Source organism: Duganella caerulea, assembly GCF_040362985.1.
Taxonomy (GTDB): domain Bacteria; phylum Pseudomonadota; class Gammaproteobacteria; order Burkholderiales; family Burkholderiaceae_D; genus Rugamonas; species Rugamonas vulcania.
The window spans coordinates 858,786-916,456 of record NZ_BPWJ01000001.1; the positions used below are offsets into that span (position 1 = coordinate 858,786).

47 protein-coding genes and 1 tRNA gene (2 of these 48 cut by a window edge) are annotated in these 57,671 nt (G+C 67.3%); 27 read left to right on the forward strand and 21 right to left on the reverse strand.

Annotated elements, in window-relative coordinates; genetic code table 11:
- The 5 genes from fucP to ACUJB0_RS03660 form a co-directional block, all read right to left on the reverse strand.
- On the reverse strand, positions 1-475 hold the beginning of the coding sequence (gene fucP, locus ACUJB0_RS03640) for an L-fucose:H+ symporter permease (RefSeq protein WP_444844040.1). The gene continues 833 nt to the left of window position 1, outside the view; 475 of the gene's 1,308 nt are visible here — the first part of the coding sequence; its start codon is at positions 473-475; its stop codon lies beyond the left edge, outside the window.
- Positions 476-575: 100 nt separating this feature from the next.
- Positions 576-1,442 (reverse strand): fumarylacetoacetate hydrolase family protein, encoded by an 867-nt coding sequence (locus tag ACUJB0_RS03645; protein ID WP_444844041.1) that lies wholly within the window; start codon positions 1,440-1,442, stop codon positions 576-578.
- Positions 1,443-1,479: 37 nt separating this feature from the next.
- Positions 1,480-2,493: an aldo/keto reductase gene (locus ACUJB0_RS03650; RefSeq protein ID WP_444844042.1), complete on the reverse strand. Its 1,014-nt coding sequence runs from the start codon at positions 2,491-2,493 to the stop codon at positions 1,480-1,482.
- 1 nt (position 2,494) lies between these two features.
- Positions 2,495-3,715: a UxaA family hydrolase gene (locus ACUJB0_RS03655; protein ID WP_444844043.1), complete on the reverse strand. Its 1,221-nt coding sequence runs from the start codon at positions 3,713-3,715 to the stop codon at positions 2,495-2,497.
- Positions 3,715-4,050, reverse strand: a complete 336-nt coding sequence (locus ACUJB0_RS03660) for a UxaA family hydrolase (RefSeq protein WP_444844044.1) — start codon at positions 4,048-4,050, stop codon at positions 3,715-3,717. The genes ACUJB0_RS03655 and ACUJB0_RS03660 overlap by 1 nt, the downstream gene beginning before the upstream one ends.
- Positions 4,051-4,153: 103 nt before the next feature.
- On the opposite strand from ACUJB0_RS03660, the gene ACUJB0_RS03665 reads away from it, so the two are divergent.
- From ACUJB0_RS03665 to ACUJB0_RS03685, 5 genes are read left to right on the forward strand one after another with little or no spacing between them, the layout of a single operon-like run.
- Positions 4,154-5,164 (forward strand): zinc-binding alcohol dehydrogenase family protein, encoded by a 1,011-nt coding sequence (locus ACUJB0_RS03665; RefSeq protein WP_444844045.1) that lies wholly within the window; start codon positions 4,154-4,156, stop codon positions 5,162-5,164.
- A complete protein-coding gene (locus ACUJB0_RS03670; protein WP_444844046.1) occupies positions 5,165-6,289 on the forward strand; it encodes a mannitol dehydrogenase family protein in 1,125 nt (374 codons plus the stop codon).
- Positions 6,286-7,236 (forward strand): sugar kinase, encoded by a 951-nt coding sequence (locus tag ACUJB0_RS03675; protein ID WP_444844047.1) that lies wholly within the window; start codon positions 6,286-6,288, stop codon positions 7,234-7,236. The genes ACUJB0_RS03670 and ACUJB0_RS03675 overlap by 4 nt, the downstream gene beginning before the upstream one ends.
- Positions 7,236-8,063 (forward strand): amidohydrolase family protein, encoded by an 828-nt coding sequence (locus ACUJB0_RS03680; RefSeq protein ID WP_444844048.1) that lies wholly within the window; start codon positions 7,236-7,238, stop codon positions 8,061-8,063. The genes ACUJB0_RS03675 and ACUJB0_RS03680 overlap by 1 nt, the downstream gene beginning before the upstream one ends.
- Positions 8,064-8,082: 19 nt before the next feature.
- Entirely contained in the window at positions 8,083-8,796 is a 714-nt protein-coding gene (locus tag ACUJB0_RS03685) for a FadR/GntR family transcriptional regulator (RefSeq protein ID WP_444844049.1), read from the forward strand.
- A 19-nt stretch (positions 8,797-8,815) separates the two neighbouring features.
- On the opposite strand, the gene ACUJB0_RS03690 is transcribed toward ACUJB0_RS03685, so the two are convergent.
- The 5 genes from ACUJB0_RS03690 to ACUJB0_RS03710 all read right to left on the reverse strand — a co-directional run bounded on the left by ACUJB0_RS03690 (position 8,816) and on the right by ACUJB0_RS03710 (position 17,244).
- Complete coding sequence (locus ACUJB0_RS03690; protein ID WP_444844050.1) at positions 8,816-10,780, reverse strand: glycoside hydrolase family 97 protein; 1,965 nt, start codon at positions 10,778-10,780, stop codon at positions 8,816-8,818.
- 117 nt (positions 10,781-10,897) lie between these two features.
- Complete coding sequence (locus tag ACUJB0_RS03695; protein WP_444844051.1) at positions 10,898-12,241, reverse strand: sensor domain-containing protein; 1,344 nt, start codon at positions 12,239-12,241, stop codon at positions 10,898-10,900.
- Between the two features lie 74 nt (positions 12,242-12,315).
- A complete protein-coding gene (locus tag ACUJB0_RS03700) occupies positions 12,316-13,821 on the reverse strand; it encodes a tryptophan halogenase family protein (protein ID WP_444844052.1) in 1,506 nt (501 codons plus the stop codon).
- Positions 13,822-13,899: 78 nt separating this feature from the next.
- Positions 13,900-16,926 carry a TonB-dependent receptor gene (locus tag ACUJB0_RS03705; protein ID WP_444844053.1) on the reverse strand — a complete coding sequence of 1,009 codons (3,027 nt, stop codon included), beginning with the start codon at positions 16,924-16,926 and terminating at the stop codon, positions 13,900-13,902.
- Between the two features lie 120 nt (positions 16,927-17,046).
- Positions 17,047-17,244: a hypothetical protein gene (locus ACUJB0_RS03710; protein WP_444844054.1), complete on the reverse strand. Its 198-nt coding sequence runs from the start codon at positions 17,242-17,244 to the stop codon at positions 17,047-17,049.
- Positions 17,245-17,357: 113 nt separating this feature from the next.
- Here ACUJB0_RS03710 and ACUJB0_RS03715 point away from each other — a divergent pair, with 113 nt between their 5' ends.
- Positions 17,358-18,092 (forward strand): glycine-rich domain-containing protein, encoded by a 735-nt coding sequence (locus ACUJB0_RS03715; RefSeq protein WP_444844055.1) that lies wholly within the window; start codon positions 17,358-17,360, stop codon positions 18,090-18,092.
- A gap of 99 nt (positions 18,093-18,191) precedes the next feature.
- Here the strand turns inward: ACUJB0_RS03715 and ACUJB0_RS03720 are convergent, their stop codons facing one another.
- The 4 genes from ACUJB0_RS03720 to ACUJB0_RS03735 are packed head-to-tail and all read right to left on the reverse strand — an operon-like array spanning position 18,192 to position 24,514.
- Positions 18,192-22,961, reverse strand: coding sequence for a hypothetical protein (locus ACUJB0_RS03720; RefSeq protein WP_444844056.1), 4,770 nt, complete (start codon positions 22,959-22,961; stop codon positions 18,192-18,194).
- Positions 22,962-23,000: 39 nt separating this feature from the next.
- Positions 23,001-23,552, reverse strand: a complete 552-nt coding sequence (locus ACUJB0_RS03725; protein WP_444844057.1) for a hypothetical protein — start codon at positions 23,550-23,552, stop codon at positions 23,001-23,003.
- A gap of 4 nt (positions 23,553-23,556) precedes the next feature.
- Entirely contained in the window at positions 23,557-24,153 is a 597-nt protein-coding gene (locus ACUJB0_RS03730) for a hypothetical protein (protein ID WP_444844058.1), read from the reverse strand.
- Entirely contained in the window at positions 24,146-24,514 is a 369-nt protein-coding gene (locus ACUJB0_RS03735) for a hypothetical protein (RefSeq protein WP_444844059.1), read from the reverse strand. Before ACUJB0_RS03735 ends, ACUJB0_RS03730 begins: the two co-directional genes overlap by 8 nt.
- A 207-nt stretch (positions 24,515-24,721) precedes the next feature.
- On the opposite strand from ACUJB0_RS03735, the gene ACUJB0_RS03740 reads away from it, so the two are divergent.
- From ACUJB0_RS03740 to ACUJB0_RS03755, 4 genes are all read left to right on the forward strand, one after another.
- Positions 24,722-25,600 (forward strand): AraC family transcriptional regulator, encoded by an 879-nt coding sequence (locus ACUJB0_RS03740; RefSeq protein ID WP_444844060.1) that lies wholly within the window; start codon positions 24,722-24,724, stop codon positions 25,598-25,600.
- Between the two features lie 73 nt (positions 25,601-25,673).
- Entirely contained in the window at positions 25,674-26,132 is a 459-nt protein-coding gene (locus ACUJB0_RS03745) for a (2Fe-2S)-binding protein (protein WP_444844061.1), read from the forward strand.
- Entirely contained in the window at positions 26,129-28,324 is a 2,196-nt protein-coding gene (locus tag ACUJB0_RS03750; RefSeq protein ID WP_444844062.1) for a xanthine dehydrogenase family protein molybdopterin-binding subunit, read from the forward strand. The genes ACUJB0_RS03745 and ACUJB0_RS03750 overlap by 4 nt, the downstream gene beginning before the upstream one ends.
- A complete protein-coding gene (locus ACUJB0_RS03755; RefSeq protein WP_444844063.1) occupies positions 28,324-29,283 on the forward strand; it encodes an XdhC family protein in 960 nt (319 codons plus the stop codon). Before ACUJB0_RS03750 ends, ACUJB0_RS03755 begins: the two co-directional genes overlap by 1 nt.
- 2 nt (positions 29,284-29,285) lie before the next feature.
- Here ACUJB0_RS03755 and ACUJB0_RS03760 read toward each other — a convergent pair whose 3' ends face one another.
- Positions 29,286-29,636 carry a hypothetical protein gene (locus ACUJB0_RS03760; RefSeq protein WP_444844064.1) on the reverse strand — a complete coding sequence of 117 codons (351 nt, stop codon included), beginning with the start codon at positions 29,634-29,636 and terminating at the stop codon, positions 29,286-29,288.
- A gap of 145 nt (positions 29,637-29,781) precedes the next feature.
- Between ACUJB0_RS03760 and ACUJB0_RS03765 the strand changes: the two genes are divergently transcribed.
- The gene (locus ACUJB0_RS03765) at positions 29,782-30,717 is read left to right on the forward strand and encodes a nitronate monooxygenase (protein ID WP_444844065.1); all 936 of its coding nucleotides are present in this window, start codon (positions 29,782-29,784) and stop codon (positions 30,715-30,717) included.
- Between the two features lie 62 nt (positions 30,718-30,779).
- Positions 30,780-31,250, forward strand: a complete 471-nt coding sequence (locus tag ACUJB0_RS03770) for a glycosyltransferase (RefSeq protein WP_444844066.1) — start codon at positions 30,780-30,782, stop codon at positions 31,248-31,250.
- A 94-nt stretch (positions 31,251-31,344) separates the two neighbouring features.
- Here the strand turns inward: ACUJB0_RS03770 and ACUJB0_RS03775 are convergent, their stop codons facing one another.
- Positions 31,345-33,336 carry an alpha-L-arabinofuranosidase family protein gene (locus tag ACUJB0_RS03775; protein ID WP_444844067.1) on the reverse strand — a complete coding sequence of 664 codons (1,992 nt, stop codon included), beginning with the start codon at positions 33,334-33,336 and terminating at the stop codon, positions 31,345-31,347.
- Positions 33,337-33,629: 293 nt separating this feature from the next.
- Between ACUJB0_RS03775 and ACUJB0_RS03780 the strand changes: the two genes are divergently transcribed.
- A complete protein-coding gene (locus ACUJB0_RS03780) occupies positions 33,630-34,334 on the forward strand; it encodes a DsbA family protein (protein WP_444844068.1) in 705 nt (234 codons plus the stop codon).
- Positions 34,335-34,351: 17 nt separating this feature from the next.
- On the forward strand, positions 34,352-34,738 hold the full coding sequence (locus ACUJB0_RS03785; RefSeq protein ID WP_444844069.1) for a nuclear transport factor 2 family protein: 387 nt from the start codon (positions 34,352-34,354) through the stop codon (positions 34,736-34,738).
- Between the two features lie 262 nt (positions 34,739-35,000).
- Here the strand turns inward: ACUJB0_RS03785 and ACUJB0_RS03790 are convergent, their stop codons facing one another.
- Positions 35,001-35,858: a CE1 family esterase gene (locus tag ACUJB0_RS03790; protein WP_444844070.1), complete on the reverse strand. Its 858-nt coding sequence runs from the start codon at positions 35,856-35,858 to the stop codon at positions 35,001-35,003.
- 420 nt (positions 35,859-36,278) lie between these two features.
- Here ACUJB0_RS03790 and ACUJB0_RS03795 point away from each other — a divergent pair, with 420 nt between their 5' ends.
- On the forward strand, positions 36,279-37,859 hold the full coding sequence (locus ACUJB0_RS03795) for an FAD-dependent monooxygenase (protein ID WP_444844071.1): 1,581 nt from the start codon (positions 36,279-36,281) through the stop codon (positions 37,857-37,859).
- A gap of 182 nt (positions 37,860-38,041) precedes the next feature.
- Positions 38,042-41,269 (forward strand): bifunctional diguanylate cyclase/phosphodiesterase, encoded by a 3,228-nt coding sequence (locus ACUJB0_RS03800; RefSeq protein WP_444844072.1) that lies wholly within the window; start codon positions 38,042-38,044, stop codon positions 41,267-41,269.
- Positions 41,270-41,317: 48 nt separating this feature from the next.
- On the opposite strand, the gene ACUJB0_RS03805 is transcribed toward ACUJB0_RS03800, so the two are convergent.
- Positions 41,318-41,764 (reverse strand): Hsp20/alpha crystallin family protein, encoded by a 447-nt coding sequence (locus tag ACUJB0_RS03805; protein ID WP_444844073.1) that lies wholly within the window; start codon positions 41,762-41,764, stop codon positions 41,318-41,320.
- Between the two features lie 231 nt (positions 41,765-41,995).
- Here ACUJB0_RS03805 and ACUJB0_RS03810 point away from each other — a divergent pair, with 231 nt between their 5' ends.
- Complete coding sequence (locus ACUJB0_RS03810) at positions 41,996-42,274, forward strand: hypothetical protein (protein ID WP_444844074.1); 279 nt, start codon at positions 41,996-41,998, stop codon at positions 42,272-42,274.
- 68 nt (positions 42,275-42,342) lie between these two features.
- Here the strand turns inward: ACUJB0_RS03810 and ACUJB0_RS03815 are convergent.
- Together ACUJB0_RS03815 and ACUJB0_RS03820 are read right to left on the reverse strand one after the other, a co-directional pair.
- Positions 42,343-42,418: transfer RNA gene (locus ACUJB0_RS03815), tRNA-Thr, on the reverse strand.
- A gap of 141 nt (positions 42,419-42,559) precedes the next feature.
- Positions 42,560-43,153: a sigma-70 family RNA polymerase sigma factor gene (locus ACUJB0_RS03820; protein WP_444844075.1), complete on the reverse strand. Its 594-nt coding sequence runs from the start codon at positions 43,151-43,153 to the stop codon at positions 42,560-42,562.
- A 265-nt stretch (positions 43,154-43,418) separates the two neighbouring features.
- Between ACUJB0_RS03820 and ACUJB0_RS03825 the strand changes: the two genes are divergently transcribed.
- Positions 43,419-43,955: a hypothetical protein gene (locus ACUJB0_RS03825; RefSeq protein ID WP_444844076.1), complete on the forward strand. Its 537-nt coding sequence runs from the start codon at positions 43,419-43,421 to the stop codon at positions 43,953-43,955.
- A 33-nt stretch (positions 43,956-43,988) separates the two neighbouring features.
- On the opposite strand, the gene ACUJB0_RS03830 is transcribed toward ACUJB0_RS03825, so the two are convergent.
- Complete coding sequence (locus ACUJB0_RS03830) at positions 43,989-46,232, reverse strand: glycosyltransferase family 4 protein (protein ID WP_444844077.1); 2,244 nt, start codon at positions 46,230-46,232, stop codon at positions 43,989-43,991.
- A 217-nt stretch (positions 46,233-46,449) separates the two neighbouring features.
- Here ACUJB0_RS03830 and ACUJB0_RS03835 point away from each other — a divergent pair, with 217 nt between their 5' ends.
- The 9 genes in view from ACUJB0_RS03835 to ACUJB0_RS03875 are tightly spaced (at most 34 nt apart) and all read left to right on the forward strand, a layout consistent with a single transcriptional unit that may run on beyond the window.
- Positions 46,450-47,544: a polysaccharide biosynthesis/export family protein gene (locus tag ACUJB0_RS03835; protein WP_444844078.1), complete on the forward strand. Its 1,095-nt coding sequence runs from the start codon at positions 46,450-46,452 to the stop codon at positions 47,542-47,544.
- A 19-nt stretch (positions 47,545-47,563) separates the two neighbouring features.
- Positions 47,564-49,840, forward strand: a complete 2,277-nt coding sequence (locus ACUJB0_RS03840) for a polysaccharide biosynthesis tyrosine autokinase (RefSeq protein ID WP_444844079.1) — start codon at positions 47,564-47,566, stop codon at positions 49,838-49,840.
- A 22-nt stretch (positions 49,841-49,862) separates the two neighbouring features.
- Entirely contained in the window at positions 49,863-50,969 is a 1,107-nt protein-coding gene (locus ACUJB0_RS03845) for a GNAT family N-acetyltransferase (protein ID WP_444844080.1), read from the forward strand.
- Positions 50,970-51,003: 34 nt separating this feature from the next.
- Entirely contained in the window at positions 51,004-52,662 is a 1,659-nt protein-coding gene (locus tag ACUJB0_RS03850) for an FAD-dependent oxidoreductase (protein ID WP_444844081.1), read from the forward strand.
- Positions 52,659-53,978, forward strand: coding sequence for an undecaprenyl-phosphate glucose phosphotransferase (locus ACUJB0_RS03855; RefSeq protein ID WP_444844082.1), 1,320 nt, complete (start codon positions 52,659-52,661; stop codon positions 53,976-53,978). The genes ACUJB0_RS03850 and ACUJB0_RS03855 overlap by 4 nt, the downstream gene beginning before the upstream one ends.
- A gap of 33 nt (positions 53,979-54,011) precedes the next feature.
- On the forward strand, positions 54,012-55,184 hold the full coding sequence (gmd, locus tag ACUJB0_RS03860; protein ID WP_444844083.1) for a GDP-mannose 4,6-dehydratase: 1,173 nt from the start codon (positions 54,012-54,014) through the stop codon (positions 55,182-55,184).
- A gap of 9 nt (positions 55,185-55,193) precedes the next feature.
- A complete protein-coding gene (locus tag ACUJB0_RS03865; protein ID WP_444844084.1) occupies positions 55,194-56,276 on the forward strand; it encodes a GDP-L-fucose synthase family protein in 1,083 nt (360 codons plus the stop codon).
- The gene (locus ACUJB0_RS03870) at positions 56,276-57,565 is read left to right on the forward strand and encodes a lipopolysaccharide biosynthesis protein (RefSeq protein ID WP_444844085.1); all 1,290 of its coding nucleotides are present in this window, start codon (positions 56,276-56,278) and stop codon (positions 57,563-57,565) included. Before ACUJB0_RS03865 ends, ACUJB0_RS03870 begins: the two co-directional genes overlap by 1 nt.
- On the forward strand, positions 57,546-57,671 hold the start of the coding sequence (locus ACUJB0_RS03875; protein WP_444844086.1) for a glycosyltransferase family 2 protein. 801 nt of this gene lie beyond the right edge of the window; 126 of the gene's 927 nt are visible here — the first part of the coding sequence; its start codon is at positions 57,546-57,548; its stop codon lies beyond the right edge, outside the window. Before ACUJB0_RS03870 ends, ACUJB0_RS03875 begins: the two co-directional genes overlap by 20 nt.

The window sequence follows — 57,671 nt, forward strand, 5'->3', positions numbered from 1 at the left end:
TGGGCGCCAGCGTGGCGGCCAGGCCGTTGAACGATTGCGCCAGGTTGAGGCGCCGCGTCGCGTGCTCGGGACGGCCCAGCAGCGTGATGTAAGGATTGGCCGCCGTCTCCAGCACGGTCAGTCCGCAGGCGATGATGAACAGCGCGCCGAGGAAGAACACGTAGCGCTGGGTGTCGGCGGCCGGGATGAACAGCAGCGCGCCGGTGGCGAACAGCGCCAGGCCGGTCAGCATGGCGTTCTTGTAGCCGGCCTTGCGGATCAACAGGCCGGCCGGCAGCGCCATCACGAAGTACGCGATGAACACCGCCGAATCCACCAGCGCCGATTGCAGCACGGTCAGGCTGAAGGACTTGCGCAGGTGAGGAATCAGAATCGGGTCGAGATTATGGACGAAGCCCCACATGAAGAACAACGTGGTGATCATCACAAAGGCAAACCGGTAGGATTGCCCGCTTGCTGGTGCGGTTGGTGTCATGGAGTCTCCGTATGCGGCGCTTGTGCGCCTTTGTGTTCTACTATCCACTTCAGCCGCCGCGCTGTCTGGGCGCGGCGGTACTACCACAACTTGGCTGGGCTTAGCCGTCGATCAGCGCCGGGTCCCAGGCATGCACGGTCTGGCTTTGCTGGCCCAGTCCCTCGATGCCGAGCACCATGCGGTCGCCCGCGCGCAGGTAGACCGGCTCCGGCTTCTGGCCCAGGCCCACGCCCGGCGGCGTGCCGGTGCTGATCACATCACCGGGATTGAGCGTCATGAAGCGGCTGATGTAGCTCACCAGCTGCGCCACCGTGAACACCATGGTGCGCGTGCTGCCGGTCTGATAGCGCTTGCCGTTCACGTCCAGCCACATGTCGAGGTTCTGCGGATCGCGCACCTCGTCGGCGGTGACCAGCCACGGGCCCACCGGGCCGAAGGTGTCGCAGCCCTTGCCTTTGTCCCACTGGCCGCCGCGTTCGAGCTGGTACTCGCGTTCGGACAGGTCGTTGACCACGCAGTAGCCGGCCACGTAGTCCAGCGCCTCGCTCTCCTCGACGTAGCGCGCGCGGGTGCCGATCACCACGCCCAGTTCCACTTCCCAGTCGCTCTTGATGGAGTCGCGCGGCAGCACCACCGGGTCGTTGCAGCCGATGATGGAGCTGGTGGCCTTAGCGAACAGCACCGGCTCGGACGGCACCGCCATGCCCGATTCGGCCGCGTGGTCCGAATAGTTCAGGCCCACGCAAATCAGCTTGCCGATGTCGGCCACGATGGGCGCGTAGCGCACCGGCTCCGCGACCGCCGGCAACTGCGAGGCGTCGATCGAGGCGATGCGATCCAGGCTGGCGCGGCCCAGGTGGGCGGAGGTCAGGTCCGGCAGCACGCCGGACAGGTCGCGCAACTGGCCTTGCGCGTCGATCAGGCCTGGTTTTTCATTGCCCTTGGGGCCAAAGCGTAACAATTTCATTGATTTCCCTTATACGTCACTCGTCACTTCAAAAAATTCATGCGCCCGATGGCGTTGGCGCGTTGCGGTCGACCAGGCCCTGTTCGATCAGCACCTGCCACAAGGCGGCGGGCAGCGGCTGCGCGAACCACTCGGCGTTCTGGCGCAGCTGCGCCGGGTTTTGCGCGCCGGGGATGCAGGAGACCACAGCCGGATGCGCCATCGGGAACTGCAGCGCCGCCGCCTGCAGCGGCACGCCCGCGCGCGCGCAGACCGCCGCGATGGCCTCGACGCGGGCCACGATGTCGGCCGGAGCATCCTCGTAATTGAACTTGCGGGTGCCGGCCAAAATGCCGGAATTAAATGGCCCGCCGATCACGATGCCGATGCCGCGCTGCGCGCAGCGATCCAGCAACGGCGCCAGCGCGGCCTGTTCCAGCAAGGTGTAGCGGCCCGCCAGCAGCGCGCAGTCGATATCGCAGGCGTCGATGGCGTCGGCCACCACTTCCCATTCGTTGACGCCCAAGCCGATGGCGCCCACGCTGCCCTCGTCTCGCAATTGCGTCAGCGCGCGGAAGCCGCCGCCCTGCGTCAGCTGCTGCCAATAATGCGCGTGCCGCTCGCCGTGGGTGACGCGGCCGATATCGTGCACATACAGGATGTCGACGCGGTCCATGCCGAGGCGCTGCAGGCTGTCCTGGTGCGAGCGCATCACGCCGTCGTAGCTGTAGTCGAAGTGCGGGCGCAGCGGCAGCGGCTGTGCCCAGCCGGATTCGCCGGGCCGCACGCCGGCGTCGGGCCGCATCAGCCGTCCGACCTTGGTGCTGACCACGAAGCTGTCGCGCGGACGCTCGCGCAGCGCGGCGCCCAGCCGGTGTTCGGACAGCGTGTAGCCGTAGTATGGCGCGGTGTCGAAATAGCGGATGCCCAGATCCCACGCGGCATCGACGATGGCGCGCGCCTCGGCGTCGCTGACCGCCTCGTACAGGCCGCCCAGCTGGGCGCAGCCCAGTCCCAGGCTGCTCAGCGCAATGCCGCGGCGCGGCAGGATGCGCGGGTCGTTGACTTGCATGTCAGGCCGCCTTCAAGGGGAAGCATCCGGGGCCGGACGCTTCGAATTGTTTATACGTGAGGATGAACTCCTGGTGCCCCAGCTCCTCCGAGCAGCTCTGCGCACCGTTGGCCACCTGCGCCACCAGCTGCACGATCTCGGCGCCGACCTGCTCCAGCGTCGCGTCGCCGCTCAGGATGCGCCCCGCGTTCACGTCCATGTCCTCGGACAGGCGCTCGTAGGTGGCCGGGTTGGCGCACACCTTGATTACCGGCGAGATCGCCGAGCCTACCACCGAGCCGCGCCCCGTGGTGAACAACGTGACATGCGCGCCACAGGCGATCAGCTCGACGATTTCGGCGTTGTCCGAAATATTGGGGAAGCCAAAGCGCACCTCGCCGTCCGGCACCACGTCCAGCAGATACAGGCCGCCAGTTTCCGGCTGGTCGCCCGGCTTGAGGATGCCGCTGATTGGCGAGGCGCCGCTCTTGGCGTAGGCGCCCAGCGATTTTTCCTCCTGCGTGGTCAGGCCGCCGTCCGCGTTCCCGGGCGCGAAGCTGCCGTGGCCCAGCACCGTGTAGTAGTGCGCCGCCTTGTTCACGCAGGCGACGATGGCCTCGCCCAGCTCCGGCGTGGCTGCGCGCCGCTTCATATGGAACTCGCAGCCCACCAGTTCACCCGTCTCCTCGAAGATGCAGGCCGCGCCGGCCGCCACCAGCTTGTCGAAGGCCACGCCCACGGCCGGGTTGGCGGTGATGCCGCTGGTGCTGTCCGAGCCGCCGCAGATGGTGGCCACCACCAGTTCATCGAGCCGCATCGGCACGCGCTGCTGCGTGTCGAGCGCCTCGCGCGCCCAGCGCACCCACTCCACGCCGTCGGCCACGCTGGTGCGGGTGCCGCTGTTCTGCTGGATGGTGATGGTGTGCACCGGCCGGCCGCTGGCTGCCACCTCCTCTTCCAGGCCGCGCCGGTTGAAGCTCTCGCAGCCCAGCGAGACGATCAGCGCGGCGCCGACGTTCGGGTGGGTGGCCAGGCGCTTCATCATGCGGTCGGCGTAGTCGTTGGGATAGCAGCCGGGGAAGCCGATCAAATGCACCTCCTGGCCGGGGAAGGCGTTGACGATCAGGCGCGCGACGTGGTGCGCGCATTCGACCGTGTAGGCGACGACGACGACGTTGCGGATGCCCTTGCGGCCGTCGGCGCGCAGGTATCCCGACAGTGCTGGCAGAGAGGCGTTGGACATCAGTGGGTGCTCCCGATGAAGGAATGGGCGTCCGACGCCAGGGTGTAGGTCGGGATGTAGTCGCTGACGAGATTATGCGTGTGCAGCATGGCGCCGGGCGCCACGTCGGCCGTGACGGTGCCGATGATGGCGCCGTAGCGCAGCACCTTGTCGCCGGCCTTGAGCGCGCGGCGCGCCACCTTGTAGCCCAGCGGGATGTCCTCGGCCAGCACGGCGACCGCGCCGTCGATCTCCAGCGCCTCGCCGGCCACCAGCGGCACGCGGGCGATCAGGCAGTTGTCTTCGGGCGCCATCAGCAGCAGGCGCGGCGCCGATGGGGGGATGGGTGTGGACATGGATGGTTCCTTACGCATAAAAATCGGCATCAACCGCTCGATTGTATTCGATATATCACGTACAATACAAGCACATCCAACCTCAATACGGAAAAAAACAATCATGAAAACCGTTGTTTGCCTCTCTCCCGGCGACCTTCAACTCGTCGAGCGCCCGGTGCCCCAGGCGGCGGCCGGCGAAGTGCTGGTGCGCGTGTGCCGCATCGGCTTGTGCGGCACCGATATGCATATCTTCCGCGGCACCCAGCCCTTCCTGCAGTATCCGCGCGTGATGGGCCACGAGCTGTCGGGCGAAATCGTCACCGCGCCCGAGGGCAGCGAATTGAAAGCCGGTGACCAGGTGTATGTGATGCCCTATCTGTCGTGCGGCGATTGCATCGCCTGCCGCCAGGGCAAGACCAACTGCTGCACCAATATCCAGGTGCTGGGCGTGCACCGCGACGGCGGCATGACCGAATACCTGGCGCTGCCCGAGCGCTTCGTGTTCAAGACCGACGGCATCTCCCTCGACGACGCGGCGATGCTGGAGTTCCTGGCCATCGGCGCGCACGCGGTGCGGCGCGGCGGCGTACGGCCCGGCCAGAACGTGCTGGTGGTGGGCGCAGGCCCGATTGGTATCGCCGCCGCGCTGTTCGCGCGTCTCAAGGGCGGCAACGTGACGGTGCTGGATGGGCGCGAGGACCGACTGGCCTTCTGCCGCGACGCGCTGGACGTCCCGCGCACGGTGACGCTTGGCGATCAGGACAAGGCGCAGCTGTCCGCGCTGACCAACGGCGAGTTCTTCGACGTGGTGTTCGACGCCACCGGCAACGTCAAGGCCATGGAGCGCGGGCTGGAATTCGTCGCGCACGGCGGCACGTATGTGCTGGTGTCGATCGTGTTGGACCGCATTTCCTTCGCCGATCCGGAATTCCACAAGCGCGAAACCAACCTGCTGGGCAGCCGCAACGCCACCGCCGACGACTTCCGCGAAGTGCTGGCGGCGATGAAGGCGGGCCTGGTGCCGACTGGCCTGATGAACACGCACCGCACCACGCTGTCCGATTTCGTGTCGGTGCTGCCGCAGTGGATGGATCCTGCGGCGGGCGTCATCAAAGCCATCGTCGAGGTGTAAATGGCCTCGCCTATTCTGCAATTCGGCACCAGCCGCTTCCTGCAGGCGCACGTCGACCTGTTCGTCCAGCAGGCGCTGGAAAACGGACAGGCGCTGGGCCGCATCACCGTGGTGCAGACCACCGGCAGCGCGCAGAGTGCGCAGCGGGTGGCGGCGTTCAATGCGCCGGGCGGCTATCCGGTGCGCATCCGTGGCCGTGAGGATGGCGCCGTGGTCGAGCAGGAGTACCGCGTGACCGCCATCGAGGCCGCGCTGCAGGCGGACCACGACTGGCCGGCGATCCGCGCGCTGGTCGCCGGCCCGGTGCGGGTGATCGTCTCCAACACGGGCGACCGTGGCTACGAGCTGTCGGCGCAGGATGGCCCGGCGCTGCTGGACGCGGACACGCCGCCGCGCAGCTTCCCCGCCAAGCTGCTGGTGCTGCTGCACCGGCGTTACCTGCAAGGCGGCGCGCCGGTCACGCTGTATCCGTGCGAGCTGGTGGCCAACAACGGCAGCGTGCTGCGGGAGCTGGTGTGCCAGCTGGCGCGCGAGTGGCGCCTGGACGAGGGCTTCCTCGCCTACCTGGGCGGCGCCTGCGTGTGGATCAATTCACTGGTGGACCGCATCGTCTCCGAGCCGATCGAGCCGGCCGGCGCGGTGGCCGAGCCTTACGCTATCTGGGTAATCGAGGCGCAGCCCGGCATGGTGCTGCCTTGTACCCATCCGCAGATCGTCGTTACGGATCGACTGGAGCCGTATGAGCGGCGCAAGCTGTTCCTGCTGAACCTGGGCCACACCTTCCTCGCCGAGCAATGGCTGCGAACCAGCCGCGCCGTCGACGAGACCGTGCTGCAGGCGATGGCCGATCCTGAACTGCGCGCGCAGCTGGAGGCGCTGTGGGAGGAGGAAGTGCTGCCGGTGTTCGACGCGCTGGGCGAGGCCGACATCGCGCGCGCCTATCTGGCGCAGGTGCGCGACCGCTTCACCAATCCCTTCCTGGCGCACCGGCTGGCCGACATCGCGCAGAACCACGAGCAGAAGAAGCAGCGCCGCCTTCAGCCGGTGGTGGCGCTGGCCGCCGAACAAGGCCTGACGCTGGCGCAGCCGCGCCTGCGCGCCGCGCTGCTGCGGGAGGCGGCATGAGTAAGCACATGAACGGCGCCTTGTGGTCGGTCGGCGAGTGCATGCTGGAGCTGCGTCCGCAATCGCAAGGCACCCTCGCCCACGCGGCGGCTGGCGACAGCTACAACACGGCGGTCTACCTGAAACGGCTGGCGCCCGATATGCCGGTTCGCTACGTCAGTGCGTTGGGCGACGATGCGATGAGCGGTTTGATCCGCGACCACATGCGGGAGGAGCGCATCGACGACAGCCTGATCGACATCCGCGCCGGCGGCACGGCGGGCTTGTACGCGATCGCAACCGACGCCAACGGCGAGCGCCGCTTCACCTACTGGCGCGCACAATCCGCGGCGCGAAGCATGCTGTCCGCCGCGCACCTGGCGCAACTGGGCGCGCAGTTGGCCGAGTGCCGCGTGCTGCTGCTGACCGGGATCACGCTGGCCATCCTGGACGACGAGCGGCGCGCCGCGCTGCTGTCGCTGGCGGCGCAGGTGCGCGCGGCCGGCGGCTGGGTCGCGCTGGACAACAACTACCGCCCGGCGCTGTGGGATGTCGCCACCGCGCGCGATTGGATGGACCGCGCTGCGCAGGTGTGCACCCACGCCCTGTTCAGCTTTGACGACGAGGTGCTGCTGCATGGCGAACGCAGTCCGGCCGAAGCGCTGGCACGCATCGCGGCGCTCGGCATACCGGAAGTGGTACTCAAGCTGGGCGCAGACGGCTGCCTGATCGGCGGCGCTGCACAGCATTCGGCGCAGCCCGTGCACGTCCCCGCGCTGGCGGTACGCGCCGTGGACACCACCGCCGCCGGCGACAGCTTCAACGCCGGCTACCTGGCGCAGCGCCTGCGTGGCGCGTCCAGCGTCAAGGCGGCGGAATTCGGATGCGCGGTGGCCGCCGCCGTGGTGACGCATCCGGGCGCTATCATACCGGCTGCAGCCCTTCCCTCTTTGAACACGGAGCCTTGATGCGCATCGACGCCCATCAGCATTTCTGGCAACTGGCCGCGCGCCAAGGCGCATGGCCGCCGCCGGAACTTGCCCCCATCTACCGCGACTTCCATCCCGCCGACCTGACCGCGCTGCTGGCGGAAAACGGCGTGGCCGCCACCGTGCTGGTGCAGTCCATGCCCAACGAGGCGGACACCCGCTACATGCTGGATCTGGCGGACCGCCACAGCTTCATTGGCGCGGTGGTCGGCTGGGCGGACCTGAAGGCGGCCGACGCGCCCGAGCACATCGCCGCCCTGGCCGCGCATCCCAAGCTGCGCGGACTGCGGCCCATGCTGCAGGACCTGGACGACGACCGCTGGATCGACGATCCGGCCCTGGCGCCGGCGGTGGACGCCATGCTGCGCCACGGCCTGCGCCTCGACGCGCTGGTACTGCCGCGCCACCTCCCCGCGCTGCTGGCCTTCGCGCGCCGCCACCCGGAGCTGCCGATCGTGATCGACCATGCGGCCAAGCCGGCCATGGACGGCGCGCCGCACGCGCAGTGGCGAGACGACATGAGCAAGCTGGCGGCGCTGCCGCAGGTGGAGTGCAAGCTGTCCGGCATGGTCACCGAGGCCGGAGCCGAATGGACCGTGGACCAACTGCGGCCCTACGCGCAGCATGTGCTGCAAGCCTTCGGGCCGGAACGCGTAATGTGGGGCAGCGACTGGCCGGTACTCACACTGGCCGCCGACTACCCGGCGTGGCTGGCCGCCAGTGAGGCGCTGCTGGCGCATCTGAACGAGGCGCAGCGCGCGGCCGTATTCGGCCTGAACGCGCACCGCTTCTACCAAATTGACTAACCTCCACGTACCGAACGCCATGCAGCCAGAGACCCTGACCGAAACCCCGGCGCTGACGAACCGGCCGTCCGAGCCACGTATGTACCGCGTAGTCGCCGAACGCATTCAAGAGCTAATCATCCAGCAAGGCATCGCCCCCGGCGAGCGCCTTCCCGCCGAGCGCGAACTGGCCGCATCACTGCGCGTCAGCCGCGCTTCGCTGCGCGAGGCGCTGATCGCATTGGAACTGGGCGGCGTGGTCGAGGTGCGCGGCGGCTCCGGCGTGTACGTGTGCGAAGCGGAGGCATCGCCGGCCGCCGTGCCGGAGGCCGGTCCGGGACCATTCGAGGTGCTGTCCGCCCGCAGCATGATCGAGACAGAGGTCGCCGCCTTGGCCGCCAAACACGCCACTGCCGCCGCGGTAAGCGCCATCCTGGCGGCGCTGCTGGAGATGGAGCGCAGCCATGAAGACCGCTCCAGCAACGAGCAGGCGGACCGCAACTTCCACCTGGCCATCGCGCGCGCCAGCGGCAACACGGCGTTCGTCGGCGTGGTCGATTACCTGTGGCGCCAGCGCAGCAGCCTGTGGCACCGGCTCAAGGAGCATTACCGCACCGAGGAACTGCGCATAACCACACTACTGGATCACCGCGCAATCTACGACGCCATCGCCGGCAGCGATCCGGTCGCCGCACGAAGCGCCATGCGCGCCCACCTGCAGCGCGTGAACCGCACGCTGGCTGGAGGGGGCTGACCGCCCCCTCCAGCCAGCATCAGCGCAGCGGCTCCAGGATCACCGCCGCGCCGCCCGCTGGCGCAAGGCGCAGCGTGAGTGTATCGCGCGCCGTCACCACGCGTTCCACGCGGCGCACTTCATTCGGCGTATCGCCGTCCTCCCACAGCGTGGCGCGGAAGCGGCCCGCCGGCAGGAAGCCCAGCGACACCGGCTCGGCGCGGCCGCCCGCCGTTTCGTCCGCCGTCATCGCGCCCAGATACCAGCTGCGGCCCTGGCGGCGCGCCAGCACGATGTCCAGACCCGGTGTGCCGGACAGGAAGCGCGTCTCGTCCCATGCCGTCGGCACGCGCTGGATGAAGTCGAAACCGGCGGCGCCGCGATAGACCTCGGGATCGTCGGACACCATCTGCAGCGGGCTGTCGTACACCACGTACATCGCCAATGCCTGGCCGCGCGTGTGCTGCGTCTGCGGCATCACCTCGCGCACCGTAAAGGTGGCCGGCGTGCCGTTGTGGAAGCCGCCCGGCGTGTAATCGAGCGGGCCGGCCAGCATGCGCGTGTACGGCAGCATCAGGTTGTGGCGCGGCGTGATGGACTTGTCCATCTTGTCCCACTCGGCGCCGCGCACGCCTTCCTGCGTGATGAAGTTAGGATAGCTGCGCTGCAGGCCGGCCGGCACGTAGGCGCCGTGCAGGTCCAGCAGCATGTGGCGCTTGGCCGTGGCTGCGGCGACGCGCTGGTAGAAGTCGACCACGTCCTGGTCGTCGCGGTTCATGAAATCGATCTTGACGCCCTTGATGCCCCAGCGCGCGTAGGTGTCGAGCACCTCGTCCATGCGCCCGGCCACGTGCTCCCAGTGCGCCCACAGCATCAGGCCCACGTTCTTGGCGGCGGCGTAGCGCACCAGTTCCGGCATGTCGATGCCGTCGGCGGCGCGGGTGACGTCGGTGGCCGGATTCGCGTCGCAGCAACCACCCGGGCCGGATGCCCAGCCGGCGTCGATCAGGTAATACGGCAGGCCGGAGGCGGCGGCGAAATCGATGAAGCGCTTGTAGTTGTCCATGCCCGGCTTCATGCCGACCAGGGGGCCGGACCACCAGTCCCACGCCGCCTTGCCCGGCCGCACCCAGCTGAAGTCGCCCTGCGGCGGCGGATTGAGGTTGCCGACCAGCTGCGACGAAATCATGTCGCCGATACGGTCGCCCATCATCACCACGCGCCACGCGGTGGTCAGCCCGGCCTGCGAGACGAAGGCCGGCGCCGGACGCTTGGGCGGCGCCGACAACCGTATCCGCAGCGCCCCGCCCTCGGGCAGCAGCGCCGCGCCGGTGTAGCCGGCCAGGTTGGCCTGGGTGATGGCGTAGGAGGTGCGTCCGGACGGCGCGGTGCAGACCACCGGCACGTCGTAGGCCTGGCCGGCGCGCAGCTGCGACACCTTCACGCGTTCGAACGGCACCTCGTGCGCGCCGTCGGCCACCGACGCCAGGCACTCCGGATCGCCGGCCGGCACGAAGGCGGTGCGCTCACCGCGCAGGCGCACCGGCTCGGCGCCGTCGAGCCGGTAGCGGAAGGCGACGCCGTCGTCATACGCGCGCACGTCGAGGTACAGGCGGCGGCCGGCCGGCGCCTGTTCACGGAATACCAGCGTGGCGCCGCGATAGCGGTCGCGCGCCTGGGCGGCCTTGGTGGCCACCAGCGGAATGGTGCGGTCGACCTTGACGTCCTCGCGCCGCTCCAGGCGCAGGGCGCCCAGCTCCGGCGCGCCGTCCAGCTCAAGCCCCAGCGGCGACGGCGCGATGACGGTCTCGCCCCGGCGCGCGACCGTGAAATGGCCGGCGTCGTCGTCGATCCGGATAGTGGTGCGCCCGTCGGGCGACGACACCAGCGCCGGCGCGGCCGAAGCCTGCGCCAGCGGCAGCAGCAGCGCCGCCACGAGCGTCGTCAACAGGGGTTTGCTCATGGCGCCACCGGCCATTTGCTGCGGAATTTCGCGTCTCTTCATACCATTCTCGTTATTGGGATTAGCACCCGCGAGGGCGGGCGACGGAGCCTGATTGTATGGAATATATTGAAGACAATCAAGCGCATTTTTTCCGGCCGCCGATGCCGGCGGCGGCGGTTAGCCGGAATGCGTCTCTTGCAGCTTGCTGACGTACATGGCCTGGTCGGCCTGGCGCATCAGCTGATGGATGTCGTCGCCATGTTCAGGGTAATGCGCCACGCCGATGCTGGCGGTGGCGCCCAGGCTCACGCCGTCGGCCAGCCGCATCGGCACCGCCAGGACCTGATGGATTTTTTCCACGATGCGCAGCGCGTCGTCAGCCACCAGCACCTCTTCCACGATGATGACGAACTCGTCTCCGCCCAGCCGCGCCACCGTGTCGGACTCGCGCACGCAGTACTTGAGGCGCCGCGCCACCTCGCGCAGCAGCTCGTCGCCGCAGTCATGTCCATGCTCGTCGTTGACCTGCTTGAACTTGTTCAGGTCGATGAACAGCAGCGCCAGCTGGCCCTGGTGGCGCTGGGCGCGGGCCAGCGCCATCTGCAGCCGGTCGAGGAACAGCCGGCGATTGGGCAACTGGGTCAGCTCGTCATGCTGGGCCATGAAGCGCAGCCTGGAATTGAGCTGCTGGCGATGGATCGCCGTCGCCACCTGGCTGGACACAAAGGTCAGCAACTCCTGCTCCTGGTCGGTGTAGCCGGCCTGGCCGGGAGCGTCCCCGCCCTGCAGCAGGAGCACGCCGATATCGCCCTGGGTGGTGGTCAGCGGCACGCCTATCCAGCAATCCGGCTCGGCGCCCGCGGCGGCCCGCACGGAAGGCGGCGCCAGCGCCATCGTCGCCGGCGTCAGCAGCACCGGCGCGCCGCCGCGCAGCACCTCCTCGCCCAGCCAGCGCGCCAGCGCATGCGGCGCGGCGCCGCCGGCGTGGACGTGATAGGCGAAGCGCAGGCCCGTGCCCTGCTCGTCCCGCAGCGCGACCGCGAAGCCGCTGGCCGGCAGCATGGTGCCGATGATGCGGTGGATGCGCTGGAACAGCGCGGGCAGGTCGTCGCTGGCGTGGGCCGCCTCGGAGATCGCATACAGCGTGTACTGCATTCTCTCGGCCTGCTTGCTGGCGGTGACATCGTGCGCCACCGCCACGCGCAGCTGGTCCGCCTCCGACCAGCGCGCCGACCACATGATGTAGACGAGCTGGCCGTCCTTGCGGACGTAGCGGTTTTCGAAGCGGGAATTGGGCTGGCCGTCCATGATGGCGCGCGCCGCCGCCAGCGTGCGCTCGCGGTCGGCCGGCGCCACCAGGTCGATCATCCGCATGCCGACCATTTCCTGCGGCGTGTAGCCGAAGATGCGCTCGCAGGCGGCGCTGACGAACACAAAGCGGCCGTCAACATCGACCATGCAGACGGCGTCCATCAGCAGGTCGGTGAAGCGGGCGATCGTGTCGGCGCTGGATTTGTGCATATCGGGCCATTCTAGCCCTGAATGCCGGCCGCGAGGAGGACTAGCGCGGAGTGTTGCTAAATTGCATCGCCCCCTTAAGCGGCCGCCACGTGCTCCCGCAGGAATTGCGCATGGTCGGGCATGCCGTCCACCGCGCGCGCGATCGCATTGCGCAGGTTCCAGAAATGCGCCTGCACCTGGCGCAGGTCCAGCAGCTCGGCCATCGGGTCGTAGCCGCGGGGCCGTAAGCCCAGCCCCGTCAGGATGGCCAGGTGGGACGCCTCGCGGAAACCCTGCAGGTCGTAGATCATGACATGGCCGGTCTCGCGGAACAATTCGATCTGGTGCCGCAGCGTGTCGGGAATCGGCATGTCGGCGCAATAGCGCCAGAACTCGGAATCGCTGCGGCCGGTGATTTTGTAATGCAGGATGATGAAGTCGCGCACATACTCATAGCGCTCCGACACCAGCCGGTTGAATTCGTCCGCCAGCGCGGGGCGGCAGGCGCGGTCCGGGAAGTACTGCACCAGCCAGCCCACCGCGTTCTCGATCATGTTGATGCTGGTCGATTCGAGCGGTTCCAGGAAGCCACCGGACAAGCCGATGGCGACGCAGTTCTTGATCCACGATTTGCGCCGGCGGCCGGCGGTAAAGCGCAGCTGGCGCGGTTCGGCCAGCGCCTCGCCGTCCAGGTTGTCGAGCAACAGGCGCTGCGCTTCCGCGTCGGTCGTGAAGCCGTCGCAGTACACATGGCCGTTGCCGGTGCGGTGCTGGAGCGGGATGCGCCAGGTCCAGCCGGCAGGTCGCGCGGTCGATATGGTGTACGGCGTGACCCGCTCGCCCCTGGCGCACGGTACGGCCTGCGCGCTGTTACAGGGCAGCATGGCGCTCCAGTCGTCGTAGCCGGCCTGGTACACGCCCTCGATCAGCAAGCCGCGGAAGCCCGAACAGTCGACGAACAGGTCGCCTTCGATGCGTTGGCCGTCGCGCAGATTGATGGCGGTGATGAAGCCGGTTTCGGGATGCTGCTCAACCGTGGTGACCATGTCCTCCACGCGCCGCACGCCCAGCCGCACGGCGTAGTCGCGCAGATAGGCCGCGTACAGCCCGGCGTCGAAGTGGTAGCCGTAGGAATACGCGGAGCCCGCCCCCGGCGCCAGCTCGAACGATGGCTGGAAGCGCTGCTTGCGCGCCATCACGGCCGTCATCGACCACTCCTCCAGCGGCGGCATGTCCTTGAATTCGCGCGCCAGCCGCATCCAGTGCAGATACGGCGAACGGCCCTGGACCAGCGGACCGTAGTCGCTGAAGCCGTGGAAGAAGCGGTTGCCGACCAGCCCCCAGTCCTTGAACTCGATGCCGAGCTTGAAGGTGGCCTGGGTCGCGCGCACGAAGTCGACCTCGTCGATGCCGAGCGAACGGTTGAAATAAGGCAGCGTCGGCAGCGTCGCCTCGCCCACCCCGACCGTACCGATTTCCGCCGACTCCACCAGCACGATCTGGCACGACGCGCCCAGCAGCTTCACCAGTCCCGCCGCACTCATCCAGCCGGCGGTCCCGCCGCCGACGATAACAATTTTCCGGATCGCTTGATCGGTCATCCCTGCTGCTCCTTATGCGAGGCACCATTATGCCATCGCCTCCCGCGGCGGACCGCGGGAGGCGGGTGCTGCATCAACTCAGAACGAGAAATGCGCCTTCAGGTAGTAGCTGCGGCCGGTGAAGTTGGCGAAGTGCTCCTTCAGGCCGATCTGCTGCTGCATATACTGCTTGAACATGGCGTTGGTCAGGTTGCCGACGTCGAACGACACGGTGATGTTGTCGTTCACCTTGTACTGCACGCCAAGGTCGGTCTGGCCATACGCTCCGCCCCAGACCGGCAGCGCGTAGTTCACCGAGCCCGACTGGCCCTTGTTCGGGCTGTTCGGATTCTGGTCGATGCCGTCGCCGCCGTTGGTGCCGAAGGCGTTGATCACCTGCAGGTAGTCCGAACGCCAGCTGTAGGCCAGGCGCGCCGACCACGGTCCCTTGTCGTACAGCAGGGCGAAGTTCACCGCGTTCTTGGACGTGCCCAGCATCGGCTCGCTGCCCAGCACGCGGCCGTCGGTGTCGCAACCGGACAAGTTACGCAGGGTCTCCGACTCCAGCGTGCCCTTCGGCGTGCACCACAGGGCGGTCGGCGCGTGCATGTCCTGCTTGCTGCGGATGTAGGTGTAGTTGCCCTGCACCCCGATGCCCTTCAGCCAGTCCGGCAGATTGTCGAAGTAATGCTGGAAGCCCACCTCGGCGCCATAGGCGCGCGCGTCGGCGCCGTTGGCCGGCCCGTTGGTCAGGAAGTCATGCTTCACACCGGCGGAGTCGGTCAGCGTGTTGATCACCGTGCGGGTGATGATGATGTCCTTGATCTTCTTGTGGAACAGCGACATCGTCAGCGAACTGCCATGGCTGAGGTACCACTCCGCCGTCAGATCCAGGTTGTTCGACAGGACCGGCTTGAGCAAGGGGTTGCCGGCGCTGTCGCCAACGAAGTCGATCGAATCAAGCACGGTCTGCTTGGTCACCGGGTCGACGTGCGTCTGCGGCTTCAGGTCCAGCGTGGTGTACTGCTGCATCTGGTAGAAGTCCGGCCGCGACATGCCTTTCGAGGCGGCGAAGCGGAACTGCAGCTCGTCGTTGACCTTCATGCGCAGGTTCAGGCTCGGCAGGACGTTGGTGTAGTTGTTGTCGATCGTGTGCAGGTCGTTCACCGCCGCGATCGTGGGCACGCCCTGCACCTGGGTGCCGGTCGGCGGGCTGAAGATCGTCATGCCGGTCGCCTTCTCCTCGGTCTTCACGACACGCACGCCGACGTTGCCGTCGACCGGATAGCGCAGGTTGTCGAAGCCGAAGCGCAACTGGGTGTACGCGGCCTTGGTGCGCTCCTTCTGCTGGTTGGTGTCGCTCGGGCCGCCGAACACCGAAGGCTTCCAGTTGGTGCAATCGCCGGTGGCGCCGGGGGTGTTGCAGTAGTAGTTGGCGTAGTTGTGCAATTCCTGGTAGGCCGCCGGCACCGAGTCGAAGGAGCTGCTGACCATCGCCTGGGTCGGAACGATGATGGTCGGCGCCGCCGGCAAGGTGCCGTTGAAGAAGTTGCCGAAGCTGTGGGCCACGTAGTTCGACTGCCCCAGGCGCGGATCGGTCAGGACCGCGAAATGGCTGTAGGGCTGCCAGCTGTTGCCGACCGACCAGGACTGGGTGATGTTCTGCCATTCGTTGCCGCCATTGCCGCCGTGGGTGCGGTTGGTGACCGAATCGCGGTCGGTCATGCGCAGGCCAAAACGCAGGTCGCGCAGCACCGGCGAATCGAACACGAACCGGGCGTCGGCCCGTGCCACATCCTGCGTGGCCACCGCCGCGTCGCGGTGCTCCTGGGCGAAGCTCCAGTAGTAGTTGTTGGCGTTGGCCAGCCAGGCGCGGTCGCTGGCGTCGAAGGTGTAGGTCGGCACCGAGGTCCGCAGGTCAACCGTCTCCTTGGGCATGAAGCCGCCCAGGCCGACGGTGTTGTCATAGGCCTGGGTGGTGGCGCGCGTGTGCTGCAGGTCGGCGGTGAGGGTCCACTGGTCGGTCGGGCGCCACTGGATGTTCCAGGACAGGTCCGAGGTGTCGGCCTTGCGGCTCGAGCGGCGCGCGTCGGTGCCGAAGCCGATGCCGTTGCTCAGGCCGAAACCGCCGTCGGTCGGGTTGTGCAGGACGCCCGTCAGCAGCGCACCCTTGGCATCGTAGGTCGCGCCCGGATCGACGGTCAGCGTGGCCGGCGTGGTGGCCATGAAGAAGCCGGCCTCCTCGGTGTACATCTTGTACTTCGATTTGAAGTAGGTCATCGAGGAAGACCAATTGTCTTTCTTCCACTGCAGCGCGCCGTACAGGCCGTCACGGGTGCGGTCGAAGGTGTTCGAGCTCCAGCTTGCGCCCGGGCTGATCCAGCGGGTCTGGCCGGGCGTGATGTCGGTGCGCGGAATGTAGGGGCTCACGCCCATGCTGTCGCTGGCGGTGGAGATTTCCGAATGCGCCAGGTCAAGCAGCGCGCCGAACTGGCCCAGCGGCGTGGTCCAGCGGTTCGAGATCAGGCCGGACAGTCCCGGCCGGGTGTGCGTGCTGCGGCTGGCGCGCGACTCTTCCACCGACAGCGCCGCCTTGAAGCCCTTGTAGTCGAACGGCAGCGCGGTGCGCAGATTGACCAGGCCGCCGATCGCGCCCTCGACCTGCTCGGCGGACGGATTCTTGTAGACGTCCACGCCGGCCATCAGCTCGGGCGGCACGTCCTCGAAGCTCAGCGCGCGGCCGCCGTTGGCGGAGAAGGAGTCGCGCCCATTCAGTTCCGAACGCACATAGTTCATGCCGCGCACCGACACCCCGGTGCCCTCGGCGGCGAAGCGCTGGATGCCGTCGCCGGTGCTTTGCAGCGGATCGGCGCGGTACTGGGTGCGGTCGATGGACACGCCCGGGATACGCTGCAACACTTCGGTGACCGAACGGTCGGGCAGTTTGCCGATGTCGGCGGCCACGATCGAATCGACGATCTCGTCCGAGTTCCGTTTGATGTTGGCGGCCGACTCCAGCGCGGCGCGCTGGCCAGCCACGATCACCGTGACGGGTTGGGCTTCCTTGTCCTTATCGGTGGCGGTAGCGGTCTGCGCCAGCACGGCGCCACTGGTCAAAAGCAACACTTGTGCAACCGCGGCAGCGATCGCTGTTTTTTTAAATTCGCTCAATTTTGTCTCCGTCTTTGTATGTTGCCACCATACGATCAGGTGACAGGCAGATGTTGCTTGCAGCATCGATCTCACTCAATCACAAAAATCCTCAATCCCAAGAATGAAATTCCATATCCGGACTGCCGTACCAGTGCGGATCGCCAGCGCGCCGGCGGCATCGCGGCGCAATATGTCGTCCTCCCGCAACACGGCGCTCGCGGCCGGCGCCACCCGCTCGATCATCCGCACGCCGTTCCTCTGCCGCCTGGTTTGCCCGAACCGGTTTTTCATGGCAGCATGCGGCTGAGCCAATTTGCAAAATCACCAACGTTGAATAAAATACTGGGCGTGCTCGATAGCGCGCGCCGTGCCGGCGACTGGGCCATTACTTTTGGAGCGACCACATGACACCGACAGTCATCGTAATGTGCGGTCTGGCAGCTGGACTCGGCATCATGTTTTGGCGACGCCGGCTGCGGTCGCGCCGCGTGGCCTACATCACGGCCTACGCGCTCCCCGTCGGCTTGTTGGAAAAACTGCGCGAGCGCCATCCGAGCCTAAGTATGGAAAACTACCAGCTTGTGGCACAGGGGCTGCGGCAGTTCTTTCTGGCCCATCTCAACAGCGGCAGGGAATTCGTCTCCATGCCGTCCCAGATCGTTGACGACCTGTGGCACGAATTCATCCTCTACACTAAAAATTATCAGCAATTCTGCCGTCGCGGCTTCGGCCGGTTCCTGCACCACACGCCCGCCGCGATGTTAAGCAAGGGCCAGCGGGGCAATGCCGGGATACGCCGGTGCTGGTTCCAGGTCTGTCGCCAGGAAAACATCAACCCGCGCCACCCCACCCGGCTTCCTTTGCTGTTCGCGTTGGATGCCCAATTGAACGTACCAAATGGTTTTACCTATGTCGTCGATTGCAACGGCGCCGCACGCCAGGCGGATGGCGGCGCCACGATCTACTGTGGCGCCGACCTGGGCGGATCCGCAGCCGGGTGCGGCGGCGGATCTTGCGACGGGGCGCACGGCCATTCCGGCTCGGATTCAGGCTGTAGTGGCGATGGCGGCGGGGACGGCGGTGGTGGAGGCTGCGGCGGGGATGGCGGGGGCGGTTGCGGCGGGGGCGGCGGCGACTGACGCCCCGACCCAGCGCTGGCATACGGCGAACCGCTTGCCCTGCACCGCCATGCCCGCAGAGACAAATGCCATTTCAGGCGCCGGATGGAAGCGCCAACCCTACTCTTTATTAAAGTAATGAACGGAAAGCGCACACACATGATTGGCACAGGTACTGGGATAACGATGACATCCCACCTGCGGCGCGCCATAGACAGCGGGCACGACCACCCTTGCGGCGGCGACGGCGGCGCGAGCCGCCACGTCCGATGCCATGCCTTGCGCGACCGCCACTTGGGCGGCAATACCCGCGACCGTGGCAGTAGCCCGCGCATGCGCGTTCACCGTCACGTTCTTGCTCCAGGTGGCACCGCTGTCAGCGCTTTTGAAGACGCAATGATTATCAGTCCCCGCATACACGGTCGCCGGCGCCGCGCCGTGTATCGCCAGGCTACGGACAGTCCGATCATTGATACCCTTGTTGATGGCGCGCCAAGCCTGCCCCGCCATGCGTTTCAACGCACCGCCAGCCAGCGTGCCGGCGTAAACCGTCTGAGGATCGAGGGGATCGACCGCCAACGCCAGCACGGTGGTCCGCTCTATACCGTTGCCGCAGGCATTCCATCCAGTGCCGAGATTTGAGCTGGTCAATAAGCGGCCGTCTGCGGTGCCTAGATGCAGTGCCTTGCTATTTGGCAATTGGCTCAACGCCCAGATATCAGGATTGACCAAACCCGTGTTCTGCGGACGCCAGCGAATGGCGGCGTTGAGGTTGCGACAGACTGTCATGGCGGTGGCGGCAAAAATAGTCGCCGGGTTCGTGCAATCGAGCAGCAGGCGCCGTATCCGCAGGTCGCCCCCCAGCAGGCCGGAGCTGGCCGACTGCCAGTTCAGTCCCCCGTTGGAGCTCCTGAACACGCCGTTTCCATTCGTTCCCACGTGTAGGATAGCCGGATTGGCCGGATTGATCACCAGCGCGGTAATATCGAGATTGTTTAAGCCCGTGTTACGCGCGGTCCAGTTTCCCCCGCTGTTAACGCTGACGAAAACTCCAGCCGCGGTCCCTGCATACAGGGTAGTGGGGTTCGCGGGATTCGTCACCAAAACCCTTACATCCAGATTATGCAAGCCGTTGTTCCTGGCGGCCCAGTTGTCACCGCCATCGGCACTGAAGAACACGCCGCCCGCGGTGCCCGCATACAAGGTCTCCAGTGGCACACCAGGCACCACGCTGAGGTCGCGCACCTGCAGGTTCGTCAAGCCGGTGTTTTTCGCCACCCAGGCGATCGCCAGGCCCGTGCTCTTAAACACCCCACCGCTTCCGCTTCCCAGGTACACTGTGTCAGTCACGACGGCGCCGAGGCGCAGCACGTTCACATCAAGGTGCGTTAGCCCTGGGTTGACATCGCTCCAGCTATCGCCGTAATCGAAGCTCCGGAATACGCCAGCAGCGGCGCTCCCCGCGTACATGGTCCGGGGCCGGTTCGGATGGCAAAGCAGCGCCGTGATTCGTCCCGGATCCAGTCCCGCGTTGTGCGGCGCCCAGTTCGCCGCCGAATCGACCGTCAGGTATACGCCCGCTTCCGTTCCGGCATACAGGACAGCTGCATTGCTTGGCGCCATAGCCAAGGCCCGGACCTGGAGATTTCCCAGGCCGGTGTTCCGCGCTACCCAGTTGCCACCCGAGTTGGCGCTGGTAAAAATGCCGCCGCCCAAAATGCCGACATATAGCGTCGTGGGGACTGCGGGATTGATAACAATGGCGATGGCGTTCATACCGCCGCCAGGCAAACCCGCGCTGGCCGTTGCCCAGTTATTCGCCCCGTCGGCGCTGCGGAAAACCTGGCCGTCTGCGGTGCCGGCGTAAGCAATGGCTGACGCGAGCGGATCAAGCACCACGGTGAGCACATGCATGCATGTCAAGCCGTTCGAGGCCGCCGCCCAGTTCAAACCGGCGTCAGCGGATCGAAAGACGCCGTTGCGATAGGTCGCTGCATACATCACGTGTACATTGACTGGATCGATTGCGATGGCGCGAATCGGCGCCAGCGTCGCCACTTCATTCGCGTCGTGGGGGTTAATCTTCGTGAAGGGAAGGCCCGCGCTCGAATCGGTCCAGGTCATGCCGGCGTCGGCGCTGACGAGGATCTCCCCGGTTTCGGTCCCGGCATAGATGCGCGCGGGATTATTAGGCACGATCGCGATGACAGTCGCGTCAAAATTGTCCGGCTGGGCAGCTTCCGGCCAGATCGGGGTGGCGGGCACCAAGGCGGCCGTGGCGCCGAAGACCGCATCGACATCGCCGCGTAATGCCACCGAGCCCGCGACCAAGCCGCCTACCACCGGAGGTAGTTTGGCCGGGATGGTGCCGACCATTCCACGGGTTTTTGAACTGGAGCGCCCCGTCGCTTCGGCCTGCGCCTTCACGACCGCGCGGGCCGCGCCATTGATCACGCCGTGCACGTCGATCCCCGGCGCGGCATTGATGGCGGTAATCGCGGCGAGGACTTGATTGGCGGGGCCAGCGTCGATCGCGTCGCGCACCTGGATTTCTGTTCCTGGGTTCACCGACAGATCATACGCATCCATTAACGCCTCCTGGGCCTGGGAGCCGATCGTTGTATGATTCAGTCGTTGATGCACTTGCGCGCACGCGTTGGTGATAATTCGCGACATGCGCGCAGCCGCGGTAAATATGACCCTGGCACTATCGACCGCAAGCGTCACGAAATTCGCGTTTTGGGCCGCTCCGGCGATCGTCGCCACGTTCGTGACGCCGGTTCGCATCTCGCCTGCAGTGACCTGCAGCGCATCTGCCACGGCGAGCAAGGGAGCGGCCGCAATGCCGACATACACGGTGGTGGTCAAGGCGGTATCGATCTTCAGCGCACGCACGTCCAGATCGAGCAAGCCCCCTTCCCCGGGCGCCCAACCCGCATTGAAGGCTGCCCAGTTCGCCCCTTGATCCGCGCTCTGAAATACACCGGCGGCGGTGCCAGCGTAAAGGATGCCGGCATTGGCCACGTCCAGCGCACGGATATCGGTCGACACCAATCCAGCGCTGGCCGGGTTCCACGTCTGGCCTGCGTCCGCGCTGCGAAATCCCCCCGTCCGGGTACCGACATACATGCCCAGGGTCGACGCGGGGTCGAACAGAATAGCCTGAATGTCCTGCCCCATCAGGCCCGCGTTGGCGGCGAGCCATTGCCCGCCTTGGTCCGTGCTGGCGTATAGCCCGCCGCCCACGGTCCCGGCATACACGAGGCCAGTGTCGTGCGCGACTGCCAGCGCCGCCACGTCTGTCACAGCGAGCCCGATATTGGCGGCGGCCCAGCTGGCCCCGCCATCCTGGCTGCGATACACACCGTGCGCCGCCGTGCCGGCGTACACGTGCTGCGTGTTGTGCCCGCTAACGGCGACCGCCCGCACCTCGACATTACCCAAACCATTGTTCAGATGCACCCACGTGTTACCACCGTCCATACTCTTGAACACGCCGTTGGCAAGGGTGCCTGCGTACATAGTTGCCGGCGCCCCTGGCTCGATCGCCAGCGCAAGCACCGCGTGCCCCGCCATTCCCAGCAAATGCCAGGTGGCGCCGCCGTCAACGGAACCATATATGCCTTCCAGGCACCCCGCATACACACGCGGTGGCGCCTGGTGGTCGACGGCCAGACAGTAAGGCCGCGACATCGGGTAGCCTTGGTGGATGCCTCTCCACCCCCCATCGGCCGCCGTATAACGCACCAGGCCGCCCACGTTGCCGTCGCGCCGCATCACCTGGCTGACCGCGACGGAGGCGCCAAATCCCATCGCCGCGCAAGCCTGATAGGTGGTCGCCACAGCGATTTGATCGGCCCCGGCCAGTGCTGGATCGGATAGCCGTATCTCCGCCAGACAGCTTGCAATCAAAGAGATCGCGGCATGCTGCAGGCCAAGGACACAAGCGTCGACTGGTGCGAAGCCGGGCCCCTTGCGGTAATTCGGCCAGACCATGCCAATATTGCCCCTGGCTCCGCCGATCTCGGCATCGGGTTCCGTGCCGGCGGTGTCCAGGCGAAACCGGTCAACCCACCCCCGGTCGAAATAACTGGTGACACCTTCGGTCGCCGTGTGGCCGTACGCGTTGCCCATCCCATAGGAGTATGCAATGGTCCGGGCGGCCCCGACCCCGGCCTGCTGCGGTAGCGGCTGGGGAATGTTTCCCGGTACTGCAACCTCCGCGCCGTGGTGGGATGCCACCAGTCCCACGCACACATTGTCGCAACCGTGATTGAATGTGAAACCCTGATAGCTCGCATCGCCTGTCAACAACATATAGCGGCCGTTCTGGTAGGGATCCTCGATTCTCAGGGCGATACCCGAATTATTCGAGTCGTTGCCAGTGACACGAATAAAGGTATAGCCCGATCGTGTAATGCTCAACGGCGCGCCGGCAGTCTGGCTCCATAAATGGAGGTCGCGGCCGTTTTGATTGATGCTCACGCGCAAGTTTTTCGCAATTTTGCTCAGATCCTGGTTGCCCGCTTTTTCGGGCGCGAGCCAGGCAGTATTGGGATGGCGATTGGCCTTCGCAACTATTTGATCGATAGCGACTGAAATGTGGTCGTCATCCCAATGCGACAAAACGAAGTGGGGAATGGCCGCCTCACAGAAGAACACATTCGAATCGAGAAATGCCTTGGTAAACAAGTTGTTACCAATACCTCCGCCGAGGTCGTAGTATAAAAATGGTTGCCCATGCGCATTCAACACTACATTCAGATTGCCTTGGCCGATATCGCAGACCAGTACGAAACAAGGTCTTTCAGCGTCAGTCAAGGCGGCGGGAATCCAGCCATCGATCAGATTTTGCAGACCAGCTGTCGTGTTATGGACTGTGCGCGCCATCAATCCTCCCGTTCCAGGCAGGGATGCGGAGCCGGCTGATTATTCCACATAAAAAAGCATCAAGTCTGTTCGCTTGGAAGGAAATCTGACCCGGCGGATATCCACGAAGTAGGCCCATCCCTCGTTTGGCGTGGTACCGATCGTCGCCGGACTGGCACTGCCGTGAGCCGGATGGTACGTGTCAACGATGACACTCCCATTCGGCGCGTCCGCCCCGCCGGCAACAAAATGCACCTCGACCCAGTTACCCTCATAAAGGTAAGTCGGAGCCTCCACTCTATGCGCCACCCTATTTTCCATCGCGCGCAGAAAGTCGGCACTGACGACGAGCTCGGTGCAAAACATGCCTGCAACCTGGGCAATCTGTCCTACCGGAGGGAAGTTGTCGACATCCAGCCCATCGAACCACTCGCGGCTGAAGCACTCCAGGGCAAGGTGATACCGCACCACCTGCCTTTTCCAATACTCCTTTTCCAGACCACGAATAAAAGCATAATGCGAAAACGGCGGAACAAAGGTAATGACATCCACATAGCCTGAACTGTCAGCCGACATGGGATGGGCTTTAAACCTTTTGTTTGGACCCCACATGGTTCTACTCCTGACGGCTGGATTGTTGTTGGCTCGCCTCACACAGCATCACGCGCCACTTCAGCAAGGCTTCCTTGGTGGCTGGGTCTTCCTTGGCGCTGTACAGTTCCCGCAGGACGGATTGCGAGGGGTCGTCCAGTTGGCTGGATTGTTCCAGATCGAAAAATTCCTGAAAACCCTTCAACGCGGCGGGCCACGCTTCGTCTTTGTCCGGCCTATCAAATTGCAGATTTTCAAAACGGACCTTGGCGCCAGTGGCCAGCGACAAGGGGTCGATCAGTGCAATATCCAGTTCCGACGTAACAGGCGTGGCGGCATCTCCCTCGATCCATACTGTCAAGGTGCCCTTCTTGGCGTTTTTTGGAATCAGATGATCGATCACGCCCTGTTCCGGGGTACTGCCGGCGAACGACACGCCGTCGACCGTCAGCGTATAGCGAATATCGCGATAGATTAAGAAATCGGCGTCCTTGAGGACAACGCGCAAGCGACGCTGCACGAATGGACAGAGAACCCGCGCGCCATCGGCCGCCACGCCCCCGGCCACGTCCTGCGCGGCGGCTTGATTGGCGTCCAGGAACGCCTGGCTGGGCTCACACATGAGCTGGCCGCGCAGCGAAAGTTTCAGCGGCCAATGTGCACAGGCGATCCATCTTGTCGGTCGCGTCCCAGGAGCTTTCGTTCAGAAAAGCCTGGGCCCATGGATAGCGCGGATCAGCGTCAAAGTGCGGCCCCAGCGCCTGGGCAAGATTAAGATAGCGGGTCACGTCATATACCGTCTCGAGGCCATAGTCCCGCGCGCTGGCGATACTGTCGCGTATATGCAGGCGCGCCGAGTCGAGGCCAAGCGTGGCGACAGTGTCGGGCCAATGTGCCTGTAGATGAGAAAGCAGCTTATCTTCAAGCGCGGCTGCGCCACGCTGGCCCAGAATCTCGAATTGCTCCTGACGAATCACCAGCATCGATCTGCCCCTTGGTCAAAACTTCCCTGGCTATTTGTTTTTAATAATATCATCAAATTTTTTCCCTGCTTCTTCAGTTGATGCGCGCAATGATTGAACAGGACATGATGGGAGCTGCAGCACGAAGGACGTAGCCTGGAATTGCATCCACGTGAACAATTGGTGTTTAATGGCCGTCCCAAGAACTGAACCCTCAGCGAGAACCGCATGCAAACATTGGCTGACGCCATCGCACACTGGACCCGGGACCAGGACGACTACCCCACCCCGATTTCCAGCCTGTTCCTGTACCGCCGTCATGAGCCGTCGCCGCCCAATGTGTGCCTGGTGGAGCCCAGCATTGTGATGGTGGCACAAGGTGCGAAACAGCTGGTCATCGGTGCGCAGAGCTACCGCTACGATCCGCAGCGCTTCCTGGTCACGGCGCTCGACCTCCCCGGCAGTTCGCGCGTGCTGGAGGCGACGCCCGGGCGGCCCTGCCTCGGCCTGGTGTACAAACTGGATCTGCGCACCATCGCCGAACTGGCGCCGCACGTCCGGCCGGAACGACACACCGACCTCGCCGCCCAAGGCGTGGCGGCCATCGGCCATGTGACGCCCGCGCTGGCCGATCCTTTCGTCCGGCTGATCGCCCTGCTGCATGAGCCGGAAGCCAGTCCGGTGCTGGCGCCGTTGATCGAGCGCGAAATCCATTACCGGCTTTTGCTGAGCGACCAGTCCGCGCGGCTGCGGCAGATCGCGGCCGTGGGCAGCCAGAGCTTCCGCATTGCGCGTGTACTCGAATGGCTGCGCTTGCACTACCACCAGCCGTTGCGGCTGGACGAGCTGGCGGCCCACGCTCAAATGAGCACGTCCAACCTGCACCTGCACTTCCGGCAGCTGACCGCGATGAGTCCCCTGCAATACCAGAAATGGCTACGCCTGAACGAGGCACGGCGCCTGATGCTGAACGAGCAGCTGGATGCCGCCAGCGCCGCGTTCAAGGTCGGCTATGAAAGCCCTTCCCAGTTCAGCCGGGAGTACAGCCGCCTGTTCGGCGCGCCGCCCAAGCGCGATATCGAGAGCATCAGGCAAGAATTAGCTTGAATCGTGCTATCCGGTGCGAGAACCCGCTCAATAGAATGCAAGCTTGCATTGCCACATGAGCGGAGAGTACGGAATGATCACACTGAATATCAACGGGAAGGCGACACGCGTTGACGTCGCCGCCGACACGCCACTGCTGTGGGTCCTGCGCGACACCCTGCACCTGACGGGCACCAAATATGGCTGCGGCATGGGCTTGTGCGGCGCATGCACCGCGCACCTGGACGGCACGCCGATCCGCTCCTGCAGCACGCCGGTTTCAGCGGCCATAGGCAAGAAGGTCGTCACCATCGAAGGCGTCGACCGCGCGCGGATCGGCAAGGTCGTGCAGGAAGCCTGGAAAAAGCTGGACGTGGTCCAGTGCGGCTACTGCCAGTCCGGCCAGATCATGAGCGCGGTCGCCCTGTTGGAAGGCAATCGCAAGCCTACCGACGCCGATATCGACACCGCCATGGCAGGCAATATCTGCCGCTGCGCCACCTATGTGCGCATCCGCGCCGCCATCCACGAAGCCGCACAGGAGCTGGCATGAACATGCATTCCCCCCGCATCGAGAACGACAGCCGCCGCGGCTTCCTGCGCAGTACGCTGCAAGCGGCGGCCGGCCTCACCCTGGCCATCTACCTGCCCGGAACGCAGGCCGCCGCCGTCGCGGCCGAAGCGACCACGTTCGAACCGAACGCCTTCGTGCGGATCGGAACGGATGGTACGGTAACGGTCATCTCCAAGCACATTGAAATGGGCCAGGGCGCCTACACCGGCCTCGCCACGCTGGTGGCGGAGGAGCTTGACGCCGCCTGGTCGCAGGTACGCGTGGAAGGCGCGCCGGCGGACGCCAGCCGCTACAACAACCTGGCGTTCGGTCCTATCCAGGGCACAGGCGGCAGCACCGCCATCGCCAACTCCTGGGAGCAGTTGCGCAAGGCTGGCGCCAGCGCACGCGCGATGCTGGTATCGGCTGCCGCGGCACAATGGCAAGTGCCGGCCGGCGAGATCAGCGTCAGCGAAGGCGTGCTCTCGCACGGCGCACACAAGGCCACCTTCGGCGAGCTGGCAAGCGCGGCGGCGCTGCTGCCGGTTCCGGCCGACGTGCCGCTGAAATCACCCAAGGATTTCAAGCTGATCGGCAAGCAAGCGCCACGCAAGGACAGCGCGGACAAGGTCAACGGCCGCGCGCAATTCACCCAGGACTTGCACCTGCCCGGCATGCTGACCGCCGTCGTCGCCCATGCGCCGCGCTTCGGCGCCACCGTCAAATCGTTTGACGCCCGCAAGGCCAAGGCCGTCAAAGGCGTGGTTGACGTGGTGCAGATTCCGACCGGCGTGGCCGTGCTGGCCCGCGATACCTGGAGCGCCAAGAAGGGCCGCGACGCGCTGAACGTGGTGTGGGATGAATCCAAGGCGTTCAAGCTGGGCAGCGAGGAGATCTTCGCCGAATACCGCACGCTGGCGCAGCAGCCAGGTATGGTCGCCAATACCCGGGGCGATGCCGAAGCCGCCTTGGCCGGCTCGGCCCGGGTGTTCCGTGCCGCCTACGATTTCCCGTATCTCGCGCACGCAGCGATGGAGCCAATGAACTGCGTCGTGCGCATCGGCGAGCATGAATGCGAACTGTGGTACGGTGCGCAGTTCCAGTCCATCGACCAGCCCTCGGTCGCCGCGCTGCTCGGCCTGCCGCCGGAAAAAGTGACGCTCAATATGCTGTACGCGGGAGGCAGCTTTGGGCGGCGCGCCAGCAAGGACGCCGACTACGTGCTGGAAGCGGTGCAGATCGCCAAGGCCAGCAAATCGCGCGCGCCTGTCAAGATGGTCTGGCTGCGCGAGGATGATATGCGCGCCGGCTACTACCGCCCTGCTTTCCACCACGCGCTGGAGGCCTCGCTCGGCGCGGACGGACTGCCGACCGGCTGGCGCCACCGCCTCGTGGGCCAATCGATCCTGGCCGGTACGGCATTCGCCGGCATGATGATCAAGGACGGCATCGACGCGGTGTCCGTCGAGGGGGCGGCAAATCTGCCATATGGCATTCCTGCGCTGCGCGTCGAACTGCACACGCCGGCCGGGAACCCGGTGCCGGTGCTTTGGTGGCGTTCGGTGGGCTCGACGCACACCGCCTACTCCACCGAGACCTTTATCGACGAACTGGCAAGCAATGCCGGACAAGACGCCGTGGCCTACCGGCTCGCGCTGCTCGGCAAGCACCCTCGCCATGCCGGCGCGCTGAAGCTTGCCGCTGAAAAAGCCGGCTGGGGCCAGCCACTGCAGGCGGGCGCGAACGGCGCGCGCCGTGGGCGCGGCATCGCGGTGCATGAAGCGTTCGGCAGCTACGTGGCGCAAGTGGCCGAGGTGACAGTGAACGCCGACGGCAGCTTCAGCGTGGACCGCGTCGTCTGCGCGGTAGACTGCGGCATCGTCGTCAATCCCGACGTCGTGCGCGCCCAGGTCGAAGGCGGCGTGGGCTTCGCGTTGTCGGCGGCGCTGCACGGCGCCATCACGCTGAAGGACGGCGCGGTGGAGCAGTCCAACTTCCACGACTATGCGCCGATCCGCATCACCGAAATGCCCAGGGTGGAGGTGCATATTGTGCCGTCGGCCGAGAAGCCTACCGGCATCGGCGAACCGGGCGTGCCCCCATTGGCGCCCGCCGTGGCGAACGCCCTGGCCGCCGCCACCGGGAAACGGCTGCGCAGCCTGCCGTTCCGCACGGAGGAGCTGAAGGCCTGATGGAAAGTGTCGATCTGCAGGTTCTGGAGGCCGCCCGTCGCTGGGCGGCCGAAGGACGGCGCCATGCCTTGATAACGGTGGCGCACACATGGGGCTCCGCGCCCCGTCCGGCCGGCTCATGGTTGGTGATACGCGATGACGGCATCGCGGTCGGCTCGGTTTCAGGCGGATGCGTTGAGGACGACATCATTGCCCGCATGCGCGAGGGGCGCCTTGGCGATCGCCTGCCATTCAGCCTGCATTATGGTGTCACCCACGACGAGGCCGCGCGCTTTGGCCTGCCTTGTGGCGGCGCCCTGCAACTGGTGGTCGAACCACAGCCGGATGCCGGGCAACTGGGCGACCTGGCACGGCGGCTGGAGCGTGGCGAACTGGCGTTGAGGGAGGTCGACCTGGCGCGCGGCGTCACGTCCCTGGGCGCGGCCTCGCGCGGGGACTCGCTCAGCTGGAGCGGCCAACTGCTGCGTACCGTCCATGGCCCGCAATGGCGGCTGTTCATCGTCGGCGCGGGGCAAATCTCCTACTATCTTTCGCAGATGGCACAGGCGCTCGACTACGACGTTACCATCTGCGAGCCGCGCGATGAGTACGGTGCCGAATGGCGCGTGCCGGGCACCAGGATGGTCACCACCATGCCTGACGACGCCTTCCTTGCCATGCAGGCCGATGCGCGCTGCGCCGTCGTCGCCCTGACGCACGATCCGAAGCTGGACGACATGCTGCTGCTGGAAGCACTGCGCTCGCCCGCCTTCTACGTCGGGGCGGTTGGCTCCCGCCTCAATGACAGCAAGCGGCGCGAGCGCCTGTCACACCACTTCGGCTTCTCGGCGGCGGAACTGCGGCGCCTGCATGGTCCCATCGGCCTTCCCATCGGCAGCCATACGCCGCCCGAAATCGCGGTCGCCATCGTGGCGGAGATGACCGCGGTCCGCCACGGCGCGCCGATTGCCGCCAGATGAGCCTACCATTCATGCGCCTTTTGTAGAACACCGAGAACGGCAGCATTGCCCTGATAGCGCTTGCGCAAGGCTGCCTCGTCCTTGTCCAGTTTGTCACAGCGGTATTTCTTCATCGCCGCGGCAATCTCGCGTCCACGCGCTGCGTCGTAAGGCTCTTCGCCAGCGAAGTGCGTACACATCGCAATGCGCTCCACCACGGAAGCCACAGCTTTCGGCTGCCCTTTCGTCAGCTCCGCCAGCGCACCCTCCTCCGCCTGCGCGGCGAGCGACACGAAAATCAAACCAAGAAGCATGGGTAGACGAGGCATTTCTATCCTGACGCGGTGGAAGGGTTCATTTGGCAGATCCGTCAATTGTGCTGATTTATCACTATTTATCATATAAAAAATTCAAGACCAACTCAAGACCACCCGCCCATACTACCCCGTCCAAAAATTTGTAGTCCCGATAACATTTAAAAAAATACGCCTACAATCTGACCCCGCAAGGAATACAAGCATGAAAACTGAGGCTGGTTTGCTCGACACCCTGAACAGTGTCCTGATCGCGTCCCCCTTCGAGACGCCCGACTACCGCCTGGTGGCCGACGCCATGCGCGCTGGCGCTTTCGCCTTCCTGGACATCGGGCGCGACTGGCCACAGGCGCGCGCCGCGATCGAGCGGGTCCGGGCGGCGGCGCCCGGCAACTTCGGCCTGCGTATTCCGGAAGGCGTGCGCCTGGACGAGACGGCGCTGGCGCCGCTGCGCGGGCGCATCAAGGTGTTGATGCACGCCGCGCCAGAAGAGTTCCAGGCGCTGGCCGGCTTCTTCCATCTGGTGCAGGTGGTGTCGCTCGATGAGGCGCTGGAAGCGCAGCGCCTGGGAGCGGACGGTCTGATACTCAAGGGCGCCGAGAGCGGTGGCCGGGTTGGCGCGTTCAACAGTTTCATCTTGCTGCAGCAAATCCATGGCCGCCTGGCGCTGCCGTTCTGGGCCCAGGGCGGCATGGGGCCGCACGGCGCGGCGGCGGCCGTGCTGGCTGGCGCCCAGGGCGTGCTGTACGACTCGCAACTGGCGCTGATGCCGGCGGCGAGTAGCCGGCCGGGGCTGCGCCCGGTGTTCAAGGCGATCAACGGCTCCGAGACGGCCGTCGCCGGTGGCTACCGCTTCCTGCGGCACAAGCAGCTGCCCGATGTGGCCGAGGAAACCGGCCGGGAACAGTTGCTGGAGCAGCTGGCCGGCACCGCCGCACCGCTGCTGGCCGGCGAGGACCTGGCGCTGGCTCAACTGTTCCATTCCCTCTACGGCGACGTCGCCGGGCTGGTGCACGCGACCGAGGAAGCCATCGCCGGCCACCTGCGCCAGCCGGCACGCTCGGCTGCCGGTTTGCCTACACGATCAGCTCGCCGCTGGAGTTCCTGCCCAAGGACGAGTTGCCGTCCTGCGTCAGTCTAGGCTCGGTATTGTCCGGCATGGAGCACAACCGCGCGGTGGCCTTGCGCATATTTCGCAATATCGTGTTGTCCCACAATGAGCCGGACTGCCTGTTACTGTTCTCGACACCGCCGGACTTGCTCAGCGAAGCGCTCGCCGACTTGCCGCTCGAAGCCACCATCCTCGGCCGCCCATTCGTCAACCAGTTTTATCTGATGGAGCAATTCGACCTGGTGTTCGCGCATGGCGGCTACAACACGGCCGCCGAGTGCCTGGCTTGCGGCGTGCCGATGATTGCCTTCCCTTTCGTGTTCGACCAGACCTGGGTCGCGCAGCGCCTCCAGCAGCTTGGCGTGGGCGCACGCGTGTCACGTGTGCGCCACACTCCGGCGATGTTGCGCGCCCTCGCCGACCGCCTGCTGACCGACCTGGACGCGCGCGCCGTGCTGGCCGCCATGCAGCTCGACGTACGCCGTTTCGACGGTCCCACGTGCGGCGCGCAGGTGATCGAGACGCTGCTTGACGCGCCGCCGCGGCTCAACGACGCCAGATAGCGCAGATCGAGCTCCTGTGACTTGCGGAACGGATCGGCGGGCAGGCGCACCTCGGCCAGCGCGAAGTCTTGCACGGGCTCGCTTTGGCTCGACTCTATTTGATTGACAACACCAACACGGTCACCGAATACGGCGCGAAGCTATAGTTGAACGCTTTACCGAGCCCGCTTACCTTGCTGGTCACCGGCACGACCTTGGCCGGTTCGGCGATGGTGTTGGTGTCTTCCTTCTTCGCCGAGGCCACCACGATGGCCTTGCCATCCGGCGCCACCTTGCCGGCGCCGGCCAGCTCGACCTGCACCGACTGCGCCGTGCCGATCGCGTTGACGACCTTCAGGTAGATCTCGCCGCGCCGCTCCGATTTGGTAGCCGAGAAGAACATGGTCGGCACTTCCCTCGCCGGCGGCAGCACCTGCGGCGTCTCCTGCGAGGCCGCCTCCTGCCAGGTCTGCGTGCCGACTTTTTGCGCGGTCACCGGCAGCGACACGTTGCCCAGGTAATTGCTGAACACTTTCTGCACGTGGTAGGACGGCGAGCCGTAGCTGGCCTGCGCGTCGTAGCCGATCATGTTGAAGCGCCACTGCACGCCGCCCGGGTTCACGTTCACCAGCAGCGGCGCGTAGCAGGACATCTCGACCACGTCGGCGTTGCGCTCCATGCCGGTCATGAAGGCGGCGTCGGCCAGCGCGGAATGCAGGTTGGTGGTCGGCTCGCCCTCCTGCGCGGCCCACTCGCCGATGAACACTTTCGGCCCCTTGCGCTCATAGCTGTCGTAGCGCGTGGCGTCGTTCATCATCTGCATCGGGTTGTAGTAGTAATGCTCGTCGACCAGGTCGGGCACGCGACTGGTCACCTTCTGCTGCTGGCCCAGCCAGTCCTTGCCGTTGACGGTGGAGATCAGCTTGAGCTGCGGATACTTCGCCTTGATGGCGTCATGGAACTGGGTGTAGCGGCCGTCGTAGTTCTTCTGCTTGTCGAAGCCGTCCTCGTTGCCGATCTCGACGTAGCGCAGCTTGAACGGCGCCGGATGGCCGTCCCTGGCGCGCTGCGCGCCCCACTTCGTGTTGACGTCGCCGGTGACGTATTCGATCTCCTCGAGCGCTTCCTGCACGAAGGGTTGCAGCCCCGGGCCGGCGGGAACGTTCTCGCCGTTGAGCGCATAACCGGCGAACACCGCCAGCACCGGCTCGGCCTTCATGTCCTCGCACCACAACAGGAATTCAAGCAGGCCCATGCCGTCGGACGAGCGGTATCCCCACGTGCCGGGATGGCCGGGCCGCTGCTCGATCGGGCCGAGCGTTTCCTTCCACTTGAAGCGGGTCTCCACGCTACCGCCCTCGACGTAGTTCCCGCCCGGGAAGCGCAGGAAGCGCGGCTTCATGTCGACCAGCTTTTGCATCAGGTCGATCCGGTTGCCGTTCGGCCGGTCCTTGTAGGTCGGCGGGAACAGCGAGACCTGGTTGAACCAGATGGTGCCAGGGCTTTCGGTGGCGATCACCAGGCGCGCGTCGGCGGTCGGCTTGACGTTGCCGGGGGTGGTCAGGGTGACATCGTAGCGCTTCCATTCGCCGCTGATACGGCCGCCAACGGCCTGCGCGTACACGGTCTTGCCGTCCACGCCTTCGATGCCGACGGTCAGCGGCACGCCGCCGGCGCCGTCGGTTTTGGCGTAGAAGCTGGCGCGGTAGCGCGTGCCCGGCTTGACCGGAATGCCCCAGTAGCCGTCGTTAGCGACGCCGACCCGGTGGCCCGGCGCGGCGTGCACGGCGTCCAGGCGCAGGCTGGTGGTCAGCGCGGTGGCGGGGACCGGGTGGCGCTCGTCGAGCGTTATCGCGGCGCCGCCGCCGGCGTCCTGCACCACCGACCAGTGCGCGGGCGTCTTGCCGTCGTCCTTGAAGGCGCGGTTGCGCACCAGCTCCGCGTACAGGCCGCCATCGTAGGAGTAGTTGATTTCCTCGGTCATCAGGCCATACAAGGTCGGGCTGACCGGAATGCCGGGCTTGGCCAGGTCGATCTTGAGAGTGGTCTGCGCCATCGCCAGCGGTGCGATGAGGGCGGCGAGCGACAGTAAGATTTTCGAATTCATGTGAAGGTCGTGTAATGAAGCTGCGCTTACGGGCGCTATTAATTCAACGTTTGTGGTAACGCTGGCCGTCCGTTGGACCCCGCTGCGTCGGTACCTGCGTGCTCTCCGCCATTGTGGGTGTCCGGCATTGCCCTTTTCAATTCTCAAAATCGCCAACCGCCGTATCTTTTTTCAGCGAGCGCTTCGCCTGATTTCATCGATTCATGCAATTATCAAATTCAATGGTGGCGGTTTATCTCTGCAATCGATGGGAATACAGTACGCCTTGCTCAGAAAACCCAGGAAACAGAACCATGACCAAGACTCCAACCCTGCACTATATCTACGACCCGCTTTGCGGCTGGTGCTACGGCGCCGCGCCGCTGGTGAAGGCTGCCCGCGAGGTCTTGTCCGTGCAGGCTCACGGCGGCGGCATGATGGCGGGCGACCGCCGCCAGCCGGTCACGCCGCAGTTGCGTGACTACGTGATGCCGCACGACCGGCGTATCGCGAATGCCACCAGCCAGCCTTTTGGCGATGCTTATTTCGAAGGCTTGTTGCGCGATACCTCGGCGGTATTCGACTCCGCCCCGCCGACCGCCGCGGTGCTGGCGGCGGAAAAGCTCGCCGGCCGCGGCCTGGACATGCTGTCCCGCCTGCAATCCGCGCACTATGTCGAAGGCCGGCGCATCGCCGACCGCGAGGTGCTCGTCACGCTGGCTGGCACGATCGGGCTGGACGCGACTGCCTTCGCGCTGGCGTTGGACGAAGCACAACGCGAACAACTTCCCTCGCACATCGCCGGGACGCGCCGGCTGATGGAACGCGTTGGCGCACGCGGCTTTCCCAGCTTCGCGCTCGAACGCGACGGCAAGTTCACCTTGCTCGACGCAGGCGCTTTCCTCGGCCGCCCGCAGGAGCTGCGGGATTGGCTGAGGACTCAACTGCCCGATGAAGTGGCGTCGCCTGGAAGCGTGGCGGCGGAGTTCGGCTGCGGACCGGATAGCTGTTCAATCTGAAGGCAGAAGGAAAAACCATGCGAAGCAACTTGCAAATCGTCTCCGAGCACTATGCCGCATCCGAGCGGGGCGACATCGCCGGCATGATGGCCGATGTCGCGGCGGACGCGCGCTGGACGGAGATGGCGGGATTCCCTTGTGCGGGGACCTGGATCGGCCCCGAGCAGATTGTCGAACACGTGTTCAAGGTCCTGGGCGGCGAGTGGGATGACTACCGCATGACGCTGGAGTCCCTGGTCGATGGAGGCGACTGCATCGTCGGCATTGGCAGCTATTCCGGCACGTACAAGCGCACCGGACGAGCCATGCAAGCGCGAGTGACCCATGTGTGGCGTCTGGCCGGCGGCAAGATCGTGGGCTTCGAGCAGTTCACCGATACCTTGCTGGTGGCCAGGGCCATGTAGATCGATCGCGCGGGGTTACGCAGCCTTCGCCAGCAAGGCTTTGATGGCCGTTTCGGCGTTGGCGATCGCGACCTCCGCCGCATCGGGCCCGAGAACCGTGCCTTCGACGCGGATCACTTCGACGTCGGTCAGGCGTGAACGGCGTATCCGACGATTCCTCCGCGCGTCGATTACGAACCCGACGACATTGATTCAGGGCGTCGTCTACCAGCGTCGATAAGCGCGTCCCGGCGTCATACCACAGCTTGACGATCCTGTTCGGCTACTTGAACCGGTCAAAAAAGGCCTTGGATTCCTGCGCCGAGAAATTGGGGTACCAGTGGCCGCCCGTCTCCGTGCCGCACCAGATGACGGGCTTGCCGCTGTCGCAGCCCTGGTACTCCACGCAGCCGTTACTCCCCAGGGGCACCGTGGCGGCACTGCAGCTATTGCGCTTCAGGAAAAGGTCGCGCGCCTCCATCCCTGCCGAGTAAGGCACCACGTTGTCGTCCTTGGCGTGGATGAACAGGGCCGCCACCTTGTTGGAAGAACCGGCACAGCCGCTCCAGAGCGAACCGGCCATGGGCACGATAGCTCGCACCACGTCGCCCATCTGGCATCCGATGGAATTGGACATCATGCCGCCAAAGCTGAATCCGGTAGCAAAAACGCGCTGCGGGTCCGTGCAAGCGCCCTGCTGTACCTCGCTGATCATAGCGCGCAGGAAGCGGATATCGCGGTCGCCAGTATTGGCCCACCCCTTGTCCAGTCCCTGCGGAGCAACGAAGATGGCATTGTCGCCGTACAGATTCTTCAGCCCGAAAAAGCCGCTCCAACCGTAAACATCGGCGGCGCTGCCATCACGCCAGTGCAGCCCGATGATCATTGGATAGGCCTTGTTGCGGTCATACGTGGCCGGCAGCTCGATCCAGTAGTCGCGCCGGATGGCGTCGCTGGTGAGCGAATGTAAGCCGGTAGTCAACCTGACACCGCCGCCGCAGCCCGCCGTGCTCGCAGCGGGCGGAACCACGGGAGCTGATGATGTTGGTCCCACGGCTGATGTTGAAGTGCTGGTGGCGCCTGTCCCCCCTCCGCAAGCCACGAGCGCGATGAAAAGTAACGCGGCCAATACCTGTCTCATGTCTTCTCCTTGTTTGCGTCGAGGCCTTCCATGCGCGCTAAGTCTAATGGCCGCAATCGCGAACGTCTTTTACGATTTTTGCCATTGGACGACATGTTTTTGAAGCCCACCGTGATGTCGCAAACCCAGCCCCCGCTGCACGGCATTCACGAATTCGCTATAATCCAAAGGTCGAAAATGGTGGACCGGTTTTGGTGAGCCCCGGTCAGCTCCATGCCTGCAAGGCATCGAGCCTCAATCCAACCCGCAAGGGTCGCGGACCACGACAGAAGGCGAACGTGCGTCGTTTTCTGTCAGATGGTGGGTGCCAGCAAATCGCTGGCGTCGCATTCCCTCCCTAGGGACTTGCTGCGATCGGCGGATACCTCGTGCGTTCATATGCGCGCTCAAAGCGCGTTCTTATTCTGCGTCGAGGTCAACATGAAACACATTCCGGTCCTTATCATTGGTGGCAGCCTGGTCGGCTTGTCCGCGTCCCTCTTTCTCTCTTGGCGAGGGGTGCCAAACATCGTCATCGAGAAGCACGAAGGCAGCGCCCTGCATCCGCGCGCGATCGGCTTCACCGAACGCACGATGGAGTACTTCGCAGCTGTCGGTTTGGGCGACAAGATTCCGCAAGTCGCGCCCGGCACACGTCTACGCCGGGCCGTCGTCGAAAGCCTGGCCGGCCGCTGGATACGCGAAACGGAGTGGACGCCCGACAGCGCCGTTCCCAGCCGGGGGGATCGCGTCACACCCCACACCGGCGCCGCCATCGCCCAGGACAAGCTGGAGCCCATTCTTCGCGCCCGTGCCGTCGAACTGGGATCGCAGCTGGAGCAAGGGATCGAGTTGATCTCGTTCGAGCAGGACGCCGACGGCGTCACGGCGCTCGTCCGCAGCCGCCGGACCGGCGAAGAGGGGTCGATTCGCGCCGCATACCTGGTGGCCGCGGATGGCGCATCCAGCGGCATCCGCGAGACGCTGGGCATTGCACGCGAGGGGGTGGGCCACCTGCGAACGATACACAGCGTCCTGTTCCGTTGCCCGGAGGCTGAGCATTTTCTGGAGCGTGGTGTCCAGCAGTTCGAAATCGAGCAAGCCGGGCTCCGCGCCTTCCTGACCAGCTATGGCGACGGGCGCTGGGTGCTGATGCGCACGGACGGGCAAGCGCTGAACGAACTGGAACTCGCCCCATTCATCAGAACATGCTTGGGCCAGGACTTCGCTGTTGACATCATCACGACGGGACGCTGGGAGATGGCCGGCCGCATCGCGGAGAAGTACAGCGAGGGTCGTGTGTTTCTCGCGGGCGACGCCACCCATCAATTGCCGCCGACCCGAGGCGGCTTCGGTGCCAACACCGGCATCGACGACGTCTGGAACCTGGCGTGGAAGCTGGCCATGGTGGTCAACGGAAAATCGGATCCGGCCCTGCTGGATACCTACGGCGCTGAACGGCGCCCGATCGGATGGCTGCGCCACCAGCAGACCTTTGCACGCCCCGACTACGCGAAATGGCTGAAGAGTCCGATAGAGCCACAATCATTGTTCAGCGACATCGCCATGGAACTTGGTCAGCTGCACCGCTCGGCGGCGGTCATCGGTGCCGCCGGCGATTTGGCTCCAGCAGCGCATCCGGACGACTGGGCGGGACAGCCCGGCGTTCGCGCACCTTATCTGGAGATGACGGGGCCGACAGGCCGCCTGTCCACACTGGATGTGGTGGGCAAGGAGTTCACCCTGTTCGCCGAAGCGTCCGCGTGGATCGAAGCCGCCGCCCGCGTGAGTGCCGCGACAGGCGTGCCTATCGTCGCGGTGCGGATCGGGAAGGATGCGGACGTGAATCCCGATGAGTTCCATCTAAAATTCGGCATCACATCCGCAGGCGCAACCCTGGTGCGCCCCGACGGCATCGTTGGATGGCGCTCGCCGGGAGGCGTGCCGGACGCGCATGCGGCACTCAGCGATGCGCTACACGCAATCGCATCCTTGCTCGGGGTGTGGAGGAAAGGCCGTTGAACTCGCTCCCACTCGCATATCGAGGACGGCACCCGCCGTTCTTGTCCCTGTCACCCTGACGTGGATCGTTCGAGTACCTCCCCGGCGCCAACCTGACTTTAAACAAGACAGGCTCGCCCGGCGGCGCCATACTCACCGCGTCCAGCTACTCCACAGGCAAGTCGCCGCACCGATGGGATTCCATGCATAGACTTCATACCATTCGTCAAATCCTCCTCTTCATCGTGGTGGCGCTGGTCCTGCCGGCTTTCCTGATCGGCCTGGAGTGGTCGCTACACGAATTCAACGCCAGCCGTGCGCGCGGCGATGTCCAGGCCTTGCAGACCGCGCGCAATCTGTTGCTGAACATAGATGGCCAATTCAAGTCGCTCGGCGCGGTGGCGGGCACCCTGTCGGCCTCGCCGGCCCTGCAACAGGCCGACCTGGCCGCCTTCCACCGTCAGGCCAGCGCGGCCACGCGCTACAGCGGCGCCAGCAACTTCGTGCTGACCGGCCTGAGCGGACAGCAACTGGTCAACACGCTCAAGCCCTACGGCACGCCGCTGCCCAGGCACGCCAACCCCGCGCTGATGGCGCGGGCCGCGGCGGCCGGCCACATGCAGATTTCAAATCTCTATGTCGGCGCCGTCAGCGGCACGGGCGTCATGAGCATCTGCACGCCGGTGCTGATCGAGGGCAAGCTCAGGTATTTCATCGACGCCGGCCTGTCCGTCACGGAGCTCGCGCTGCTGCTCGCCAGCGGAAAACTGCCGTCCGACTGGGTGGTGTCCATCATCGATGGCAGCGGCACCATCGCGGCGCGCAGCCATGCGCCGGCGCGGTTCGTCGGCAAGAAGGCGACCCCCGACCTGCTGCAAGCGATCCGCCTGACGCGGGAGGGCCACGCGCGCCTGACCACACTGGAGGGCATTCCCGTCTACACCACGTATGCCCTGTCGCCGGACAGCGGCTGGTCGGTCGCCATCGGCCTGCCCAGCGCCGGCATCGACCGCGAACTGTGGCGATCGCTGGCCTTCAACCTGGGCATGGGCGCCCTGCTGCTGGCGATCGGCATGATATTGGCCGGGCGCGCCAGCAAGCGCATCCGCCAGGCCATGGGACAGCTGGTCGACATGTCCTCGGCGCTGGGCGGCGGCGCGGAACTGCCGCCGCACCAGATCCGGCTGCGCGAGTTGGAACAGGTGGCGGCCTCGCTGACCGAAGCGGCGGCGCGCCTGCGCCGCAGCGAGGCTGCGCGGATCGACGCCGAGGCCGGCCTCCGGCAAAGCAACAGCGCGCTGGAGCAGCGGGTGCGGGAGCGGACCGAAGACCTGCAGCAGTCGCGCCAAATGATCGCCTCCATCCTTGAGCACATGCCGGCCGTCATCGCCGTCAAGCACGCCGCCAGCCTGCGCTACGAGATCTTCAACCAGGCCGGCGAACAGCTGTTCGGCCAGCCCCGCGACAGCGTCATCGGCCATACCGACCACGTGCTCTACGACGACGCCGAGGCGCGGATGGCGTCCGATCGCCGGGTCCTGGCCACACGGCAGGTGGTCGACATCGCCCAGGAAGCCGTGCGCGATGGGCAAGGACACACCCGGTATCTGCACACCAAGAAGCTGGCCCTGCTCGACAGCGCCGGCGAGGCCAGCCATCTGCTGAGCATCTCGCTGGACATCACCGACAGCCTGTACGCCGCCGAGCAACTGCGCATCGCCGCCGTGGCCTTCGAGTCGCAGGAACCGATGATGATCACCGATGCCCACAGCACCATCCTGCGCATCAACTCGGCCTTCAGCGCCACCACCGGCTACAGCGAAGAGGAACTGCTGGGACAGACGCCACGCCTGCTCAAGTCCGGCCGCCACGACCAGGCCTTCTATGCCGCCATGTGGGGCAGCATCGTCGATACCGGCACGTGGCAGGGAGAATGCTGGGATCGCCGCAAGAATGGCGAGATCTATCCGACCTGGACCATCATCAGCGCGATCCGCGATCCGCAGGGCGTCATCTGCCACTATGTCTGCACCCAGAGCGACATCAGCGCCCGCAAGCAGGCGGAGGAGGAAATCCGGCTGCTGGCCTTCTACGACCCCCTGACCAAGCTGCCCAACCGGCGCCTGCTGGTCGACCGGCTGCGCCGCGCCATCGACAGCTCCGCCCGCAACCGGCTGATCGGCGCCCTGATGTTCATCGACCTCGACAATTTCAAGCAGCTCAACGACACGCTGGGCCACGACCAGGGCGACCTGCTGCTGTGCCAGGTGGCGCAGCGGCTGCCGGCCTGCGTGCGCAGCATCGACACCGTCGCCCGCCTGGGCGGCGACGAATTCGTCATCATGCTTGAAGGCCTGAGCGAGGACGTGGAGGAGGCTGCGCGCCAGGCGCAGGCGATCGGCGACGACGTGCTGACCGAACTGAACCATCCATATCAGCTGGGCGAGCGTCCCTACCATTGCACGCCCAGCGTCGGCGTGACCCTGATCTCCGACCACAGCCTGACCATCGACGAGGCGCTGCGGCACGCCGACCTGGCGATGTACCAGGCCAAGGCGGCCGGCCGCAACACGCTGCGCTTTTTCGAGCCGCACATGCAACAGGCCGCCAACGCGCGCGCCGAAATGGAGCACGACCTGCAACTGGCCCTGCAACGGGGGGAATTCGAACTGTACTACCAGGCCCAGGTCGACGCGGCCGGGCGCATCATCGGCGCCGAAGCCCTGCTGCGCTGGCACCATCCGCGCGACGGCGTGGTGCTGCCGGACCGCTTCATCGCGCTGGCCGAAAGCACCGGCCTGATCCTGCCGCTGGGACAATGGGTGCTGCGCAGCGCCTGCGCCCAGCTGGCGCGCTGGGCGGCCGAACCGGCCCTGGACGCGCTGACCCTGGCGGTCAACGTCAGCCCCCGCCAGTTCCGCCAGGACGACTTCGTCGCCCAGGTCGGCGAGGCCGTGCGCGCGGCCGGCGCCGATCCGCGCCGGCTCAAGCTGGAGGTGACGGAAAACCTGATGCTGGACGACTTCGGCGGTGTGGCCGACAAGATGAACGCGCTCAAGTGCACCGGCATCGGCTTCGCGCTCGACGACTTCGGCATCGGCTACTCCTCGCTGTCGTACCTGAAACGGCTGCCGCTGGAGCAATTGAAGATCGACCGCACTTTCGCGCGCGACGTGCTGGTCGATCCCAACGATGCCGCCATCGCCCGCATCATCGTCGTGCTGGGCCACACGCTGGGGCTGACCATCGTTGCCGAGGGCGTGGAGACGGGCGACCAGCATGCCTTCCTGGCCGCCAACCACTGCAATGCCTTCCAGGGGTTCCTGTTCAGCGTGGCGCTGCCGGAACGGGAGTTCCGCACGCTGGCGGCGCGGCCCCAGGACGCGTCGCCCGGCGATGGCGCGGGGGCCGTGCCGGCGGCCCTGTCCTAGCGGCACGGGGCACGGCGCGCGCACCACACCGGGCGGCGCGCCTGGCGCTTACTGCACTGTCAACTTGTGGCGGGCGCCGCCCGCCCTCTTGGGCAAGCTCAGGTGCAAGACGCCGTTGTCGTAGCGCGCCTGCGCCTTGGCCTCGTCCACGTCCTGCGGCAGCGTGAAGCTGCGCGAGATCTGGCCGCTAACGCGTTCCCGGCACAGGCAGTTGTCCACTTCCTCGCTCTTTTCCTGCTTGAACTCGGCTGCCAGCGAGACCAGATTGCCGTCGATCGAGACCTTGATGTCCTCCTTGCTCAGCCCCGGCATGTCGGCGCTGACCGCGAACCCCTGCTCGCTCTCGACGACGTTGATGCGGATATGGGACGGCGCCGCGCCAGCGTCGGGACGGCGGCCGAGCGCGAAGTCGCGCACCAGGTCGTCGAAGTTGGAGAAGGGATCGAAGCGCGCGATATCGCGGATGGGATCGAAACGGGTTAAGCCAAATGCCATGATGAACCTCCATAGGTGGGTGGTGGCGGCGTCGGCCCCGACGCCGCCTAGCGCCACTATAGGCAGCGCCGGCACAAAATACCGTGTCGCGCATCAAGCGGGCAGCAGCGAAGGGCGCGCCAGCGCATGGGGGCAAGCCGGCAGACATCCATCAATGTCCTTGCGGAATTGATGATGATAATAAGTGTGACATCGGAAATTCAATCCAACCACCCGCGACCGGAGTCCGCCATGCCTAAAAAATACGATCCCAATCTGCTCTTCAACGCGCTGTTGGAGCGGCTGCGGCTCAAGAACGATGCCGCGCTGTCCCGCGCGCTGGAAGTCGGTCCCCCGCTGATCAGCAAGGTTCGCCGCGCCAAGCTGCCGCTGAGTTCATCGTTTCTCATTCGTATCCACGAGGTGAGCGGCCTGGAGATCGGCGAGTTGCGCAAGCTGATGGGGGAACGCCGCGCCAAGGTGCGGGTCTCGGAGGCTGCCGGCATGCGGCGTGGCGCCGACCGCCAGTGACGGCATGGCCATCACGGCGCGGCGCCCGGCGCCGTGTCCGGACCGGTGGCGCGCCGCGGGGAGGAAACTGGTGCCGTCACAAGGAATCGAACCCCGGACCCGCTGCTTACATGGCAGCCGCTCTACCAACTGAGCTATGACGGCGCGTGACGACTGGCATCCCGCAGTATCGCGGCCCCTGCTGTCCGATGAAGCGGCGCCGGGTGCGCGATGACTCAACGATACCGCGATCGGCGGGCCGCCTTTTGCTCAAAGTCACACCGGCCGCGCCCTCGCCGCCGGCTCCTACAGCTTCGGGTCCAGCCGGCGATGGAGGAACTCCCGCGCGCGCCAAAGCCGGCTGCGCACCGTGCCGACCGGGCAGTGCAGGCGCGCCGCGATGGCGGCGTAACTGAGCCCCTCCTCGCTGCGCAAGGCCATCACCCGCGCCAGATTGTCCGGCAGCTCGCCGACCGCCTGCGACAGCAATTGCAGCATCTGCTTATCGATCAGCGCCCGTTCCGGCCCGCTGCAGGTTTCCGCGCCGTCCGGCCGCAAGCCGCGCAGGGCATCCTCGGGATACTCGGCCACGCTCAGCACGATCCGCCGCTCCTTGCTGCCGCTGGCCCTGCGGGCCGTGTTCAAGGCGATCCGGAACAGCCAGGTGTAGAAGGAGCACTCCCCGCGAAAGGCCGGCAGCGAACGCAGCACCCGGATGAAGGTCTCCTGCACCAGGTCCTCGGCCAGTTCGTCGTGGCGCACCAGCCTGTGGACCATGCGGAACACCCTGCGGTGATATTTCTTGAACAGCAGGTCGAAGGCGCGCATGTCGCCTGCCATCACGTCGCTGACCAGCACAAGATCCCTGATGCGCTCGTCGCTCAACTCCTTGTTGCTCATACCCGCTCCCGTCCATGGCCATGCCACCGCGGCTGCCGGCGGACGACACCGGGACGCTGGCGACAGTGACGGCCACTGTAAAACACTCCCGGTAAAAAAAGACTGCGCTGCATCAGTTGCGCCGGTGCCGGCGCCCGCCGCGGGGAAATCGCCGCGTTCTTGACGCACGACAGGAACGCGGGCACAGCGGCCGCGCCGGCGGCGTACATTGGCCATTCATCCGAGGCGCCTGGCGCCTCGTCCACAACCTACGCAGGAGTTCCACATGTCCCAATTCCTTCACCTCAGTCCCACCGTGCCGCCCCGCCGCAACGAGCTTGGCGCGCAGCTGGCCCGCTTCGAAACGCTGTGCCGCGAGAGCCTGGACGCCAGCGCCAAGTTGAGCAAGTTGAATCTGCGTTGCGGGCGCGACCTGCTGCAGCAGAGCCTGCCGTGGATGCAGCACTGGCTGCGCGCGGACAGTCCGGCGCAGCGCCGCGCGTTCGCCGCCGGGCAGCACGCCCCGGACCCGTCGGCGCTGACGGCTTACATGTCGGCCGCCGGCGCCGTCTCGGCCGAATGGCTGGCGGCCTACCGCACATGGATCGAGGCAACACTGAGCAATAGCGGCGAACAGTGGCTGCGCGCGCTGAACGCGCCCAACGAGCGCCTGGGCAGCTGGAGCGCCCAGGCGCTGAGCGCGATGCGCCAGGTCATGCCGGCCGCCGGCAACGGCGCGGCGGCCATCAACGGCGCGGCCGGCAATGGCGCCGCGCCGGCGGGAGCCGGCGCCGCCAGATCGCATCCGCTGGTCGTGGCCTGAGCGCCAGCCGACGCGGCGTCGACGGGCGGGCGCCTAGCCGGTCGCCAGCGCGCGCTCTATCCCCGCGCTGAGGCGCTCGGCCATGTCGTCGATCGTGTAGCCGTCCGCGCTGGCCCGCGCCGCCCTGGCCAGCGCCGCCATCTGCGCGGGGGCGCGCAACGCCGCGATGATGGCGCCGGCATAACTGTCGAGGTCGTTGGCGGTCATCACGCCGTTCACGCCGGACTCCAGATAGGCGATCTCGGGCGAATGCATGCCGCAGTCTGTGGTGAACATCGGCTTGCCGCTGCAAAACGAATCGAGGATGCCCAGCCCGACCAGTCCCGGATTGAGGATCAGGTCCGACACCCCGAGTGCCAGCGCCTTGTCGCGCCCGTGCAGCGTGCCCAGCGCGCGTATCCAGCCGTGCTCGGCGGCGGCGGCGTCGATCAGCGGCTGTTCCGGCCCGGCGCCCACGACCAGCAACTGGAAGCCGGGGACGCTGCGCCGCACGGCCTGCGCCGCGGCCAGCAGGAAGTCCAGCCGCTTCTCCTGGTACAGGGAGCCGAGGAACAGCCCCACCGGCCCCGGCTCCAGTCCCAGCCTGGCGCGCCAGGCGTCGATCTGCTGCTGATCGACGCCGCGGCACAGCGCCACCAGGTCCGCGGTGTCGACCGCGTTGCGCACCACGGTCGTGCGTTCGGCCGGAAAGCCGGCGGCGGCGATCAGGCGGGCGCTCAGGTCGGTGTACGCGTACCACCAGTCGGCCCGGCCGATGCTCCAGCGCTTGAAGCGCTCCTTCCAGCCCTGCGGACGGGTCGACTGCAAGTTGGCGCCATGGCCCCAGAACGCCAGGCGCCGCGGGCGGCGCACCAGCATCAGCCACAGGTTGTAGAGGATCTTGTTCTCGTGCATGACAATGACCAGGTCGGCCGCCCGCGCGTAGCGGCCATACGGCTGCCAGCACACGCGCCATCCGAGAAAATAGCGGGTCGGGATCGACACGCTCCAGCTCAGGAAATCCTCGTTGCGCTTGAGCTTTTCGGCCGGCGTGCCCTCGCCCACCAGCAGCTGCAGCGCCACGCCGCGCTCGGCCAGGCGCGCGCGCAGCCGTTCGTAGAAGCCGACCCGGTAATGCAGCAACTGGCGCTCGACGATCAGCACCCGCGGCGACGAGCGGTAGCCGTCCGGCCTGGCCTCGCGCATCTGCCGCCGCTGCGCCGCGCGCAGGCAGGCCTGGCGCAGGCCGTCGGCGGCGCGCGCGAAGGTGTAGTCCGCCACCAGCTCGCGGCCCCTGGCGCCGAAGCGCTGGCGCAGCGCCGGGTCCTCCAGCAGCTGCTGCGCGCGCTCGGCCCACAGCTCGAGCCGCAGCGGGCACACATAGCCGTTCTCGCCGTCGCGCACCAGCTCGCCCGCGGCGCCCGCGTGCGGCGACACCAGCACCGGCAGGCCGGCGGCGCAGGCCTCGTTGATGACCACGCCCCACGGATCCCAGCGGGTCGGGCAGACGAACACGCGGGCGTCGCGGTAGCGCGCCGGCAGCGCATCCTGCTGCAGGAAGCCGGTGAAGCAGGCGTCGACCAGCCCGGGAAACAGCGCCGCGGTCGCCTGCAGGGACGGCATCAGGCTGCCGCTGCCGACAAACAGGATGCGCACCCGCCGGCGCAGGCGGCGCGCCAGCGCCAACGCCAGCGCCAGCGCGAAGCCGGGATCCTTGACCGCTTCGATGCGGCCGCAGAACAGCAGGTCGAACGCCGGTTCGGGCCGGGGCCCGGCAAAGGCGGCGTTGTCGACGCACAGGCAGGACGTGAAGCGCTGCGCGTGCGACGCGCCGTAGCGGTCGTACAGCGCCTGGCCGCCGGCGCTGGCGGCAACGAAGGCGTCGCTGCGCGCCAGCATGTAGCGGCGCACCAGCCGGTGCAGCGCCCCCAGGCCGCGCTCCGAGTCGTCGGTGCCGTCGGTCATCGGGACATGGGCGATGCGATGCCGGCGCGCGTAGGCGAACGCCAGCAGATGGGTCGGATTGTAGCCGTCCGTGACCACCACGTCCGGGGCACCGGCGCGCAGCGCGTCCAGCACGTCCGGGTTGCAGTGGATATAGCGCCCGCGCCAGGTCAGGAAGCGCGGCCGCAGCACGGTCAGTGGGCAGTCGGGCGGCGGGCAGTCCCACAAACGGTTCGGCTCATTCTTCACGCAGCAGATGACGTGGAGCTGGATATCGGGCAGCGCGGCCAGCGCCGAGAACACCGGCGTGCGGTACGGCGCCAGGCTATTGGTAACGATGGCGATCTTCAACATACGATCCTTTCGGTGAGGTGCACAGCAACGGGAAGATGACGCCATTTAATACGCTGGCGCGCGGCGCCGGTTGCTTACTGTCACAAGGCGACGCGATCGCGCCGCGCCGCAACGGTAGTGCACGGCTTGCTCAATGTCGGGCGCCGGGGTGACATTCGACAAAGTCCCGCCAGGCCCGCGCCTTAATCTAGCTCAAACACCACACCGGGGAACTCTCATGCCAGCCTATCCGCGGCGCCAGCTACGGCGCATCCTGCTGCTCGCCATCGTGCCGGGAACGCTGGCGCTGGGCGCCTGCGCCACGCGCGGCGACGCGCCGAACGGCCCGACCGCGGTGCTGATCACGCCCGCGCTGATCGACGCCCAGCGGCAGCAGCAACAACGGCTCAAGCAGGACATCACGCCGCTGACGATGGCGCCGCCGCCGTACGCGATCGGCGCCGCCGACATCCTGTCGATCGTGGTCTGGGGTCATCCCGAGCTGGCCAGCGCGGTGCTCAACACGCCGACCCCGGTGCTGGCCGGCGTCGAGCAGGCCACCGCCGCCGCGCCGGCCCAGGGCTTCGTGGTCAGCGACGACGGCTTCATCCAGTTCCCGTACGCCGGCGACGTGCCGGTGGCCGGCCTGAGCGCGGCGCAGGCGCGCGACCTGCTGGCGCAACGCCTGGCGCCGATGTTCAACCAGCCGCGCGTGACGCTGCGGGTGCTGGCCTTCCGCAGCCAGCGGATCTATGTCGACGGCGAGGTCAAGGCGCCCGGCGTGCAGCCGATCAACGATGTCGCGATGACGCTGACCGAGGCGATCAACCGCGCCGGCGGCGTCACGCCGGCCGGCGACCAGAGCCAGCTGACGCTGCTGCGCCAGGGCCAGCGCTACCGCATCAACCTGCCGGCGCTGATCCAGCAGGGCATCGACCCGTCGCGCATCACGCTGCGCCACGGCGACATCCTGCGGGTGCAGCCGCTCGACGAAAGCAAGGTGTTCGTCAGCGGCGAGGTGGTGGCGCCGCGCGCGCTGACCATGCACAACGGCCGGCTGTCGCTGAACGAGGCGATCGGCGAGGCCGGCGGCATCAACCCGCTGACCGGCGACGCCCGGCGCGTGTTTGTCGTGCGCCGCAGCGGCGGCACCGACGAGCTGTACCAGCTGGACGCGCGCGACACCGGCGCGCTGGCCATGGCCGAGGCGTTCGAGCTGCGCCCGCGCGACCTGGTGTACATCGACGCGACCGGGCTGGCCAGCTGGCACCGGACGCTGAGCCTGTTGATTCCCGGCGCGCTGACCTCGGCCGTCAGCGCCGGCAAGCAATGACCCCAACCGCGAGCCCATCATGAACCATCCCCTCCCCACCGCGCCGCACAGCCTGCAGGGCGCGCAGCCGCCGCAACCGGCCCACCTGCGGGCGGCCGCGCCGCTGCCCCACCACGAAGAAGAGATCGAGCTGGCCAGCTATCTGTATCTGCTGAGCGACCGGCGCTGGCGCATCGCCGCCATCGTGTCGCTGTGCACGCTGGTGGGCGCGCTGTACGCGCTGCTGGCCGCGCCGGTGTACGAGGCGACCATGCTGATCCACGTGGAGGAAGGCCAGCCGAACAACAACACCAAGAACATGATCGGCGAGATCTCCGCCATGTTCGACGTCAAGGCCGCGGCGATCTCCGAGATGGAGCTGATCCGCTCGCGCATGGTGATCGCCAAGTCGGTCGACGCCCTCGGCCTGTACATCGACGCCGCGCCGCGCTATTTCCCGCTGATCGGCGCCGCGCTGGCGCGCCAGCGCCAGACGCTGTCGCAACCGGGCCTGTTCGGCTACGGCGGCTACGCCTGGGGCGCGGAGGCGATCGACGTGGCCGACTTCTTCGTGCCGGAGCCGCTGCAGAGCCTGCCGTTCACGGTGACCGCCGGCGCCGCCGGCCGCTACCGGCTGCAACTGCAAAGCCGCGCCATCGACGTCGCCGGCCAGGTCGGCCAGCCGCTGGCGCTGGCGCTGCCCGAGGGCCGGATCACGCTGCGCATCAAGCGCCTGGACGGCTTGCCGGGCGCGCAGTTCCGCCTGCGCTACCTGCCCAAGCTGGCCGCGATCGAACAGGTGCAAAAGGCGATGCTCGTGGCCGAGATCGGCAAGCAGTCCGGCCTGATCAGCGTCACCATGAGCGGCCCGGACGCCAAGGCCACGTTCGACACGCTGACCGAGATCGGCCTCGAATACGCGCGCCAGAACGTCACCCGCAAGCTGGAGGAGGCGGAGAAGTCGCTGGCCTTCCTGGAAAAGCAGCTGCCCGACATCAAGCAGCGGCTGGACGAGTCCGAGGCCGAGTTCTACCGCTTCCGCAACCAGAGCGGCACCATCGACCTGTCCGAGGAAAGCAAGATCAGCCTGCAGCAACTGGCCGCCCACAAGGCCCGCCTGCTCGAGCTGCAGCAAAAGCGCGAGGAACTGCTGGCCAGCTTCACGCCGGCGCATCCGGCGGTGCAGGCGGTCGAGCACCAGCTGGCCGCGCTGGCGCGCGAAGTGGCCAGCGGCAGCGCCCACATCCGCCAGCTGCCGATGCTGGAACAGGAACTGCTCAAGCGCAGCCGCGAGGTCAAGGTCAACACCGAGCTGTACAGCGCGCTGCAGAACTCGGCGCAGCAGCTGCGCCTGGTCAAGGCGGGCAAGGTCAGCAACGTGCGCGTCATCGACCTGCCGATGCTGCCGGAAAAACCGACCCGGCCGCAGCGCGGCGCCATCCTCGGCATGGCGCTGGGCACCGGGCTGGCGCTGGCGCTGGCGGCGGTGGCGTTCGAGCGGCTGCTCAACAAGGGCATCCAGTCGCCGCGCCAGATCGAGCAACTGCTGGGCGCGCGCGTGGTGTACGCCAACGTGCCGCACAGCCCGGCGCAAACGCGGCTGCGGCGCCAGGCCGACAAGGCCGGCGCCGGCACCGGCTGGCCGCTGCTGGCCACCTGCGCGCCGGGCGACCCGGCGGTCGACGGCCTGCGCTGCCTGCGCGCCGCGCTGCAGGTGACGCTGCCGCGCAGCCGCAACAATATCGTCCAGCTGTGCGGCGCCACGCCCGGCCTGGGCAAGTCCTTCCTGTGCGCCAATTTCGCCGCCGTGCTGGCCTCCAGCGGCAAGCGCGTGCTGCTGATCGACGCCGACCTGCGCGCCGGCCAGCTGCACCGCTATTTCGACCTGGAGCGCGACGCCGGGCTGAGCGAGGTGATCGGCGGATCGCTGGCGCTGGCGGCCGCGATCCGCGCCACCGCGGTGGACCGGCTCGACCTGCTGAGCACAGGGGCGCTGCCGCCCAACCCGTCGGAATTCCTGCTGCACCCCGATCTGGCCGCGCTGCTGCTGGCCGCGTCGGCCCGCTACGACTGCGTGCTGATCGACGCGCCGCCGCTGTTGACGGTGTCGGACGCGCTGGTGCTGGGCACCCACGCCGGCACCGTGTTCCTGGTGGCGCGCGCCGGCGTGTCGACCGACAGCGACCTGAACGATTCGATCAACCGCCTGAACCAGGCCGGCGTCGCGCCCCATGGCGTGATCTTCAACGACATGACCGTGCGCGGCCGCCTGCCGGCGCCCGCCGCCGATCTGCCGCGCCTGTCCCACCAATCCTGACACCGTTACCCCGAGGTCCGCCATGCCCGACTCGTCCGCCCCGATCGCCCCGCCGCCCCCCCCGGCCGGCCTGCGCCAATGCAGCTGGCGCGGCCAGGTGCCCGCCTGGGTCGGGCCGGCGCTGGAACGGCTGTACGGCAACCTGTTCGCCACGCTGGCGCAGTTCCGGTTCAGCCGCGACCTGGCGCAGGCCCACACCTACGCGACCTTCGAGGGCAGCGAGCTGCGGACCCTGCTGGTGTTCAGCCTGCACCGCGGCGTGGCGCAGGTGTTCAACGAGGTGGTGTGCCTGGACAGCGCCGAGATCGAGGCCTTCGCCGACTATGTGTTCACCCACTTCCGCGGCGCCCGCGTGGTGTCGCTGCGCGCGGTCCATGTGGCGCGCGGCCACTGGCGCCATCCGCGCCAGCAGTACGACTACCTGGAGGACACCTGGATCGCGCTGCCGGCCACGGTGGCCGCCTACACCGACAGCCTGGGCAAGAACACCCGGCGCAACCTGCGGCGCTACCAGCAGAGCCTGCGCGACGAGGCGCCCGGCTTCCAGTTCACGGTCGCCGAGCGCGGCGCGGCCAGCCCGGCCGGGATCGACGCCATCATCGCGCTCAACCATGCGCGCATGGCCGGCAAGAACAAGCGCTCGGCGCTGGACGCGCGCCAGGGCGCGCAGCTGCGGCAACTGGCGGCCGCCTGCGGCCTGGTCGGCACCATCACCATCGACGGCCGGGTCTGCGCCGGCGCCATCAGCTACCGCGTCGGCGACAATTATTTCCTGATGGTGCTGGCGCACGACCCCGAGTACAACCGCCACAGCCTGGGCTTCCTGTGCTGCTACCTGACCATCTGCGCCTGCATCGAGCGCGGCGGCAAGGAATTCCACTTCCTGTGGGGCCGCTACGACTACAAGCGCCACTTCCTCGGCCAGCAGCGCGCGCTCGACCAGCTGCTGCTGTACCGCACGCCGCTGACGGTGCTGCGCCACCCTGGCCTGGCGCTGCGCACCTGGGGCGCCGCGCTGCGCCGGCGCGCGCTGCTGCGGCTGCAGCTGGCCGCGCGCAGCGACCACCCGGCCGCGCGCGCCGCGCTGCGCTGCCTGGCCGCGTGGCGGCGCCTGCGCGGCCGGGCCTGAGCCACCACCACCATCCCCAGACAAAGGAGTCCCCATGTTCATCGACAGCCGCCAACTGCCCCCCGACAGCGCCGTCCACACCACCGTCTGCGTGATCGGCGCCGGACCCGCCGGCATCACGCTGGCGCTGGAACTGGCCGGCCACGGCATCGACGTCTGCCTGCTGGAAAGCGGCGGCATGGCGCCGGACGACGCCACGCGCGACCTGTACCGCGGCGCCAGCGTCGGCCTGCCCTACCACTACGCCGACGGCTGCCGCAGCCGCTACCTGGGCGGCAGCAGCAACTGCTGGGGCGGATGGTGCCGGCCGCTCGACCCGTGGGACTTCGAGGCGCGCCCGTGGATACCGCACAGCGGCTGGCCGTTCGGCGCCGCCGAGCTGGCGCCGTACTATCTGCGCGCGCACGCGGTGCTCAAGCTGGGGCCGCACAACTTCGACCCGGACTGGTGGCAGCGCGCCATCGGCCGCGACGACGTGCGCCGGCTGCCGCTGCCGAGCGGCCAGGTGCGCGACACCATCTCCCAGTTCAGCCCGCCGGTGCGCTTCGGCCGCCTGTACCGCCGCGACCTGGAGGCGGCGCGCCAGCTGCGGGTCTACCTGTGGGCCAACACCATCAACCTGGCCACCGACCACGCCGGCGCCGAGGTGGGCCGCGTCGACGCCTGCACGCTGTGCGGACGCCGCCTGCGGGTGCACGCCAGGCTGTATGTGCTGGCGGCCGGCGGCATCGAGAACGCCCGCCTGCTGCTGGCGTCGAACCGCACGCAGCCGGCCGGCCTGGGCAATGGCAACGACCTGGTCGGCCGCTACTTCATGGACCACCCGCGCATGCAGTCGGGCAAGGTGGTGTTCGCGCGCGCATGGTCGCGCAACAAGCTGTACGACATCAAATACCACTACATGAACTCGGCGGTGGCGGCGCGCGGCAACCACATCGCCGCCCAGCTGAGCCTGACCGGCGAGACGCTGGCGCGCGAGCGCCTGCTCAACGCGCGGGTCTGGTTCTGCTCGCAGTTTCCCGGCGAGGGCAGCCCGGCCGCGCAGGCGCTGTTCCGCTACAAGCAGGCCACGCTGCAGAAGGACCAGCCGGGCTGGCAGCCGCTGCGCGACGCCGCCACCATGCTGCGCCACCCGCTCGACACGCTGGGCTACGGCGCCACGCGGCTGATGCAGCCGCGCTGGCTGGTGCGCGGCGTGAAGTTCCAGATCATCGTCGAACCGGCGCCCGATCCGGCCAGCCGGGTGACGCTGTCGCCCACCGAGCGCGACCAGCTCGGCATGCCGCGGGTGCAGGTGGACTGGCGGCTGGGCACGCTGGTCCAGCGCACCTTCGACCGCACGCTGGCGCTGATCGGCGCCGAGCTCGAACTGGGCGGCGCGGCCGCGGTGACGCTCGATCCGCCGCTCGAGGGCGGCGCCTGGCCGCCCGGCCTGGAGCGCGAGGGCACCTGGCACCACATGGGCACCACCCGCATGCACGACTCGCCGCGCGCCGGCGTGGTCGACCGCCACTGCCGCGTGCACGGCATCGGCAACCTGTACGTGGCGGGCAGCTCGGTGTTTCCCACCGCCGGCGCCAACTTCCCGACCATCACGCTGACCGCGCTGGCGCTGCGCCTGGCCGACCATCTGCACCAGCGGCTGCTGCGGCCCGAGGTCCTGGCCGCCCACGCCAGCGGAGCGCCGGCATGAGCCCGACCAGCGGCCAGTGGGCGCGCCATCCGGACCGGCTGGCGGTGGCGCTGCGCCTGGGCGACCTGGCCTTGCTGGCCGCCGGCGCGCTGGCGCTGGTGCTGCTGCCCCGCCTGGGCTTGTACGAACTGGACGATGTGCGCGCGCGCTGGCCGCTGGTGGGCCGGCTGGTGCTGGCCAGCGCCGCCACGCTGGCCCTGGCCGTGCTGTTCGGCGCGCTCAGCGGCGGCCTCGGCGCGCTGTCGCGCCTGTGGCTGGCGCTGTGGTGGGCGCTGGCCGCGACCACGCTGTGCGCCTGGCACCTGGGCATGCAGGCGCTGCTGCGGCGGGCCTGGCGCGCCGGCCAGGCCCGCATCCGGGTGCTGGTCATCGGCGACGCCGCCGCGGACGAGCTGTGCCGTCGGGTGCGCCAGGGCGGCGACGGCCGCTACCAGATCCAGGCGCTGTGCCATCCCCGCCGCGCCGGCCGCCCGGTGCCGCCCGGGATCGACCGGGTGGCCCATCCGCGCCTGGTGCCGGGCTACGTGGCGCGCTACCCGGTCGAGCAGATCTGGCTGGCGCTGCCGCTGAGCGACGGGCGCGACGTGGTCACCCTGCAGCACCTGCTGCGCAACACGCTGGTCGACATCCGCTGGCTGCAGGACACCCGCGACCTGCAGATCCTCAGCCAGCACAGCCAGACGCTGTTCGGCTTTCCGGTGCTCGACCTCAACTGCCTGTGCCCCGGCCATTGGCAGCTGATCGAAAAATACCTGTTCGACAAGGCGGTGGCGCTGGCCGCGCTGCTGGCGCTGGCGCCGCTGATGCTGCTGATCGCCGCCGCCATCAAGCTCGACTCGCCGGGGCCGGTGCTGTTCGTGCAGCCGCGCGTCGGCCTGAACGGGCGCCAATTCAACGTCTACAAGTTCCGCTCCATGTGGACCGGGCAGGACGGCGACGCCCAGGCCACGCGCGCCGATCCGCGCGTGACGGCAATCGGGCGCCTGCTGCGGCGCACCAGCCTGGACGAGCTGCCGCAGTTCCTCAACGTGCTGCGCGGCGAGATGTCGGTGGTCGGGCCGCGGCCGCACGCGCTGCCGCACACCGAGCAGTACCGCAAGCTGCTCGACGTCTACATGGTGCGCCACCGCGCCAAGCCCGGCATCACCGGCTGGGCCCAGATCAACGGCGCGCGCGGCGAGACCGACACGCCCGACAAGATGATGCGGCGGGTGCAGCTGGACCTGTACTACATCCAGCACTGGTCGCTCTGGATGGACCTGCGCATCGTGCTGTGGACGGCCGTCAAGGGCTGGACCGGCGACCACGTGTACTGACCGCGCGCCCGCGCGCCCACCAAGGAGAACCAGATGAATGACACCCCCGCCCTGCTGCATCCCCCCCTGGCGCCGTCCAAGCCGCTGTCGGCCCGGGTGGCGCTGATCACCGGCATCACCGGCCAGGATGGCGCCTACCTGGCCGAGCTGTTGCTGGCCAAGGGCTACCAGGTGCACGGCCTGCGGCGCCGCAGCTCGCTGCCCAACACCGGCCGCATCGACCACCTGCTGCGCGCGGCCGGCGGCCGCCTGTTCCTGCACGACGGCGACCTGACCGACGGCGCCGCGCTGACGCGGGTGCTGGCGGCGCTGCGCCCCGACGAGGTCTACAACCTGGCCGCGCAAAGCCACGTCGGCGTCTCGTTCGACGCGCCCGAGTACACGGCGCAGGCCGACGCGCTCGGGCCGCTGCGCCTGCTCGAGGCGATCCGCACGCTGGGCCTGGCGTCGCAGACCCGCTACTACCAGGCCTCCACCTCCGAGCTGTACGGCGCCACGCTGGCCGTGCCGCAATCGGAGCGCACGCCGTTCGCGCCGTGCAGCCCGTACGCGGTCGCCAAGCTGTACGCGTACTGGATCACCGTCAACTACCGCCAGGCCTACGGCATCTACGCGTGCAACGGCATCCTGTTCAACCACGAGTCGCCGCGCCGCGGCGAGGACTTCGTCACCCGCAAGATCACGCTGGCGCTGGCGCGCATCGCCTGCGGCACGCAGGACTGCCTGGAACTGGGCAACCTGGACGCGCTGCGCGACTGGGGCCACGCGCGCGACTATGTCGAGATGCAGTGGCTGATGCTGCAGCAGCGCCAGGCCGACGACTTCGTCATCGCCACCGGACGCCAGCACAGCGTGCGCCATTTCGTCGACTGCGCCGCCGCCGAGCTGGGCATCGCGCTGCGCTGGCACGGCGCCGGCCCCGGCGAGCACGCCACGGTGGCCAGCGTGCGCGCCGGCGCGCCGGCCGCGCGCCACTGCCGCGCCGGCCAGACCGTGGTGCGGGTCAGCCCGGCGCTGTTCCGCCCGGCCGAGGTGCCGACGCTGCTGGGCGACGCCGGCAAGGCGGCCCGCCTGCTGGGCTGGCAGCCGCGCCACAGCTTCGAGCAGCTGGTGCGGGAAATGATGCGCAGCGACCTGGCGCTGGTCCAGTCCCAGCCGAACACGGGCGGCGCGCTGCCCGTCCCCTCCGCCGTTCCCGCCCCCTAAGGAGCCGTCATGCACTACGCCAACCCGCATACAAGGATCTTCGTCGCCGGCCACAACGGCCTGGTCGGCTCAGCGCTGGTGCGCGCGCTGCGCCGGCGCGGCTACGCCAACCTGGTGACCAGGGAGCGCGACCAGCTTGACCTGACCGACCAGCAGCAGGTGCGCCACTTCCTGCGCAACGAACGCATCGACGAGATCTACCTGGCCGCCGCCACCGTCGGCGGCATCCACGCCAACCACAGCTATCCGGGCGAATTCATCCATTCGAACCTGGCCATCGAGACCAACCTGATCCACGAGGCCTGGCGCCACGGCATCCAGCGGCTGCTGTTCCTGGGCTCGTCGTGCATCTACCCGCGGCTGGCGCCGCAGCCGATGCCGGAATCGGCGTTGCTGCAGGGCCCGCTGGAACCGACCAACGAACCCTACGCCATCGCCAAGATCGCCGGCATCAAGCTGTGCGAGAGCTACAACCGCCAGTACGGCACCCGCTACCGCAGCGTCATGCCGACCAATCTGTACGGCCCGGGCGACAACTACCACAGCGAGAACAGCCACGTGATCCCGGGCCTGATGCAGCGCTTCCACGCGGCCCGGCTGTCCGGCGCGCCGTCGGTCACGGTCTGGGGCAGCGGCGCCGCCGCGCGCGAATTCCTGTATGTCGACGACCTGGCCGCGGCCTGCCTGCATGTGATGGCGCTGAGCGAGGACGTGTATCGCAGCGCCACCGAGCCGACCGTGTCGCACATCAATATCGGCTGCGGCGAGGACATCACCATCGCCGCGCTGGCGCGGCTGATCGCCCGCACCGTGGGCTACAGCGGCGACATCGTGTTCGACGCCAGCAAGCCCGACGGCACGCCGCGCAAGCTGCTCGACGTCAGCCGCATCAACCGGCTGGGCTGGCGCGCCAGCACCCCGCTCGAACGCGGCCTGCAGGAAACCTACCACGCGTTCCAGCGCGCGCTGGCCAGCAGCCGGCGCGACGCCCGCGCGCGCGCGCTGGACGCCCACTCGGCGGGCCAGCGCCTGCTGTACGGCAGCGCCGCCAACCCGGGGCACGCCTACGCCAACATGCAGGCGCCGTTTTGATGGCCGGCCACGCCTCCCCGCTGGCGCCGGCCGTCCCGGCCACCGCGCGCCAGGGCCGGGCGCTGGGCCGGGCCCTGCTCCTGAGCCTGGCGAACCAGGGGGTCGCCAGCGGCGGCAATTTCGCGCTCAACCTGTACCTGGCGCGCGCCATGGCGCTCGAGCAGTTCGGCCTGTACGGCCTGTGCTACGGCGCCTGCATGCTCTACATCGGCGTCGGCAACGCCGTGCTGCTGACCCAGATGACGGTGGCGATGCCCGAGCGCGCCGGCGCCGCGCAGGCGGCGTTCGCCGGCCGCGTGCTGTGCGGCGTGCTGCTGATGGGGGCGGCGCTGCTGGCGCTGGCGCTGGCGGCGGCGCTGGCGCTGGCCGCGCTGCGGGTGCCGCACTGGCAGCTCGTGCCGCTGAGCGCGCTGGCGGCGGCGGCCATGCTGGGCGCCGAGTTCTTTGTCAGCCACGCCTACCTGCGGCGGCGCGAGCGCGCGGCCCTGCTGGTGAACTGCCTGACCATCGCCACGCTGGGCGCCGGCATCGGCGCGCAGGCGCTGCTGGGCGCGGCGCCCGGCGCCGGCGCCGCGCTGCTGTGGTACGCGCTGGGCGCGGCGCTGGCCAGCGCGGCCGCGTACGCCAGCCATCCGCTGGCGCTGCGCCACGCGCGCGCGGCGCTGCGCGACGAATGGCTGGCGGCGTGGCGCCACGGCCGCTGGGCGCTGGGCGGCGTCGGCGTGACCTGGCTGCAGGCGCAGAGCGCCACCTATGCGCTGGCGCTGGTGCTGGGGCCGGCCGGCGCGGGCCTGGCCAATGTCGGCCGCCTGTTCATCTCGCCGTTCTCGTTCCTGCTGCCGGCCATCAACAAGGTGGCGCTGCCGCGCCTGGCCGCGCTGCGCGCCAGCGCGCCGCGGCGCATGCGGCAACTGGCCGGCCGCCTGACGCTGGCGCTGGTGCTGCTGGCGCTGGCCTACGCGGCGCTGCTGCTGCTGTCGCTGGACCGGCTGGCGCCGCTGGTGCTGGGCCAGCGGCTGCCGCAACTGGCGCCGATGGTGACGCTGTGGTGCCTGGTGCTGGTGGCCCAGCTGGCGCGCAGCGGCGGCGCCCAGCTGATGCAGATGCAACTGCGCTTCCGCACCCTGACGCTGCTCAACCTGCCCAGCGCCGCCGTCTCGATCGGCGCCGCGCTGGTGCTGATGCACTACTTCGCGCACGCCGGCGCGGTGGCCGGCCAGCTGGCCGGCGAGCTGGTGTTCGCGATCCTGATCTGGAAGGAGATCCGCCATGCCGGCCACGCCGCCTAGTCCGCCATCGGTGGACGTCTGCATCGCCACCTACCGCCGCCCGGCCATGCTGGCCGCCCTGCTGGCCGCGCTGGCCGGCCAGCGCCCCGGCACGCTTGCGCCGCGC

Coding starts and splice junctions, on each gene's coding strand:
- ACUJB0_RS03645 (WP_444844041.1), bottom strand. CDS start 1,442: ATGAAATTGTTACGCTTTGGCCCCAAGGGCAATGAAAAACCAGGCCTG.
- ACUJB0_RS03650 (WP_444844042.1), bottom strand. CDS start 2,493: ATGCAAGTCAACGACCCGCGCATCCTGCCGCGCCGCGGCATTGCGCTG.
- ACUJB0_RS03655 (WP_444844043.1), bottom strand. CDS start 3,715: ATGTCCAACGCCTCTCTGCCAGCACTGTCGGGATACCTGCGCGCCGAC.
- ACUJB0_RS03660 (WP_444844044.1), bottom strand. CDS start 4,050: ATGTCCACACCCATCCCCCCATCGGCGCCGCGCCTGCTGCTGATGGCG.
- ACUJB0_RS03665 (WP_444844045.1), top strand. CDS start 4,154: ATGAAAACCGTTGTTTGCCTCTCTCCCGGCGACCTTCAACTCGTCGAG.
- ACUJB0_RS03670 (WP_444844046.1), top strand. CDS start 5,165: ATGGCCTCGCCTATTCTGCAATTCGGCACCAGCCGCTTCCTGCAGGCG.
- ACUJB0_RS03675 (WP_444844047.1), top strand. CDS start 6,286: ATGAGTAAGCACATGAACGGCGCCTTGTGGTCGGTCGGCGAGTGCATG.
- ACUJB0_RS03680 (WP_444844048.1), top strand. CDS start 7,236: ATGCGCATCGACGCCCATCAGCATTTCTGGCAACTGGCCGCGCGCCAA.
- ACUJB0_RS03685 (WP_444844049.1), top strand. CDS start 8,083: ATGCAGCCAGAGACCCTGACCGAAACCCCGGCGCTGACGAACCGGCCG.
- ACUJB0_RS03690 (WP_444844050.1), bottom strand. CDS start 10,780: ATGAAGAGACGCGAAATTCCGCAGCAAATGGCCGGTGGCGCCATGAGC.
- ACUJB0_RS03695 (WP_444844051.1), bottom strand. CDS start 12,241: ATGCACAAATCCAGCGCCGACACGATCGCCCGCTTCACCGACCTGCTG.
- ACUJB0_RS03700 (WP_444844052.1), bottom strand. CDS start 13,821: ATGACCGATCAAGCGATCCGGAAAATTGTTATCGTCGGCGGCGGGACC.
- ACUJB0_RS03710 (WP_444844054.1), bottom strand. CDS start 17,244: ATGAAAAACCGGTTCGGGCAAACCAGGCGGCAGAGGAACGGCGTGCGG.
- ACUJB0_RS03715 (WP_444844055.1), top strand. CDS start 17,358: ATGACACCGACAGTCATCGTAATGTGCGGTCTGGCAGCTGGACTCGGC.
- ACUJB0_RS03720 (WP_444844056.1), bottom strand. CDS start 22,961: ATGGCGCGCACAGTCCATAACACGACAGCTGGTCTGCAAAATCTGATC.
- ACUJB0_RS03725 (WP_444844057.1), bottom strand. CDS start 23,552: ATGTGGGGTCCAAACAAAAGGTTTAAAGCCCATCCCATGTCGGCTGAC.
- ACUJB0_RS03730 (WP_444844058.1), bottom strand. CDS start 24,153: ATGTGTGAGCCCAGCCAGGCGTTCCTGGACGCCAATCAAGCCGCCGCG.
- ACUJB0_RS03735 (WP_444844059.1), bottom strand. CDS start 24,514: ATGCTGGTGATTCGTCAGGAGCAATTCGAGATTCTGGGCCAGCGTGGC.
- ACUJB0_RS03740 (WP_444844060.1), top strand. CDS start 24,722: ATGCAAACATTGGCTGACGCCATCGCACACTGGACCCGGGACCAGGAC.
- ACUJB0_RS03745 (WP_444844061.1), top strand. CDS start 25,674: ATGATCACACTGAATATCAACGGGAAGGCGACACGCGTTGACGTCGCC.
- ACUJB0_RS03750 (WP_444844062.1), top strand. CDS start 26,129: ATGAACATGCATTCCCCCCGCATCGAGAACGACAGCCGCCGCGGCTTC.
- ACUJB0_RS03755 (WP_444844063.1), top strand. CDS start 28,324: ATGGAAAGTGTCGATCTGCAGGTTCTGGAGGCCGCCCGTCGCTGGGCG.
- ACUJB0_RS03765 (WP_444844065.1), top strand. CDS start 29,782: ATGAAAACTGAGGCTGGTTTGCTCGACACCCTGAACAGTGTCCTGATC.
- ACUJB0_RS03775 (WP_444844067.1), bottom strand. CDS start 33,336: ATGAATTCGAAAATCTTACTGTCGCTCGCCGCCCTCATCGCACCGCTG.
- ACUJB0_RS03780 (WP_444844068.1), top strand. CDS start 33,630: ATGACCAAGACTCCAACCCTGCACTATATCTACGACCCGCTTTGCGGC.
- ACUJB0_RS03785 (WP_444844069.1), top strand. CDS start 34,352: ATGCGAAGCAACTTGCAAATCGTCTCCGAGCACTATGCCGCATCCGAG.
- ACUJB0_RS03790 (WP_444844070.1), bottom strand. CDS start 35,858: ATGAGACAGGTATTGGCCGCGTTACTTTTCATCGCGCTCGTGGCTTGC.
- ACUJB0_RS03795 (WP_444844071.1), top strand. CDS start 36,279: ATGAAACACATTCCGGTCCTTATCATTGGTGGCAGCCTGGTCGGCTTG.
- ACUJB0_RS03800 (WP_444844072.1), top strand. CDS start 38,042: ATGCATAGACTTCATACCATTCGTCAAATCCTCCTCTTCATCGTGGTG.
- ACUJB0_RS03805 (WP_444844073.1), bottom strand. CDS start 41,764: ATGGCATTTGGCTTAACCCGTTTCGATCCCATCCGCGATATCGCGCGC.
- ACUJB0_RS03810 (WP_444844074.1), top strand. CDS start 41,996: ATGCCTAAAAAATACGATCCCAATCTGCTCTTCAACGCGCTGTTGGAG.
- ACUJB0_RS03820 (WP_444844075.1), bottom strand. CDS start 43,153: ATGAGCAACAAGGAGTTGAGCGACGAGCGCATCAGGGATCTTGTGCTG.
- ACUJB0_RS03825 (WP_444844076.1), top strand. CDS start 43,419: ATGTCCCAATTCCTTCACCTCAGTCCCACCGTGCCGCCCCGCCGCAAC.
- ACUJB0_RS03830 (WP_444844077.1), bottom strand. CDS start 46,232: ATGTTGAAGATCGCCATCGTTACCAATAGCCTGGCGCCGTACCGCACG.
- ACUJB0_RS03835 (WP_444844078.1), top strand. CDS start 46,450: ATGCCAGCCTATCCGCGGCGCCAGCTACGGCGCATCCTGCTGCTCGCC.
- ACUJB0_RS03840 (WP_444844079.1), top strand. CDS start 47,564: ATGAACCATCCCCTCCCCACCGCGCCGCACAGCCTGCAGGGCGCGCAG.
- ACUJB0_RS03845 (WP_444844080.1), top strand. CDS start 49,863: ATGCCCGACTCGTCCGCCCCGATCGCCCCGCCGCCCCCCCCGGCCGGC.
- ACUJB0_RS03850 (WP_444844081.1), top strand. CDS start 51,004: ATGTTCATCGACAGCCGCCAACTGCCCCCCGACAGCGCCGTCCACACC.
- ACUJB0_RS03855 (WP_444844082.1), top strand. CDS start 52,659: ATGAGCCCGACCAGCGGCCAGTGGGCGCGCCATCCGGACCGGCTGGCG.
- gmd (WP_444844083.1), top strand. CDS start 54,012: ATGAATGACACCCCCGCCCTGCTGCATCCCCCCCTGGCGCCGTCCAAG.
- ACUJB0_RS03865 (WP_444844084.1), top strand. CDS start 55,194: ATGCACTACGCCAACCCGCATACAAGGATCTTCGTCGCCGGCCACAAC.
- ACUJB0_RS03870 (WP_444844085.1), top strand. CDS start 56,276: ATGGCCGGCCACGCCTCCCCGCTGGCGCCGGCCGTCCCGGCCACCGCG.